At 72.4% G+C, this 57,190-nt stretch carries 49 protein-coding genes and 1 pseudogene (2 of these 50 only partly in view); 34 read left to right on the top strand and 16 right to left on the bottom strand.

All coding sequences use genetic code 11. The features are described 5' to 3' along the window. A protein-coding gene (locus IE172_RS12840) for a tetratricopeptide repeat protein (RefSeq protein WP_190097306.1) crosses the window boundary here: on the bottom strand, positions 1-2,474 show its 5' portion. It extends 727 nt beyond the left edge of the window; 2,474 of the gene's 3,201 nt are visible here — the first part of the coding sequence; its start codon is at positions 2,472-2,474; the stop codon falls past the left edge of the window. A 148-nt stretch (positions 2,475-2,622) separates the two neighbouring features. On the opposite strand from IE172_RS12840, the gene IE172_RS12835 reads away from it, so the two are divergent. From IE172_RS12835 to IE172_RS12815, 5 genes are all read left to right on the top strand, one after another. Beyond that, complete coding sequence (locus IE172_RS12835) at positions 2,623-4,656, top strand: thioredoxin domain-containing protein (RefSeq protein ID WP_190097305.1); 2,034 nt, start codon at positions 2,623-2,625, stop codon at positions 4,654-4,656. A gap of 239 nt (positions 4,657-4,895) precedes the next feature. After that, entirely contained in the window at positions 4,896-6,230 is a 1,335-nt protein-coding gene (locus IE172_RS12830; protein WP_190097304.1) for a glycosyltransferase, read from the top strand. Further along, positions 6,227-7,873, top strand: a complete 1,647-nt coding sequence (locus tag IE172_RS12825; protein WP_190097303.1) for an ArnT family glycosyltransferase — start codon at positions 6,227-6,229, stop codon at positions 7,871-7,873. Before IE172_RS12830 ends, IE172_RS12825 begins: the two co-directional genes overlap by 4 nt. Next, positions 7,870-9,051, top strand: coding sequence for a glycosyltransferase (locus IE172_RS12820; RefSeq protein ID WP_190097302.1), 1,182 nt, complete (start codon positions 7,870-7,872; stop codon positions 9,049-9,051). Before IE172_RS12825 ends, IE172_RS12820 begins: the two co-directional genes overlap by 4 nt. Continuing rightward, the gene (locus IE172_RS12815; protein ID WP_190097301.1) at positions 9,048-11,471 is read left to right on the top strand and encodes a galactose oxidase-like domain-containing protein; all 2,424 of its coding nucleotides are present in this window, start codon (positions 9,048-9,050) and stop codon (positions 11,469-11,471) included. The genes IE172_RS12820 and IE172_RS12815 overlap by 4 nt, the downstream gene beginning before the upstream one ends. A gap of 96 nt (positions 11,472-11,567) precedes the next feature. Here IE172_RS12815 and IE172_RS12810 read toward each other — a convergent pair whose 3' ends face one another. The 3 genes and pseudogenes from IE172_RS12810 to trhA form a co-directional block, all read right to left on the bottom strand. After that, on the bottom strand, positions 11,568-12,299 hold the full coding sequence (locus tag IE172_RS12810; RefSeq protein ID WP_229885987.1) for a Mut7-C RNAse domain-containing protein: 732 nt from the start codon (positions 12,297-12,299) through the stop codon (positions 11,568-11,570). A gap of 120 nt (positions 12,300-12,419) precedes the next feature. Beyond that, a pseudogene (locus IE172_RS35115) lies at positions 12,420-12,659 on the bottom strand (acyl-CoA-like ligand-binding transcription factor); the annotation flags it as partial. 210 nt (positions 12,660-12,869) lie between these two features. Next, complete coding sequence (trhA, locus tag IE172_RS12805) at positions 12,870-13,574, bottom strand: PAQR family membrane homeostasis protein TrhA (RefSeq protein ID WP_190097299.1); 705 nt, start codon at positions 13,572-13,574, stop codon at positions 12,870-12,872. 327 nt (positions 13,575-13,901) lie between these two features. Here trhA and IE172_RS12800 point away from each other — a divergent pair, with 327 nt between their 5' ends. Then, positions 13,902-15,722: a phosphoenolpyruvate carboxykinase (GTP) gene (locus IE172_RS12800; RefSeq protein WP_190097298.1), complete on the top strand. Its 1,821-nt coding sequence runs from the start codon at positions 13,902-13,904 to the stop codon at positions 15,720-15,722. 375 nt (positions 15,723-16,097) lie between these two features. Here the strand turns inward: IE172_RS12800 and IE172_RS12795 are convergent, their stop codons facing one another. Next, a complete protein-coding gene (locus tag IE172_RS12795) occupies positions 16,098-16,829 on the bottom strand; it encodes a dienelactone hydrolase family protein (RefSeq protein WP_190097297.1) in 732 nt (243 codons plus the stop codon). Positions 16,830-17,329: 500 nt separating this feature from the next. Here IE172_RS12795 and IE172_RS12790 point away from each other — a divergent pair, with 500 nt between their 5' ends. After that, positions 17,330-18,067 (top strand): NUDIX hydrolase, encoded by a 738-nt coding sequence (locus tag IE172_RS12790; protein ID WP_190097296.1) that lies wholly within the window; start codon positions 17,330-17,332, stop codon positions 18,065-18,067. A 264-nt stretch (positions 18,068-18,331) separates the two neighbouring features. Here the strand turns inward: IE172_RS12790 and IE172_RS12785 are convergent, their stop codons facing one another. Both IE172_RS12785 and IE172_RS12780 read right to left on the bottom strand, forming a co-directional pair. After that, on the bottom strand, positions 18,332-18,754 hold the full coding sequence (locus tag IE172_RS12785) for an SCO4983 family protein (RefSeq protein ID WP_190097295.1): 423 nt from the start codon (positions 18,752-18,754) through the stop codon (positions 18,332-18,334). A 93-nt stretch (positions 18,755-18,847) separates the two neighbouring features. Next, positions 18,848-20,059 carry a pyridoxal phosphate-dependent aminotransferase gene (locus tag IE172_RS12780; RefSeq protein WP_190097294.1) on the bottom strand — a complete coding sequence of 404 codons (1,212 nt, stop codon included), beginning with the start codon at positions 20,057-20,059 and terminating at the stop codon, positions 18,848-18,850. A gap of 313 nt (positions 20,060-20,372) precedes the next feature. Here IE172_RS12780 and IE172_RS12775 point away from each other — a divergent pair, with 313 nt between their 5' ends. Continuing rightward, positions 20,373-21,308, top strand: a complete 936-nt coding sequence (locus tag IE172_RS12775) for a S1 family peptidase (protein WP_190097293.1) — start codon at positions 20,373-20,375, stop codon at positions 21,306-21,308. An 18-nt stretch (positions 21,309-21,326) separates the two neighbouring features. On the opposite strand, the gene IE172_RS12770 is transcribed toward IE172_RS12775, so the two are convergent. Further along, positions 21,327-22,937 carry an N-acyl-D-amino-acid deacylase family protein gene (locus IE172_RS12770; RefSeq protein ID WP_190097292.1) on the bottom strand — a complete coding sequence of 537 codons (1,611 nt, stop codon included), beginning with the start codon at positions 22,935-22,937 and terminating at the stop codon, positions 21,327-21,329. Between the two features lie 11 nt (positions 22,938-22,948). Then, positions 22,949-24,214: an amino acid deaminase gene (locus IE172_RS12765; protein WP_190097291.1), complete on the bottom strand. Its 1,266-nt coding sequence runs from the start codon at positions 24,212-24,214 to the stop codon at positions 22,949-22,951. Positions 24,215-24,351: 137 nt separating this feature from the next. Here IE172_RS12765 and IE172_RS12760 point away from each other — a divergent pair, with 137 nt between their 5' ends. From IE172_RS12760 to IE172_RS12740, 5 genes are all read left to right on the top strand, one after another. Beyond that, the gene (locus tag IE172_RS12760; RefSeq protein ID WP_268253470.1) at positions 24,352-25,434 is read left to right on the top strand and encodes a sugar kinase; all 1,083 of its coding nucleotides are present in this window, start codon (positions 24,352-24,354) and stop codon (positions 25,432-25,434) included. Continuing rightward, positions 25,431-26,195 (top strand): IclR family transcriptional regulator, encoded by a 765-nt coding sequence (locus tag IE172_RS12755; protein WP_190097290.1) that lies wholly within the window; start codon positions 25,431-25,433, stop codon positions 26,193-26,195. The genes IE172_RS12760 and IE172_RS12755 overlap by 4 nt, the downstream gene beginning before the upstream one ends. Beyond that, positions 26,192-26,602 (top strand): RidA family protein, encoded by a 411-nt coding sequence (locus IE172_RS12750; protein ID WP_190097289.1) that lies wholly within the window; start codon positions 26,192-26,194, stop codon positions 26,600-26,602. Before IE172_RS12755 ends, IE172_RS12750 begins: the two co-directional genes overlap by 4 nt. A 131-nt stretch (positions 26,603-26,733) precedes the next feature. Next, positions 26,734-28,221 (top strand): GntP family permease, encoded by a 1,488-nt coding sequence (locus IE172_RS12745; RefSeq protein WP_190097288.1) that lies wholly within the window; start codon positions 26,734-26,736, stop codon positions 28,219-28,221. Positions 28,222-28,304: 83 nt separating this feature from the next. Next, positions 28,305-28,925, top strand: coding sequence for a hypothetical protein (locus IE172_RS12740; protein ID WP_190097287.1), 621 nt, complete (start codon positions 28,305-28,307; stop codon positions 28,923-28,925). Between the two features lie 7 nt (positions 28,926-28,932). On the opposite strand, the gene IE172_RS12735 is transcribed toward IE172_RS12740, so the two are convergent. Continuing rightward, positions 28,933-30,270, bottom strand: coding sequence for a M14 family metallopeptidase (locus IE172_RS12735; protein ID WP_190097286.1), 1,338 nt, complete (start codon positions 30,268-30,270; stop codon positions 28,933-28,935). 181 nt (positions 30,271-30,451) lie between these two features. Between IE172_RS12735 and IE172_RS12730 the strand changes: the two genes are divergently transcribed. Then, positions 30,452-31,774: an Nramp family divalent metal transporter gene (locus IE172_RS12730; protein WP_190097285.1), complete on the top strand. Its 1,323-nt coding sequence runs from the start codon at positions 30,452-30,454 to the stop codon at positions 31,772-31,774. 27 nt (positions 31,775-31,801) lie between these two features. Here IE172_RS12730 and IE172_RS12725 read toward each other — a convergent pair whose 3' ends face one another. The 3 genes from IE172_RS12725 to IE172_RS12715 form a co-directional block, all read right to left on the bottom strand. Then, a complete protein-coding gene (locus IE172_RS12725; RefSeq protein ID WP_190097284.1) occupies positions 31,802-33,076 on the bottom strand; it encodes a hypothetical protein in 1,275 nt (424 codons plus the stop codon). A 65-nt stretch (positions 33,077-33,141) separates the two neighbouring features. Continuing rightward, positions 33,142-33,651, bottom strand: a complete 510-nt coding sequence (locus IE172_RS12720; protein ID WP_190097283.1) for a SigE family RNA polymerase sigma factor — start codon at positions 33,649-33,651, stop codon at positions 33,142-33,144. A 164-nt stretch (positions 33,652-33,815) separates the two neighbouring features. Further along, entirely contained in the window at positions 33,816-35,522 is a 1,707-nt protein-coding gene (locus tag IE172_RS12715; RefSeq protein ID WP_190097282.1) for a chitinase, read from the bottom strand. Between the two features lie 420 nt (positions 35,523-35,942). On the opposite strand from IE172_RS12715, the gene IE172_RS12710 reads away from it, so the two are divergent. The 14 genes from IE172_RS12710 to IE172_RS12645 all read left to right on the top strand — a co-directional run bounded on the left by IE172_RS12710 (position 35,943) and on the right by IE172_RS12645 (position 47,554). Continuing rightward, positions 35,943-36,794, top strand: coding sequence for a hypothetical protein (locus tag IE172_RS12710; RefSeq protein WP_190097281.1), 852 nt, complete (start codon positions 35,943-35,945; stop codon positions 36,792-36,794). 55 nt (positions 36,795-36,849) lie between these two features. Then, on the top strand, positions 36,850-37,557 hold the full coding sequence (gene cpaB, locus IE172_RS12705) for a Flp pilus assembly protein CpaB (protein WP_190097280.1): 708 nt from the start codon (positions 36,850-36,852) through the stop codon (positions 37,555-37,557). Positions 37,558-37,564: 7 nt separating this feature from the next. Next, positions 37,565-38,818 carry a CpaE/TadZ family protein gene (locus IE172_RS12700; protein WP_190097279.1) on the top strand — a complete coding sequence of 418 codons (1,254 nt, stop codon included), beginning with the start codon at positions 37,565-37,567 and terminating at the stop codon, positions 38,816-38,818. A gap of 5 nt (positions 38,819-38,823) precedes the next feature. Beyond that, positions 38,824-39,219 (top strand): pilus assembly protein, encoded by a 396-nt coding sequence (locus IE172_RS12695; RefSeq protein ID WP_190097278.1) that lies wholly within the window; start codon positions 38,824-38,826, stop codon positions 39,217-39,219. A 1-nt stretch (position 39,220) separates the two neighbouring features. Beyond that, positions 39,221-39,589: a TadE/TadG family type IV pilus assembly protein gene (locus IE172_RS12690; protein WP_190097277.1), complete on the top strand. Its 369-nt coding sequence runs from the start codon at positions 39,221-39,223 to the stop codon at positions 39,587-39,589. Positions 39,590-39,754: 165 nt separating this feature from the next. After that, complete coding sequence (locus IE172_RS12685) at positions 39,755-41,092, top strand: TadA family conjugal transfer-associated ATPase (protein WP_190097276.1); 1,338 nt, start codon at positions 39,755-39,757, stop codon at positions 41,090-41,092. Between the two features lie 11 nt (positions 41,093-41,103). Further along, the gene (locus IE172_RS12680) at positions 41,104-42,048 is read left to right on the top strand and encodes a type II secretion system F family protein (RefSeq protein WP_190097275.1); all 945 of its coding nucleotides are present in this window, start codon (positions 41,104-41,106) and stop codon (positions 42,046-42,048) included. A gap of 21 nt (positions 42,049-42,069) precedes the next feature. Continuing rightward, complete coding sequence (locus IE172_RS12675) at positions 42,070-42,957, top strand: DUF5936 domain-containing protein (RefSeq protein WP_190097274.1); 888 nt, start codon at positions 42,070-42,072, stop codon at positions 42,955-42,957. Between the two features lie 19 nt (positions 42,958-42,976). Continuing rightward, positions 42,977-44,512 (top strand): sensor histidine kinase, encoded by a 1,536-nt coding sequence (locus tag IE172_RS12670; protein ID WP_190097273.1) that lies wholly within the window; start codon positions 42,977-42,979, stop codon positions 44,510-44,512. Next, complete coding sequence (locus IE172_RS12665; protein WP_190097272.1) at positions 44,509-45,384, top strand: response regulator transcription factor; 876 nt, start codon at positions 44,509-44,511, stop codon at positions 45,382-45,384. The genes IE172_RS12670 and IE172_RS12665 overlap by 4 nt, the downstream gene beginning before the upstream one ends. 150 nt (positions 45,385-45,534) lie before the next feature. Further along, positions 45,535-45,729: a Flp family type IVb pilin gene (locus IE172_RS12660; RefSeq protein ID WP_190097271.1), complete on the top strand. Its 195-nt coding sequence runs from the start codon at positions 45,535-45,537 to the stop codon at positions 45,727-45,729. Beyond that, on the top strand, positions 45,729-46,316 hold the full coding sequence (locus tag IE172_RS12655) for a pilus assembly protein TadG-related protein (RefSeq protein ID WP_190097346.1): 588 nt from the start codon (positions 45,729-45,731) through the stop codon (positions 46,314-46,316). The genes IE172_RS12660 and IE172_RS12655 overlap by 1 nt, the downstream gene beginning before the upstream one ends. 33 nt (positions 46,317-46,349) lie before the next feature. Beyond that, the gene (locus IE172_RS12650) at positions 46,350-46,931 is read left to right on the top strand and encodes a hypothetical protein (protein ID WP_190097270.1); all 582 of its coding nucleotides are present in this window, start codon (positions 46,350-46,352) and stop codon (positions 46,929-46,931) included. An 8-nt stretch (positions 46,932-46,939) separates the two neighbouring features. Beyond that, positions 46,940-47,554 carry an OmpA family protein gene (locus tag IE172_RS12645; RefSeq protein WP_190097269.1) on the top strand — a complete coding sequence of 205 codons (615 nt, stop codon included), beginning with the start codon at positions 46,940-46,942 and terminating at the stop codon, positions 47,552-47,554. Between the two features lie 91 nt (positions 47,555-47,645). Here the strand turns inward: IE172_RS12645 and IE172_RS12640 are convergent, their stop codons facing one another. The 3 genes from IE172_RS12640 to IE172_RS12630 form a co-directional block, all read right to left on the bottom strand. Beyond that, complete coding sequence (locus tag IE172_RS12640) at positions 47,646-48,533, bottom strand: alpha/beta hydrolase fold domain-containing protein (protein ID WP_229885978.1); 888 nt, start codon at positions 48,531-48,533, stop codon at positions 47,646-47,648. Positions 48,534-48,583: 50 nt separating this feature from the next. Beyond that, on the bottom strand, positions 48,584-48,964 hold the full coding sequence (locus tag IE172_RS12635) for a DUF192 domain-containing protein (RefSeq protein ID WP_190097268.1): 381 nt from the start codon (positions 48,962-48,964) through the stop codon (positions 48,584-48,586). Between the two features lie 96 nt (positions 48,965-49,060). Continuing rightward, positions 49,061-50,587: a discoidin domain-containing protein gene (locus IE172_RS12630; RefSeq protein WP_190097267.1), complete on the bottom strand. Its 1,527-nt coding sequence runs from the start codon at positions 50,585-50,587 to the stop codon at positions 49,061-49,063. A gap of 251 nt (positions 50,588-50,838) precedes the next feature. On the opposite strand from IE172_RS12630, the gene IE172_RS12625 reads away from it, so the two are divergent. The 6 genes from IE172_RS12625 to IE172_RS12600 form a co-directional block, all read left to right on the top strand. Next, positions 50,839-53,250 (top strand): Tox-REase-5 domain-containing protein, encoded by a 2,412-nt coding sequence (locus IE172_RS12625; protein WP_190097266.1) that lies wholly within the window; start codon positions 50,839-50,841, stop codon positions 53,248-53,250. 96 nt (positions 53,251-53,346) lie between these two features. Further along, positions 53,347-54,066, top strand: coding sequence for a hypothetical protein (locus IE172_RS12620; RefSeq protein WP_190097265.1), 720 nt, complete (start codon positions 53,347-53,349; stop codon positions 54,064-54,066). After that, positions 54,063-54,557, top strand: coding sequence for a hypothetical protein (locus IE172_RS12615; protein WP_190097264.1), 495 nt, complete (start codon positions 54,063-54,065; stop codon positions 54,555-54,557). Before IE172_RS12620 ends, IE172_RS12615 begins: the two co-directional genes overlap by 4 nt. Before the next feature lie 33 nt (positions 54,558-54,590). Next, the gene (locus tag IE172_RS12610; protein WP_190097263.1) at positions 54,591-55,466 is read left to right on the top strand and encodes an LLM class flavin-dependent oxidoreductase; all 876 of its coding nucleotides are present in this window, start codon (positions 54,591-54,593) and stop codon (positions 55,464-55,466) included. Between the two features lie 72 nt (positions 55,467-55,538). Continuing rightward, positions 55,539-56,327 (top strand): class I SAM-dependent methyltransferase, encoded by a 789-nt coding sequence (locus IE172_RS12605; protein WP_190097262.1) that lies wholly within the window; start codon positions 55,539-55,541, stop codon positions 56,325-56,327. Between the two features lie 530 nt (positions 56,328-56,857). Then, positions 56,858-57,190, top strand: partial view of a hypothetical protein gene (locus IE172_RS12600; RefSeq protein WP_190097261.1) — the 5' portion only. Its footprint extends 282 nt past the window's final position; 333 of the gene's 615 nt are visible here — the first part of the coding sequence; the start codon lies at positions 56,858-56,860; its stop codon lies off the right edge, out of view.

Below are 57,190 nucleotides of genomic sequence, written 5' to 3'. Positions count from 1 at the left end.
GAGGCGTCGCCGTCGACCAGCCGGGCCCGCGCCAGCTCGGTCAGCGCCCACGCCTCCCCCCGCGCGTCGCGGGTACGGCCGTACAGCTCCAGGGCCGTACGCAGCTCGTTCTCGGCGCGCGGCACGTCGCCCATCCGCAGGTTCAGCTGCCCCAGCTGGAAGTGCGCCCACGCCTGGCCGTGCACGGACTCGCCCGCGCGGTGCAGCACGAGCGACTCGATGAGCAGGTCCAGGGCCTCGGACAGCCGGGCCCGGTCCCGTTCCACCGCCGCGAGGGCGTGCATCGTCCAGGCGCGGTCCGTGGCCAGCTCGGGTGCGGCCTGGAGGTCCATCGCCTCCCGCAGCCGTGCCGACGCCTCACTCAGGTTGCCCTGGTGGTGCAGCGTGATGCCGAGCGAGGTCAGTGCCCGTGCCGCGCCCGCGCTGTGCCGCGCCTCGCGGTACAGGTCCACCACCGACGTCAGCGTCGTGCGCGCCTTGTCCAGTTCGCCGAGCTGGCGTGCCGCGATGCCCGTGCGCCACTGCACCGAGCGCACCAGCAGCCCTTCGTCCACGGTCTGCGCCAGCTCGTTGATCTCCCCGAGCCGGTAGAGGTCGCCGCGCAGCAGGCAGTAGTCGCACAGCGCGCCCAGCAGGTTCAGCACCGCGCGCCGGTCCACGCCCTCCGCGTGCCGCAGCGCCGCCGTGATGAAGCTCGACTCGTCGTCCAGCCAGCGCAGCGCCTCGTCCAGCGAGGTGAAGCCGTACGGGCTGAAGCGGTCCGAGCGGGTCGACATGTTGCCGTCGACGAGCCGCAGCACCGAGTCGGCCAGCTCGGCGTAGTTGACGATCAGCCGCTCCTGCGCCGCGGTGCGCTCGTCCGGGTCCTCCTCGTCGTGGAGCCGGGCCAGCGCGAAGGCGCGGACGAGGTCGTGCAGCCGGTAGCGGCTGTGCCGTACGCGGTCGATCAGCCCGGCGCGGTGCAGCGCGGTCAGGTGCCGGGTCGCCTCGGCCTCGTCGGTGGCGAGGAGCGCCGCCGCGGCCGCCGCGCCCAGCGAGGCCCGTCCGGCCAGCGCGAGGCGCCGCAGCAGCCGCCGTAAGGTCTCCGGCTGGTCGGTGTAGCGCAGCCACAGTGTCCGCTCGACCGGATCGACGGGTCCGTACGCGCCCAGGTCGGTGGCGAGGGCGAGCGGGGAACGCGGGCCGAGGGCGGCGCCGGCGGCGCGCAGGGCCAGCGGCAGACCCCCGCACAGCTCCCGCACCCGCTCGGTGGACTCGGCGTCGTAGGGGCCCGAGGGGTCCTGCGCGGCGGCGGACAGGAGTTCCTCCGCGCCGGCCGCGTCCAGCGGCTCCACCGGCAGCTGGTGCACCCGGGCGGGCAGGTCGTCCGGCAGGCCGAGGGGCGCACGCGCGGTGACCAGGACCAGGCTGTCGGAGCGTTCCGGGATCAGGGTGCGCACCTGCTGCGGATCGGAGACGTCGTCCAGCACGACGGTGACCGGCATCCCGGTCAGGTGCTGGTGGTACAGCTCGCTCAGCCGCCTGACCTGCTGGTCCGGGGAGGACCGCTCACGGAACAGCAACTGCTCGCGCGGCGCCCCCAGCCGGTTCAGCAGGTGCAGCAGCGCGTCCCGCGTGGACAGCGGGGGCTCACCGGGGCTGTCGCCGCGCAGGTCGACGACGCACGCCCCGCGGAAGTGGTCCTTCAGCTCGTGGGCGGCGCGCACGGCCAGCGTCGTACGGCCGCTGCCGGACGGCCCGTGCAGCACCACCACCGTCGGCCGGGTCTCGGTGCTCGCGCGGGCCGCCTGCACCCACTGCCGGATCCTCGCCATCTCCTGCCGCCGCCCCGCGAACGGGCCGACCGGTTCCGGGAGTTGCCCGAACGACTGCCCCAGCACGCTGCGTCCGCGGTTGGCCGCGCTCTTGTCCGCGCCGCGCAGCCGCGGGCCCGCCTTCCCGGGGCCCGCGGAGGCGGCCAGCACCCGCTGCTGGTCGAGGAACGGCCGGATGCCGCGCACCTCCAGCGCGGTGAGCCACTGCAGCCGCAGCTGCTCCGGACCGCCCGGCTGGCCGGCCGCGCCGGCCCGGTGGTGGGCGGCGGGCACATGGGTGCCGGCCACCTTCACCACGGTCGCGGCCGCGCCGACGACCCCGACGGCCACCCCCGCGCCCAGCGCCGTCCCGGTGCCGGTGCCGAGTGCCATGTCGGCGACCACGGCCGCGACGCCCGCCACACCGGCCACCAGCAGCGGTGTTCCGGCGCCCTCGCGGGCGTAGCGCTGCCGGAAGGTGAGCTGCCCGGCCTCCGTCTCGTCCAGGGCGTGCGTGTAGGCCGCGTACTCCTCGGCCGCCGACCGGGCCATCGTGTCCAGCGCCCCGCGTGCCCGCGCCAGCAGCACCTTCCCGTCCGTGCGCCCGCCCGACCGGCGCACCTCCTCCTCCACGGCGCGCGCCAACAGCCTTTCGGCTTCCGCCCGATGACCGTCCCGCATGTCTGTCCCCCTCCGGCGGCGTCGGCCGGTCCCGGCCGCGTTCCCCGGTCACAAGTGTGTCGTGCGGGGGCCGCCGTGTGGAGAGGGCCGGATCTCCCGGCTGTGTGCTGCCGGGCCCGGGGGCGGGTACTGCGGCAGGATGGACACCATGCCGAACCGACTGGCCCATGAGACGTCCCCCTACCTGCTGCAGCACGCCGACAACCCGGTCGACTGGTGGCCCTGGTCCCCGGAGGCGTTCGAGGAGGCGCGGCGGCGTCAGGTGCCGGTGCTGCTGAGCGTCGGCTATGCGAGCTGCCACTGGTGCCACGTCATGGCGCACGAGTCCTTCGAGGACCAGGACACCGCCGACGACATGAACGCGCACTTCGTCAGCGTCAAGGTGGACCGCGAGGAGCGGCCGGACGTGGACGCCGTGTACATGGAGGCCGTGCAGGCGGCGACCGGGCAGGGGGGCTGGCCGATGACGGTGTTCCTCACGCCGGACGCCGAGCCGTTCTACTTCGGCACGTACTACCCGCCCGCGCCCCGGCACGGCATGCCGTCGTTCCGGCAGGTGCTGCAGGGGGTCCACCAGGCCTGGGACGAGCGGCGGGACGAGGTCGGCGAGGTCGCCGGGAAGATCACGCGGGACCTGGCGGAGCGGGTGATCTCCTACGGCGACGACCGGGTGCCCGGCGAGCAGGAGCTCGCGCAGGCGCTGCTCGGGCTGACCCGGGAGTACGACCCGCAGCGGGGCGGGTTCGGCGGGGCGCCGAAGTTCCCGCCGTCCATGGTGATCGAGTTCCTGCTGCGGCACCACGCCCGCACCGGCGCCGAGGGCGCGCTGCAGATGGCGTCGGACACGTGTGAGCGGATGGCGCGCGGAGGGATCTACGACCAGCTCGGCGGCGGTTTCGCACGGTACTCCGTGGACCGGGACTGGGTGGTGCCGCACTTCGAGAAGATGCTCTACGACAACGCGCTGCTGTGCCGGGCGTACGCGCACCTGTGGCGGGCCACCGGATCGGAACTGGCGCGCCGGGTGGCGCTGGAGACGGCCGACTTCATGGTGCGCGAACTGCGCACGCCCGAGGGCGGGTTCGCGTCCGCGCTGGACGCCGACAGCGACGACGGCAGCGGGCGGCACGTCGAGGGCGCCTACTACGTGTGGACGCCCGCGCAGCTGCGCGAGGTGCTCGGGGAGGCGGACGCCGAACTCGCCGCCCGGTACTTCGGCGTGACCGAGGAGGGCACCTTCGAGGAGGGCGCCTCGGTGCTGCAACTCCCGCAGCGGGACGAGGTGTTCGACGCCGGGCGGATCGACGGCATCAGGGAGCGGCTGCTCGCGGCCCGCGCCTCGCGTCCCGCCCCCGGCCGGGACGACAAGGTGGTCGCCGCGTGGAACGGGCTGGCGGTCGCCGCCCTCGCCGAGACCGGGGCCTACTTCGACCGGCCGGACCTGACGGAGGCCGCGGTCGCCGCGGGTGACCTGCTGGTGCGGCTGCACCTCGACGAGCAGGCCCGGGTCGCCCGCACCAGCAAGGACGGGCACGTCGGCGCCAACGCGGGGGTGCTGGAGGACTACGCCGATGTCGCCGAGGGCTTCCTGGCGCTCGCCGCGGTGACCGGTGAGGGCGTGTGGCTGGAGTTCTCCGGGCTGCTGGTCGACCACATCCTGTCCCGCTTCGCCGACGAGGCGTCGGGCGCGCTGTACGACACGGCGTCGGACGCCGAGCGGCTCATCCGGCGTCCGCAGGATCCGACCGACAACGCCGCCCCGTCCGGTTGGACGGCCGCCGCGGGCGCGCTGCTGAGCTATGCCGCGCACACCGGCTCGGAGCCCCACCGGGTGGCCGCCGAGCGGGCGTTGGGCGTGGTGAAGGCGCTCGGGCCGCGGGTGCCGCGGTTCATCGGGTGGGGTCTCGCGGTCGCCGAGGCCCTGCTGGACGGTCCCCGGGAGATCGCGGTGGTCGGTCCGGCGCTCGACGACCCGGCGACGGCGGTCCTGCACCGCACGGCGCTGCTGGGGGCGGCGCCCGGTGCGGTGGTCGCCGTCGGGACTCCGGAGAGTGACGAGTTCCCGTTGCTCGCCGGTCGTCCCCTCGTCGGCGGTGAACCGGCGGCCTATGTCTGCCGCGACTTCACCTGTGACGCGCCGACGACCGATCCTGACCGGTTGCGTACCGCGCTGGGTGGCTGAGAAGGGCGCCGCGGCCGGGCGTCCGGTGGCGCGGACCCGTCCAGAACCGGTCGAACGGTGAGTCAGTATCGGTCAACTTTCGTGCAATAAAGGGTGGTTGCGCAACAGGATCTTTATGGGAAGTGCCCCCGTGTTTCACAACTTCCCCCTAACCTCGACACGTCGACGTGACGGACGAGGCCCCGGTCGAAAGGCACTCCGTCACGTCACGGGGGATGTTCGGGATCTGGGGGGATCTGATGCTCACGTCCGTCTTCATCGCCGTCGTCTCGCTGGCCCTGTTCTGGATGGCCGCGTTCACCCTGTGGTGGCAGATGCACGCCTGGCGCACCCCGGAGGTGCTGGCCTCCACCCGTTTCAGCAGCCCGGACGGCGGTGAGCACCTGTCCTTCTCGCTGCTGATCCCGGCGCGCCACGAACAGGCGGTGCTGGACCACACCGTCCAGCGGCTGCTGGAGTCCGGTCACACCGACTTCGAGATCATCGTGATCGTCGGCCACGACGACCCGGAGACCACCGCGGTCGCCGAGGCGGCCGCCGCCCGGGACCCGCGGGTCCGGGTGGTCGTGGACACCCACGAGAAGAAGAACAAGCCCAGGGCCATGAACACGGCGCTGCCGCACTGCCGCGGCGACGTCGTCGGGGTCTTCGACGCCGAGGACCAGGTCCACCCCTCGCTCCTTGCCCACGTCGACCACGCCTTCCGCTCCACCGGCGCCGACGTGGTCCAGGGCGGCGTGCAGCTCATCAACTTCCACTCCAGCTGGTACAGCCTGCGCAACTGCCTGGAGTACTTCTTCTGGTTCCGCTCCCGGCTCCACCTGCACGCCCAGAAGGGGTTCATCCCGCTCGGCGGCAACACGGTGTTCGTCCGCACCGGCGTGCTGCGGGAGGCCCGCGGCTGGGACCCCGACTGCCTCGCCGAGGACTGCGACCTGGGCGTGCGGCTCTCCAGCGCGGGCAGGAAGGTCGTCGTCGCCTACGACTCCGACATGGTGACCCGCGAGGAGACGCCGGGCTCGCTGATGTCGCTGCTCAGGCAGCGCACCCGCTGGAACCAGGGTTTCCTGCAGGTCCACCGGAAGAAGGACTGGAGGCGACTGCCCACGTTCGGCCAGCGGATGCTGGCCCGCTACACGCTGATGACGCCGTTCCTCCAGGCGTTCTCCGGCCTGATCATCCCGCTGAACGTGGCGATCGCGATCTTCCTCGACGTGCCCGTCGGCGTCGCCTTCATCACCTTCCTGCCGGCCGTCACCGCCCTGGTCACCTTCGTCTTCGAGGTGGTCGGGCTGCACGACTTCGGCAAGCAGTACGGACTGCGCGTGAGGTTCGCGCACTACCTCAAGCTCGTCGTGGGCGGCCCCTTCTACCAGGTGCTCCTCGCCGGTGCCGCGATCCGCGCCGTCTGGCGCGAGCAGCGCGGACGCACCGACTGGGAGCTGACCACCCACGTCGGCGCCCACCTCGACCCGACGGCCACGACGGCCCACGACGCCGCCACCGTGTCCCGCGACGCCGCCACCGTGTCCCGCGACGCCTCCGCCGCGACCCGAGAGGACGTTCCCGCGTGACCTCCACCCTCCCCGCGGCGACCGCCCCGAAGGTCCCCGCGCGGCGCCGGCCCGTGCCCGCCGGCGGCCCGGCCGGCCGCACCCGGCCGCCGGGCCGGCTCCGCTCCTCCCGCTCCGACCTGATCCTGTGCGGTGTCCTCCTGGTCGTGATCCTCGTCGTCCAGGGCTGGAACATCGGCGACTACCCGACCCTCAGCGACGACGAGGGCACCTATCTCGCCCAGGCCTGGGCCGTCCAGGAGGGCCGGGGCCTCGCCCACTACACCTACTGGTACGACCATCCGCCGCTGGGCTGGATCCAGCTCGCCGTCCTGACCTGGATACCGGCGGTGATCAGCCCCGAGTCGATGACCGTCGGCACCATGCGCGGCGTGATGCTGCTGATCAGCGGCGTCAGCGCGGTCCTCGTCCACGTCCTCGGCCGCCGCCTCGCCCTGCCCCGCTGGGCCGCCGGGCTCGGCATGCTGATCTTCGGGCTCTCCCCGCTGTCCGTCGTCCTGCAGCGCGAGATCTTCCTCGACAACCTCGCCGTGATGTGGACCCTGCTCGCCTTCACCCTCGCCGCCTCCCCGAGCCGGCACCTGTGGCACCACTTCGGCGCGGGCGTCGCCGCCGCCGTCGGCGTGCTCACCAAGGAGACGATGCTCGTCGTCCTGCCCGCCCTGTTCGTCACCGCCTGGCGCCACAGCCACCGGGACACCCGCAAGTTCGCGCTGACCGGCGCCGTCACGGCCTGCGCGCTCATCGGCCTCTCCTACCCGCTGTTCGCCCTCCTGAAGGGCGAACTGTTCCCGGGCAGCGGGCACGTCTCCCTGTGGGACGGCGTGGTGTACCAGATGACCCGGCCGGGCTCCGGCTTCGTCCTCGACGAGGGTTCCGGCTCCTGGGGCGTGCTCCAGTCGTGGCTGTACTACGACCGCGTCCTGCCCCTCGGCGGCCTCGCGGGCGCCCTGCTGCTGCTCGCCACCTGGCGCTGGTCGGTCACCGCCCGGGCGCTGGCCGGCCCCGCCCTCACCGTCGCCATCCTGGCGGCGCTGGCGCTGCGCCCGGACGGCTACCTGCCCGCGATGTACATCATCCAGGCGCTGCCCTTCCTCGCCCTGGTCCTCGCCGGCGGCACCGCCGGCGTCGCCCACGCCGTCCTGCGCCGCGGCCGCCAGGCGACCGGGGGACGGCCGCCGACCTGGTCCCGGTACGCGCTCGCCGGTGCCCTCGCCCTCGCCGCCTGCCTCCACGTCGTACCCCGCTGGTACGAGGGCGCCCGCACCGCCGTCACCACCGAGGCGAACGCCCCCTACCGGGCGGCTTCGGCGTGGATGGCCACCGAGGTGGCGGACCCGGCGGACACCAGGGTGCTGGTCGACGACGCGATGTGGCTGGACCTGGTGCACGCCGGGTACCGGCCCGGGCCGGGCGTCATCTGGTTCTACAAGGCCGACCTCGATCCGGCGGTGACCGACACCCTGCCGAACGGCTGGCGGGACATCGACTACGTGGTCGCCTCGCCGACCGTACGGCGCGACGCGAAGGACCTGCCCAACGTCGCCGGCGCGATCGCGCACTCCCAGCCGGTCGCCGTCTTCGGCACCGGGGAGGACCGCATCGAGATCCGCCGGGTCGACACCACCGGAGGCAGCCGATGAGCCAGGAGTCCACGGTCCCCGGCGAGCTCGGCGACCGGGCACTCGGCCCCGTGGAGGTGCCGGAGCCCGGCGCCGTCACGCTCGTCGTGCCCACCTTCAACGAGTCGGCGAACGTACGGCGGTTGCTGCACCGGATCACCGAGTCGGTGCCCGCCCGGCTGCCCTGTGAGGTCGTCTTCGTCGACGACTCCACCGACGACACCCCCGACGTCATCCGGGAGGCGGCCGAGGACTGCCCCTTCCCCGTGACCGTGCTGCACCGCGAGGAAGCGGTCGGCGGGCTCGGCGGCGCGGTCGTCGAGGGCATCCGGGCCGCCTCCTCGGACTGGGTCGTCGTCATGGACGGCGACTGCCGGCACCCACCGTCCCTGGTGCCGGAGTTGGTGGCGGCGGGGGAGCGGGCGAACGCCGGGCTGGTGGTCGCCTCCCGGTACATCGGGGGCGGCAGCGGGGCCGGGCTCGTCGGCGGCCACCGGACGGCCGTCTCGCGCGGGGCGACCTGGCTGGCCAAGGCCCTCTTCCCGCGCCGGCTGCGCGGCATCAGCGACCCGATGAGCGGCTTCTTCGCCGTCCGGCGCGGCGCCGTCACCGCCGGCGTCCTCAGGCCCCTCGGCCACGAGATCCTCCTCGAACTCGCCGTCCGCGGCCGCCCCCGCACGGTCACCGAGGTGCCGTTCGTCCTCCGGGACCGGTTCGCCGGGGAGTCCGAGCCGACCGCGCGGGAGGGGATGCGGTTCCTGCGGCACCTGGCCGGGCTGCGCACGGAGTCCCCGCTCGCCCGCATGGTCGTCTTCGGACTGATCGGGCTGACCGGCTTCGTGCCCAACCTGGCCGCGCTGTGGGCGCTGACCGAGGCGGGCGTGCACTATCTGCCGGCCGAGATCGTCGCCAACCAGTTCGGTGTGGCCTGGAACTTCCTGCTGATCGAGACACTCCTGTTCCGCGAGCGACGGCGACACCGGCACTGGGCCGACCGCACCGCGCGGTTCACGCTGCTCGCCAACGCCGACCTGGTGCTGCGGCTGCCGCTGATCGCGCTGCTCGTGGCCCGGTTCGGCATGGCGGCCCTGCCCGCCACCGCCCTGGCCCTCGTGATCACCTTCGTCCTGCGCTTCGTGGGGACCGAAGCGCTGGTGTACCTCCCGAGCCGGAGCCGCAAGGCAAGGAGCACCGCATGAGAACACCCGGGAACCCGACGGCGTCCAGACGCACCACGGCCCTGCTGGCCGTCGGTGCCCTCACCGCCGGCCTTCTCCTGACCGCCCCGCGACCGGCTTCCGCCGCCGGCCTGATCAAGAACCCCGGCTTCGAGACCGCGGGCGGCGGCGACATGCCGTACTGCTGGGAGAAGTCCGGCTGGGGCGACAACGACTTCACCTTCACCACCACCGCCGACGCGCACACCGGTGCCAGGGCGATGAAGGTGGAGCTGACCCGCCGCGTGGACGGCGACCGCAAGGCGCTGATCACCGAGTCCGCCGACTGCGCTCCCGTGGTGACGCCGGGCCGGCAGTACGACCTGGGCCTCTGGTACAAGACGACCACCCCCGACGCGTCCATCACCCTGTTCCGGCACGACACCACGGCCGGCTGGCAGTACTGGACCGACCTCAAGACCCTCGACATGCGGGCGGCGTGGACCGAGGCCACCGTCCGCACTCCCGAGGTCCCGGCCGGCACCGACCGCGTCTCCTGGGGCGTCTCCGTCCACGGCACCGGCTCCGCCACCACCGACGACTACACGATGGAGCAGGTCGCCGAGCCGGTCCCGGAACCCGGCTGCACGGGCACCGCGCAGGAGTGCGCCGACGGCGCCTGGGAGGTCCTGGCCACGCGGAACCCGGTCCGCTCCATGCACTCCGTGGTCCTGCACAACGGCAAGGTGCTGCTGATCGCCGGATCCGGCAACGACCCGGAGCTGTTCGAGGCCGGCACCTTCACCAGCGCCGTCTACGACCCCGAGGACGGCACCTATGAGGTGATCCCCACCCCGGACGACATGTTCTGCGCCGGGCACGTCCAGCTCCAGGACGGCCGGGTGCTGGTGATGAGCGGCAACAAGGGCTACCCGTCCGACGACGGCACCATCGGCTACCAGGGGTACAAGGACGCGTACGTCTTCGACCCGGAGACCGAGACGTACACGAGGACCAACGACATGAACGACGGGCACTGGTACCCGTCGGCGACGATCCTCGGCAACGGTGACGTGATCAGCTTCGGCGGGCTGCGCGAGGACTCCACCGGTTCGGTCACCGCAGAGCTGTGGTCGGACGCCGAGCAGCGGTGGCTGCCGACGTGGCGGGTCAACCAGACCTGGTCGTACTGGGGCCTGTACCCGTCGATGATCCTGATGCAGGACGGCCGCCTCTTCTACTCGGGCAGCCACGTCTTCGGCGACAACATCCCCGGCACCGGCTCCGCGATCTACGACTACGACGCCAACACCATCACCCAGGTGCCCGGCCTGCGGAACAAGGACGAGCGCGACCAGTCGGCGAGCGTGCTGCTGCCCCCGGCGCAGGACCAGAAGGTGCTCACCCTCGGCGGCGGCAACATCGACTCCAACCCGGACGCGGGCCGCCTCACCGACATCATCGACCTCAAGCGGCCGGACCCGTCCTACGTCGCCGGCCCGCCCCTCCCGCAGGGCACCGTCGACTACGGCAACGGGCCGGTGCCGCAGACCGGCGACCAGGGCAAGATGTACGTCTCCGCCGTGCTGCTGCCCGACGGCACGGTGCTGGAGACCGGCGGCGCGCTGCACAACCGGGCGGACCCGGTGTTCGAGACGTCGGTGTTCGACCCGGCGACCGAGACCTTCGACCCGGTGGCCGTCGACCCGGAGGCCCGCGGCTACCACTCCTCGGCGTTCCTGCTGCCCGACGGCCGGGTCATGACGACCGGCGACAACCCGGGCAACGGCTCCTGGAACCACAACGTGTCGGTCTACAGCCCGCCCTACCTGTTCAAGGGCGAGCGTCCGACGATCACGTCGCTGATCGACACCGAGTGGAACTACGGCGACACCCAGCGGATCACCGTGGACCGGCCCATCGCCAAGGCCGAGTTGATCCGCCCGGCCGCCGTCACCCACTCCTCCGACCCCAACCAGCGGTTCGTCGACCTGCCGCTGTCCGTCGACGGGAACACCGTCGACCTGAACGTCACCAGCAACCCCGACCTGGCCCCGCCCGGCTGGTACATGCTCTTCGCGGTCGACGCCAACGGGGTTCCCTCGGTGGCGAAGTGGGTGCACCTCCAGGGTCCGCGGGCCCTCACCGCCAAGGACGCCTCCGCCCACGTGCACGGCTTCGCCGAGGCACCGGCGGGGAAGGTGACGGGGCCCGGCAGGAAGCGCACGGCACAGCCGGTCGCCCCGACCGTCTCCGGCTGCGACCGCCACTACGGTTCCGCCAACGTCTGCGTGCCGACCGCCTTCCCGGCGGAGGTGAAGCCGACGACGCTCGCCCGCTGCACGTGGCTGAAGGACCACGACTACGGCCCGCTGCGGGTCAACGGCGGGGACGACCCGCTGCACCTGGACCGGAACCGTGACGGCACGGCCTGCGGCGCGAAGGATCTGAGGGTGCGCTGAGGAGCGCCCCCGACGGGGCGCGGGGACCGCGGGGCCGGCCACGACGGACCCCGCGGTCCCCGCCCGGCGCGCCGTGCACCGGCGGAGCGAACGGCTTCAGTCCCGCTCGGGGCGCGAGGCGACGGCTCGCTCCACGATGGCGACCAGCTGCTCGTGGTGTGCGCCCTTCCAGTAGGCGCGACCGCAGTCGGAGCACTGCGCGAACACGTCGTAGTTCCGGTGGGTGCCGCCCCGCAACTGGTCGGCGACCTCCTCCTTGCCGGCCTCGCGCAGCAGCCCGTTGCAGGCGGTGCACCGCGTCCACGGCCGCAGTTCGGGATCGAACCGGTCGAGCACGTACTGGAGTTGTTCCTCCGGCTGGGTGCTGTAGACGAACGCGCCCGCCCACAGTTCGCGGCGCCGCAGCAGCCCCCGGTCGCGGCTGAGCATGACCCGCCGCTCCGCCGCCGACCGTGCGGCGAGCGCCGGATCACCGATGTCCGTCGACTCGTACGCCGTGTCCACGCCCAGCAGCCGCAGCCGGCGCGCGAGCGTGCCCAGGTGCACGTCGAGGAGGAACCGCAGGGGAGCGCCGGGCACCCGCTGGGGGTGGGCGTGCGGGCGCACGGTCACCGACTCGCCCGCGGCCGGGACGTGTCCGGCCGGCACCTCGCGGCCGTCCACGAGCAGCGTGCCCACCTCGGTCAGGGGGACGCCGAGGGACTCGACGACGTGGCCCAGGGTGGAGACGCCGTCGGTGGCGGCCTTCAGGGCACCGGTGGGCCGTGCCCGGGGCACGAAGAGCAGCAGTCCTGGGGCGAACTCGACATGGATTTCGGGACCGTTCACCCGGCCAAGGATGTCATGTCCGGGGTCCGCCGCCTCAGGATTACGCGGTGGGCAGGCCGTGCTCGAACACGTCGAGGGCGCGGTCGACGAGGTCGGCGAGGTCGTCGCCGCGGCCGTGGCCCAGTACCGCGAGGCCTCCAGCAGGCCGCCGGCCAGGGACATCGCGCAGACCCGCACCTCCAGCCCGTCCGGGTCGAGCCCGGTCCGTACGGCGACGGCCTCGGCGATCGGACGGCCGGTGGCCGAAAGGCTCTCCAGCATCCGGGAGCGCACCGCGGGCACCTCGGCCAGCAGGCGCGCCCGCAGCAGGGTCACCTCGGGCTGCTCGGCCAGCGCGAGACCGACGGCCCTGCGCAGCACGTACCGGAGCGAGGCCGGCCAGGGCTCGTCGGCGGGCCGGGCGGTGAGTTCCGCGCGCAGCAGCCGGTCGTACTCGTCCGTGAGGACGATGTCCTCCTTGCCATCGGCCTCGGTGGTGGTCCCTGTGCGACCGCCCCGGCCCGCGGCGGTGAAAAAGGGCCGCGGCGTCGATGCCGCGGCCCGTCGGGGTGCGGGTGGCCCCCGTGCGTGCTAGTACGCCACCAGGGAGATCCCCACGTAGTGGGCGATGAAGGCGGCCAGGGTGAACGAGTGGAACACCTCGTGGAAGCCGAACCAGCGAGGGGACGGGTTGGGCCGCTTCAGGCCGTAGATGATCCCGCCGACGCTGTAGAGCACGCCGCCCACGATCACCAGGACGAGCACGGCGACACCGCCGGCGCGCATGAAGTCCGGGAGGAAGAAGACGGCCGCCCAGCCCATCGCGATGTAGCAGGGCGTGTACAGCCAGCGGGGGGCGCCGACCCAGAAGACCCGGAAGAGTATCCCGGCGACGGCCGCCGCCCAGATCCCCCAGAGCAGCCACCGTCCCTTGGACTCGGGCAGCAGCAGGATGGTCAGCGGGGTGTAGGTGCCCGCGATGATCAGGAAGATGTTGGCGTGGTCCAGGCGGCGCAGCACGCCGTCCATGCGGGGGCTCCAGTTGCCCCGGTGGTACAGCGCGCTCACGCCGAACAGGAGGCAGGCCGTCAGCGCGTAGACACCGCAGGCGAGGCGGCCCCGGGGCGAGTCGGCGAAGGCGGTGAGCACCAGCCCGGCCACCAGGGCGGCGGGGAACATGCCCAGGTGAAGCCAGCCGCGCAGCTTGGGTTTGACGGGGTGGGGCAGAGAGGTCGCCACCGGGCCGTGGCCGTCGGCCGGCGGATCCGCGGGGGCGTCGGGGGCGAACGCAGTCATGTCACGCATCGTACCTACGGAACCGTAAGTTACGGATCGCGGTGGCGACATGACGGAGTGGAGTGGCCATCATCTCACCCCGACCGGGCGGCATGTCACGCAAAGAAATATTCAGGTCTGCCCAACGGGGAGGTAAAGCTCCGCGAAAGGCCGTGGTCAGCGTCACGTTGCTCACCTGTGCGGCCCTCTGGACAGATGGGCGCTCGCATCGGATGATCAAATGAGTGCGGTCGACACCGGATGAGCGCGCAGCGCACCACCGTGCAGCATCCGGGTCGCAGCCCCCACGGGGCCTCCAAACAAAAAACCCCTCATTTAGGAGCAAACGTGGCGCGCGACATCGCGGAACCCGGCGTCCCCACCACCCACCAGGGACTGATCTCCTGGGTCGACGAGATCGCAGAGCTCACCCAGCCGGACAACGTGGTCTGGTGCGACGGCTCGGAAGCCGAGTACGAGCGCCTGTGCGAGGAGCTCGTGGCCAAGGGCACCTTCAGGAAACTCGACCCGATCAAGCGCCCCAACTCCTACTACGCGGCCTCCGACCCCACCGACGTCGCCCGCGTCGAGGACCGGACGTTCATCTGCTCCGAGAAGGAGGAGGACGCCGGCCCGACCAACCACTGGAAGGCCCCCGCCGAGATGCGGGACGTCTTCCAGGGGGACGAGGGCGTCTTCCGCGGCTCCATGAAGGGCCGCACCATGTACGTCGTGCCCTTCTGCATGGGCCCCCTCGGCTCGCCGCTGTCCGCCATCGGCGTCGAGATCACCGACTCCGCGTACGTCGCCGTGTCCATGCGCACCATGACCCGCATGGGCCGCCCGGTCCTGGACGAGCTCGGCTCCGACGGCTTCTTCGTCAAGGCCGTGCACTCGGTCGGCGCCCCGCTGGAGCCCGGCCAGGAGGACGTCCCCTGGCCCTGCAACCGGACCAAGTACATCTCCCACTTCCCCGAGGACCGCGAGATCTGGTCCTACGGCTCCGGCTACGGCGGCAACGCCCTGCTCGGCAAGAAGTGCTACGCGCTGCGCATCGCCTCCGTCATGGCCCGCGACGAGGGCTGGCTGGCCGAGCACATGCTCATCCTGAAGCTCACCCCGCCGCACGGAGAGTCCAAGTACGTCGCCGCCGCCTTCCCCTCCGCCTGCGGCAAGACCAACCTCGCCATGCTGGAGCCCACGATCTCCGGCTGGACGGTCGAGACGATCGGCGACGACATCGCCTGGATGCGCTTCGGCGAGGACGGCCGCCTGTACGCCATCAACCCCGAGGCCGGCTTCTTCGGTGTCGCCCCCGGCACCGGCGAGCACACCAACGCCAACGCCATGAAGACGCTGTGGGGCAACTCGGTCTTCACCAACGTCGCCCTCACCGACGACAACGACGTGTGGTGGGAGGGCATGACGGAGGAGACCCCGGCCCACCTCACCGACTGGAAGGGCAACGACTGGACGCCCGGGTCCGGTACGCCCGCCGCCCACCCCAACGCCCGCTTCACCACCCCCGCCGCGCAGTGCCCGATCATCGCGCCGGAGTGGGAGGACCCCAAGGGCGTGCCGATCTCCGCGATCCTCTTCGGCGGGCGCCGCGCCAGCGCCGTACCGCTGGTCACGGAGTCCTTCGACTGGAACCACGGCGTCTTCCTCGGCGCCAACGTGGCCTCCGAGACGACCGCCGCCGCCGAGGGCAAGGTCGGCGAGCTGCGCCGCGACCCGTTCGCCATGCTGCCGTTCTGCGGCTACAACATGGGCGACTACATGGCGCACTGGATCGACGTGGCCAAGGACAAGGACCAGTCCAAGCTGCCGAAGATCTACTACGTCAACTGGTTCCGCAAGGACGACGAGGGCAGGTTCGTCTGGCCCGGCTTCGGTGAGAACTCCCGCGTCCTGAAGTGGATCGTGGAGCGCCTGGACGGCAAGGCGGAGGGCGTCGAGACCCCCATCGGGGTGCTCCCGGCCAAGGCCGCCCTGGACACCGACGGGCTGGACCTCTCCGACGCCGACCTGGACTTCCTGCTCACCGTCGACAAGGAGGTGTGGCGCGAGGAGGCCGCCCTGGTCCCCGAGCACCTCAACACCTTCGGTGACCACACGCCCAAGGAGCTGTGGGACCAGTACGACGCGCTGGTGCAGCGCCTGGGCTGACGCCCGCACAGACCCCGCGGCCGGTCGGTTCTCGGTTTGAGGATGCCCTGACCAGCGATCGTCACGCCACGACCGGCCGCGGAACACACCGGCGGGCCCCGTACAACGGCGTACGGGGTACCGGGCCGGCCGCCGCCCCCTCCGTCCGCCCCGACGGAACCCGGCGGCGGCCGACCCACCCCGCCCCTCCGGCACGGCCCACCCAGAGGGCTCACGAACGTGCCGGGGGACGACCGAGCGCTCCGGCCGACGCCCACCGTCGGCCGGAGCGCTCGGCCGTTGCCCTTCCGTCCCGTGGTGCGGGCGCCCCGACCGTCCCCGGCGTCGGCGGGGTGCGGGCCGCGCGGGCCGTGCCGGGGGCCTCGGCCGGTGGCGTCAGGCGAGGTGCCGGGCGAAGAACCGTACGCTGCTGTCCAGTTCGTGGGCCGGGATCTCGGCGTGTGCGCCGGGGTTGGCGTGCAGGGTCTTCTCGGCCGAGGAGAAGGCGTCGAACAGGGCCAGGCTCTGGGAGCGCGGCACCCGTTCGTCGTCCCACTGGACCAGGAACTCCACCGGCACGGTGATCCGCGCGGCGGCCTCGGCCGTGCCGAGCGCTCCGCCCAGGCCCAGCACCGCCGCCCGGACCCGCGGCTCGTCGGCGACGAAGGGGACACCGAGGCCGCAGCCCAGCGACACGCCCCAGTAGCCCACCGGGCCGGGGCCGACGTGGTCGAGCTCCTGGAGGGCGTCCAGGACCTTCCGCCACTCGGGGACGGTCCGGCGGGCGACGAGCGCCTGGAATCCGGCGATCAGCGGAGCGAGTTCCTCGCCGGCCGCCACGCGGGCCTGGTTCGCGGTGGCGATCCGGTCCAGCTCCTCGTCCTTGGGCCGGTCGCCGTGGGCCGGCACATCCACCGCCGCGACCGCGAAACCGCACGCGGACACGAAGCGACGGGCGCGGAACAGGACGCCGGGGGCCTTCTTGTGCCGGCCGCCGCCGTGCCCGATCAGGATCAGGGGGCGCGTGCCGGTGGCGCCTTCCGGCGTCCACAGCACGCCGGGGATCTCACCGAGGGTGAAGAGGTGCTCGGACACGCCGTCGGACGACGTGCGGGAGGTGAAGCGCATAGCTTTGAGGGCCTTTCGGGATGCCTCCGCGGGCGCTCCCTAGGCCATGCACGGGAGGGAGCCCCGACCTGTCACAGCGTTGATCGGACTCACCTCCTCGGTTCGCAGCACTGAGCACTGCACGACGGTCGCTGAATCTAGCAGGCGGAGCCGCCGGCGGGCCGGGAATTACCGTCACGGCCGACCGGCCGTCCGGGAAGCAGAATTCGGCGAGGCATACGATCGCCCGGGGCCGCCGCACTGCCTGGGGAGGCGCCCCCCCGATCGAGAAGGCGGAGGAGAATGACCGGGACGGCGAACAGCGGAATCGACCTGACCGCTCCCGTCAGGCGCCGGAGCACCTCCGGCGACGGGGGCGGAGGCGACTGCCCCAAGGGGTGCGAGGCGCACACCGGTCCCGCGCCCGTCCGCGACGTCCGGATCACCCACGGCCCGCTCCCCGATGGCGCGGCCCGGCCCCGGACCTCCTTCGTCACGCCCTTCGAGCCGGCCTCCGCAGCGTGACACGGCCACGGGGCGTCGACCTCTTCGACGTCGACCGCCTGCGCCTGGTCGAGGAGCCGCCGTTCCGGCTGTCGCCCGAGGACCGGCGGGCCATGGACGCCGCCTGGGCAGCGGCCGTCCACGCCAACCCGACGCTGTTCGACGGTCCGGTCGCCGGCTGCACCGCCGTGGAACGGGAGGAGCCGCGGGTCCTCGTGCTGAACTGGGTACGGGCCACGTACCGGTACTACGTCCTGCGCCGGGTGCCCGGAGCGGGGGTACGGCTGCCGTCCCTGTTCGTCGCCGTCGCCCAGCCGTCCACGGACGGACGGCTTCTGGTCGGACGGATGGCCCCCTGGACGACCTCACCGGGCCGCTGGCAGCTTCCCGGCGGCTCGGTCGAACCCCCACCGGAGGGTGAACTCCTCGACCCGGACGTCCTGCGCCGCCACGCGGCCCGGGAGCTGGCCGAGGAGACGGGCATCGACCTGCCGGACGACCGGCTGACGCTCTGGCAGGTGACCCGGGGCGAGAACGGCAGCGTGGGCGTGCTCTTCAGGGCCCCGCCCCGGCCGGCCCCGTGGCTGTACGAGCGCTTCGGGATCCTCACGTCGGCCGAGCGAGCCCTCGGACGGGAACCGGAGCTGGACCGCATCGTCCTGGCCGGCGCCGCCACGGACCTGACGGGCCGCCAGGTGCCCTATCTGGCGCCGGTCCTCGACCGTCACGGGCGGTCCGGGCTCCCGGCCCCATGACCGTGGCGCGCCGGCTGGGCGAATCCGCCCCGGGCGCCACCCGTCACCGGCCGGAACCAGCCAGTCTCACGAGGGGGTCCGCGTCACCTCCGGGCCATGGGGACCGGCCCGCGGGCCTTCGACGAGGTCCGACGGGAGGTTCCGGCGTGCCCGGACGGCACCGCTGCCGGGGCGACGGCGCGCGCCGGTGGACGTGCGGGGCGCCCGGTCCGCGCGTCGCTGCGGTTGCGCGCGGACCGGGGCCGTAGGGGGAGCCCGGAGGGCTCAGCGGGACGCGAGGGCGCGCGGCTGGAGGGCCGCGGCGTGGACGTCCATCTGTTCGGCGGCGAGGATCGCGACCGCGGTGTCGGCGCGGGACGCGGCGACGACCAGGGCGCGGCCCGCGAGGGCGTGGGCGCGCCGGTGCAGCGCCGCCGCGTTCGGCTCGCGGCCCGTGGTCCTCGCGGGCACGCGGGCCGGCGTACGTCCTCCCCGCAGGCGGGATACCTGCTCGGTGAGCCGCTCGGCGGCGGTGTCCAGACCGGCCGAGGGCGCCGCCGTGCGGAGCTCGTCGGTGACGGCGAGCAGCGCGGCGAGATGACCCGCGAGCTGGATGTCCAGCTCTTCCTCGCGGGAACGGTGGGGGAAGTCGTGGGGGGTGCCGGCCATCGTGCTGTGGACCGACTTGTCACGTATCGGCTCGTACATGGATGGCCTCCTGGGTGCTGACAGGAAGCCATCCTAGCTTGGATTCGGTCTAAAGTTGAGTCGTCCACAAGATCAGACAGGTGTCACCGGTTGTCAGGGCTGGCCGTACCCGTCCAGGAAGCGGCCGATACGGCCCATCGCGTCCCGCAGATCGGTGACCGACGGCAGGGTGACGATCCGGAAGTGGTCCGGTTCCGGCCAGTTGAAGCCGGTGCCCTGGACGACCATGATCTTCTCGCGGCGCAGCAGGTCCAGGACCATGCGGCGGTCGTCCTTGATCTTGAAGACGTCGGGGTCGAGGCGGGGGAAGAGGTACAGCGCCCCCTTCGGCTTGACGCAGCTCACCCCCGGAATCTGGGTCAGCAGCTCGTACGCCGTGTCCCGCTGCTCGCGCAGCCGCCCGCCGGGCAGGACCAGCTCGTTGATCGTCTGGCGTCCGCTGAGCGCCGCGACCACGCCGTGCTGGCCCGGCATGTTCGCGCACAGACGCATGTTCGCCAGGACCGTCAGTCCCTCGATGTAGGAGTCGGCGTGGGCGCGCGGACCGGAGATCGACATCCAGCCCACCCGGTAGCCGGCCACCCGGTACGCCTTCGACATGCCGTTGAAGGTGAGGGTGAGCAGGTCGGGGGCGACGGAGGCGGTGGGGATGTGCTCGGCGTCGTCGTAGAGGATCTTGTCGTAGATCTCGTCGGAGCAGACCAGCAGGTTGTGGCGGCGGGCGATGTCGGTCAGGCCCTTGAGGACCGCCTCGTCGTAGACGGCGCCGGTCGGGTTGTTCGGGTTGATGATGACGATCGCCTTGGTGCGGTCGGTGACCTTGCGCTCCACGTCGGCGAGGTCCGGCATCCAGTCGGACTGCTCGTCGCAGCGGTAGTGCACCGCGGTGCCGCCGGAGAGTGAGACGGCCGCCGTCCACAGCGGGTAGTCGGGCGCGGGGACGAGCACCTCGTCGCCGTCGTCGAGCAGGCCCTGCATCGCCATCACGATCAGCTCGGACACGCCGTTGCCGATGAAGACGTGCTCGACGTCGGTCTCGATGCCGAGGGTCTGGTTGTGCATGACGACCGCCCGGCGTGCCGCCAGCAGCCCCTTCGCGTCGCCGTAGCCGTGGGCCGTCGACACGTTGCGGAGGATGTCCTCCAGGATCTCGGGCGGACACTCGAAGCCGAACGCCGCCGGATTGCCGGTGTTCAGCTTGAGGATGCGGTGACCGGCCGCTTCGAGCCGCATCGCCTCCTCGAGCACCGGACCCCGGATCTCGTAACAGACATTGGCGAGCTTGGTCGACTGGATCACCTGCATGGTGGGAGCTTACGGCCCGGTATGGCCCTTCGGGCCGTGTTTTCCGCCACGCGAGACGCGTCGATTCGGGTGGTTATGTCTCCGGGGGTCCCGCGCGGGGGCGCGGGCCTCCACCACTTCCACACCGGGCCTCCCCGCGCCGGGCGCCCCTTTCCCCGCGGAACCGGGCGACCCTGGGGGCGCCCCGGCGGGCGCTGCCGCCGGTCGTGAAACGCGTCCTTGCCCGCTCGTCCCCGACGTGCTGAGAATGCGCATGACAACTTCGTGGGTGGCCGGAGGTCCGGCCGCCCGATGCCGCATTGAGGGGACCCCCATGAGAAAACCTCTCGTCGTCGCGCTCTGTGCCCTGGCCCTCGCCGGGGCGGGCGCGGCCCCCGCGGTCGCCTCCGCGCCTTCCCCCACGGGCGCGGATACGGCCACGGACGCGGTCCCGGCCGTGTCGCTGACGGATGTCGTCGACGACACGGCCGGGGCCGCGGCGGACGCCCTGTCCGCACTCGTCGCGCCGAAGGCCGCCGCGGTGAACTTCGCCGGCACCGTCTCGCTCAGCAACTGCTCCGGCTCCCTCGTCCGGATGCCCGGCTCACAGGCCGACGACCCCGCGCTCGTGCTGACCAACGGCCACTGCCTGGAGAGCGGCTTCCCCGCGCCCGGCCAGGTCCTCGTCGACCGCGCCTCCAGCCGCAGCTTCGGCCTGCTGAACTCCTCCGGCACCAAGGTCGCCACCCTGCGCGCCAACCGGCTCGTCTACGCGACCATGACGGACACGGACGCCGCGATCTACCGGCTCGGCACGACGTACGCGCAGATCAAGAGCGCCTACGGCATCGACGCGCTGACGCTGAGCGGCACCCGCCCGGCGGCCGGCACGGCCATCAGCGTGGTCTCCGGCTACTGGAAGCGGATCTACACCTGCTCCGTCGACGGGTTCGCCCACCGCTTGAAGGAGGGCGACTGGACCTGGAAGGACTCGGTCCGTTACACCTCCGCCTGCGACACCATCGGCGGCACCTCCGGCTCACCGGTCGTCGACCACGCCACCGGCCGGGTGGTCGCGGTCAACAACACCGGCAACGAGGACGGTGAGCGCTGCACGGTCAACAACCCGTGCGAGGTCGACGAGAAGGGCACCGTCACGGTCCGCCGGGGCATCAACTACGCCCAGCAGACCCACCTGTTCCCCGCCTGCTTCGGCGCGGACAACCGGCTCACCCTGAGCGCGAGCGGCTGCGCGGTCCCCAAGCCGTAGACGGGGAGGGGCGGGCGGTCAGCGGGGAGTCCCGCGGACCGCCCGGCCCGCCAGCGCGTCGGTGCGCCGCCCGTCCTCGATCACGAACCGCCCGTCGACCAGCACGTACGGGATGCCCGTCGGCAGCGTCCGCGGCTCGGCGAAGGTCGACCCCGCGGCCACCGTCGCCGGGTCGAACAGCACCAGGTCCGCCTTGTACCCCTCCCGGACCAGCCCCCGGTCCGGCAGCCGCAGCCGCGCCGCCGGGCGCGCGGTCAGGTGCGCGACGCACTCCTCCAGCGACAGCACCCCCAGCTCGCGCACGTAGTGACCGAGGTAGTGCGGGAACGTGCCGTACGCGCGCGGGTGCGGCTTGGCGCCCTGGAGGATGCCGTCCGAGCCGCCGGTGTGCACCCGGTGCCGCATGATCGCCCGGACGTTCTCCTCGTGGCCGACGTGCTGGAGGATCGTCGGGGCGAGCCTGTCCTTCAGCAGCAGTTCCCGTGCGACCGCCCACGGCGACTCGCCGCGCTCCCGCGCCGACTCCAGGACCGTACGGCCCACGTACCCGCCGAGCGCCGGGTCGCCGACGCCCGAGATCTCGATGGTCTCCCACTCCACGGGCACGCCGTGGCAGCCGTCCGAGCCGGTGACCTCCAGATGGTGCCGGACGCGTTCGGCGGTCTCCTCGTCCGCGAGGCGCCGCAGGGTCTCCTCCGGGCCGCCCTCGCTCGCCCAGCTCGGCAGCAGCGCCACCAGGGTGGTGCAGCCGGGGGTGTAGGGGTAGGTGTCGAGGCTGATGTCCGCGCCCGCGTCCAGGGCGTCGTCCAGGAGGGACAGCAGCTCGGGCGCTCGGCCCCTGTTCACGCCGAAGTTCATCGTCGCGTGCGCGAGGTGCAGCGGACAGCCCGCCTCCCGCGTCAGCGCCACCATCTCCTCGTACGCCTCCAGCGCGCCCGCCCCGTAGGAGCGGTGGTGCGGGCAGTAGTAGCCGCCGTAGGACGCCACCACCCGGCACAGCTCGGTCAGTTCGGCCCCCTGGGCGTACATGCCGGGCGTGTACGTCAGCCCCGACGACATGCCGACCGCGCCCTGCTCCATGCCCTCGGCGACCAACCGCCGCATCCGGTCCAGCTCTTCGGGCGTGGCCGCACGGTCCTCCCAGCCGACGACGAGCGCCCGGACCGTGCCCTGCGGGATCAGGTAGGCGGCGTTGACCGCGATGCCCCGGTCGAGCCGGTCCAGGTACTCGCCGACCGACCGCCAGTCGAAGTCGATGTCGTCGCCCGGGCCGTTCCAGCCGGCGATCGCCCGCCGCACCTCGCCGAGCGTGCGGTCGTCGACCGGGGCGTACGACAGCCCGTCCTGGCCGAGCACTTCGAGGGTGACGCCCTGCGCGGCCTTGGCGCTGTGGTCGGGGTCGCGCAGCAGCGCCAGATCGCTGTGGGCGTGCATGTCGATGAAGCCGGGGGCCAGCACCAGCCCCTCGGCGTCCAGTTCACGGCGGGCCTTCGGGCGCTGACAGCCCGCGGCCGCCGCCTCCTTCACGATGGAGACGACGCGGCCGCCGTCGACGACCACGTCCGCGCGGTACGACGGGTCGCCGGAGCCGTCCACGACGTCCGCGTCCCGGATGACGAGCTCTTCCATGCGCCGGCCTCCTAGAAGAACGTGCGGATGTAGTCGACCACCGTGCCGTCGGCCTCGGCCACGGGGATGAGCACCCACTTGTCGAACGACGTGCAGGGGTGCGACAGACCGAGTCCCACCCAGTCTCCCACCTCCAGACCGGCCTCCCCGGTGGTCCGCAGCCACGCGTGCTGGTCGGACAGACCGGTCACCGAGATCCCGTCCGCCGGGCGCTCGGCACCGTCCCGGCGGACCACCTGGGCGAACGGCAGGTCGAGGTCGTAGGCCGCGTCCCGCTTGCCGGCGTTGGTGAACGCCTGCTCGGGGGAGGGGCGGGACACCACCTGGGTCCACAGCCGGAACGCCGGCTCCAGCGCCCCCTCCTCCGGCACCCGGTTGAAGGGCGTCAGCTCCCGGTAGTGGCCGTCGTCGTGCGACACGTACGCCCCCGAGCGCAGCAACTTCAGGACGGGCGCCGAGAGGTCCGGGATGCCGGCGAAGACGTCCGCGACGGCGTCGAACCAGGCGCTGCCGCCGGCGCTCACCACGATCTCGTCGAGTCCGGTGAACCGCCCCGCCTCGTCGAAGTCGACGGCGAGCGACACCAGCCGCCGCAGCCAGGCGCGCACCCGCTCCGGGTCCGCCCGCGGCACCTCGCCCTCGTACCCGGCGACCCCGGCCAGCCGCAGCGACCGGGCGCCTGCCACGGCGTCGGCGACGGCGGCGCACTCGGCCTCGGTCCGCGCACCGGTGCGGGCGCCCTCGCCCGCGGCCAGCTCGACGACGACGTCCACGGGACGGGACACGCCGGCGAGGGCCGAGTCCATCAGCTCCACCCCGCGCACGGAGTCGACGTAGCAGAGGAACCGGAATGCGGGGTCGGCGTCCAGCTCGGCGGCGATCCAGCGCAGGGCCGCCGCGTCCACCAGCTCGTTGGCGAGGAAGACCCGCTGGATCCCGTACGCCCGGGCCACCCGCACCTGGTGCGGCACCGCGAGGGTGATGCCCCAGGCCCCGTGCGCGATCTGGCGGTGGAAGAGCTGGGGGGCCATGGACGTCTTGCCGTGCGGGGCGAAGGCGAGACCGTGCCGGGCGGCGTACGTCTCCATCAGCCTCAGGTTGTGCTCCAGGCGCTCCGCGGAGAGCGCGAGCACGGGGGTGGTGAAGCCGTCGGTGAAGAGGTTGCGGCGCTGGGCGGCCAGCTCGCCGACGGTCAGGCCCTCGGCGTCCGGCGGGAGGCCCTTGAAGCGGTGGTCCACCCGTTCCCCGGCGAGGTGGTTGAGAGCGTCGAGGACCATCGGAGCCTCCCTGATCAGCGGTGTTGCACTGTTTGCAACACTCGTTGCGTATATCGCTTACCGCTGTCTAACATCTCGGCCAACGCGGGGTCAACGGACACCGCCCCGCCCCGCAGCAGACGAGGAGCCCCGCCATCGTGACCGCCACCGCAGCCGGCAACGCCCCCGACGTCGTGGACGTCGTCGCGCTCGGCGAGTCCATGGTGACGTTCCGGCCCTCCCGGCCGGGCCGCCTCGCCGACGTCCCCTCCTTCGACCGGGGCATCGGCGGCGCGGAGTCCAACGTGGCGTGCGTCCTCGCGGCGGCCGGACACACCACCCGGTGGATCAGCAGCGTCGGCGCCGACGGCTTCGGGGACCACCTCGTCGAGACGATCGGCGGATACGGGGTGGACGTGTCGCACGTCCGCCGCGACCCCGCCCGCCCGACCGGCATCTACTTCCGCACGGCGGGCGACCGCTCGACGGACGCCCACGAGGTCGCCTACTACCGGGCGGGCTCGGCGGCCTCCGCCATGTCACCGTCCGGCGTGGACCCGGCCGCCGTGCGCGCCGGACGCGTCCTGCACCTGTCCGGCATCACGGCGGCGCTCTCCCCCGGCTGCCTGGCCCTCATGCGGGAACTGACCGCCCCCCGCCCCGGCCGCCCCCTGATCTCCTTCGACGTCAACCACCGCCCGGGCCTGTGGAACGACGGCCACGGCCCGGAGGTCCTGCTGGAACTGGCGCGCGGGGCGGACATCGTCTTCGTCGGCGACGACGAGGCGCGCGAGGCATGGGGGCTGCACGGCGCCCGCGCGGTCCGTCAGGCCCTGCCCGAACCCGGGATCGTGGTCGTCAAGCAGGGCAAGGGCGGAGCGGTCGCCTTCGCCAAGGACACCGACGGCCTCCCGGGCGAGGACGCGGACGGCACCGCGACCTTCGTGCCCGCCCTGCACGTCGACGTCGTCGCCGCCGTCGGGGCCGGCGACGCCTTCGCCGCCGGCTTCCTCTCGGCGACCCTGAGGGGCCTGCCCGTACGCGACCGCCTCCGCCACGGCCACCTCACCGCGGCAGCCGTCCTCACCGCCCCCGGCGACCTCGCCGCACCCCCCGCCCGCGACCGCGCCGACCGCCTCGCCGCTCTCGACGACACCGCGTGGGGGAGACTGCGACTCGGCCCCGGCTGGACACGAGCCGAAGAACACCCGGGGACCGAGAAGGAGGCACGCACCCCATGAGCCAGACCGTAGACCGCGCCCTGAGCATCCTCCCGCTGCTCGCGGAGGGCCCCGCCGACCTCGGCCAGGTCGCCGACCGCCTGGGCGTGCACAAGTCCACCGCCCTGCGCCTGCTGCGCACCCTGCACGAGCACGGCATGGTCTACCGCCAGTCCGACCAGCGCTACCGCCTGGGCGCGCGCCTCTTCGCCCTCGCCCAGGAGGCGATGGAGAACCTCGACGTGCGGGAGATCGCCCACGCCCACCTCGTACGCCTCAACGAGAGCTGCGGACACACCGTCCACCTCGCCGTGTACGAGGAGAACGAGGTCCTCTACATCGACAAGGTGGAGAGCCGCTACCCGGTCCGCATGTACTCCCGGATCGGCAAGCCGGTGGCGATCACCGTCGCGGCCGTCGCCAAGCTCCTCCTCGCCGACCTGCCCGAGCACGAACGCCGCGCCCTCGCGGAGAAGCTCGACTACCCCATGTACACGTCCCGTTCGACGCCCCACGCCGGCGCGTTCCTCCAGGAACTGGCCAAGGTGCGCGAACAGGGCTGGGCCACCGACCTCGGTGGCCACGAGGAGTCCATCAACTGCGTCGCCGCGCCGATCCGCGGCGCCGACGGCCGGGTGGTCGCCGCGATGTCGGTGTCCGCGCCGAACGTCGTCGTCTCCGCCGACGAACTCCTCACCCTGCTCCCGCTGGTGCGCCGTACGGCGGACGCGATCAGCGGCGAGTACTCCGGCAGAACCCCAGTGAAGGACACCCCCGCATGACCGAGAAGACCGCGCTCACCCCCGGCACCCACACCACCCCGCCCGCGAAGTTCTCCCACGGCGTCCGCAAGGGCAACATCCTCCAGGTCGCCGGCCAGGTGGGCTTCCTCCCCCACGAGGAGGGCAAGGCCCCCACCCCCGCCGGCCCGACCCTGCGCGAGCAGACGCTCCAGACCTTCGCCAACGTCAAGGCGATCCTCGAAGAGGGCGGCGCGAGCTGGGACGACGTGATGATGATCCGCGTCTACCTCACCGACGTGGACCACTTCGCGGAGATGAACGAGATCTACAACGCCTACTTCGAGGAGCAGGGCCTCACCCAGCCGCCCGCCGCCCGCACGACCGTGTACGTCGGTCTGCCCGCCGGCCTCCTCATCGAGATCGACGCGCTCGCCGTCCTCGGCTGACGCGCGCCCCTTACCCCACCTCCCCCCACCGCCGTACGTCGTCACGGCACGGTCTCCCGCACCCCGCCGGGACGCCGTGCCGCGATCCCCCCTGCCCGAAAGCCCCATGCCGTTACCCAGAGGACCCCCGAATGTCCCATCCGTTCCTCCCGCTCGCCGCCTCCGCCCCGGCCGAGGCACCACCGCACACCGGAGGACTCCTCCTCTTCCTCGAGGGCACCGCGGGTCTGCTGACCGTCGCCGCCATCGGGATCGCCCTGCTGCTGTTCCTGATCATCAAGGTCCGGCTGCAGCCCTTCGTGGCGCTGCTCGCCGTCTCCATAGCCGTCGGCCTGATGGCGGGTCTGTCGGTCACCGAACTCTTCGGCACGGTCCAGCGTTCGGACGCGGTGTCCACCATCGAGTCCGGCATGGGCGGCATCCTCGGCCATGTCGCGATCATCATCGGCCTGGGCACCATGCTCGGCGCGATCCTCGAAGTCAGCGGCGGCGCCGAGGTGCTGGCCGGCCGGCTGCTCGGCCTGTTCGGCGAGAAGCGCGCCCCGCTCGCCATGGGCCTGACCGGTCTCATCTTCGGCATCCCGGTCTTCTTCGACGTCGGCATCTTCGTCCTCGCGCCGATCGTGTACGCGGCCGCCAAGCGCTCCGGCAAGTCGATCCTGCTCTACTGCCTCCCCCTGCTCGCCGGCCTGTCCGTCACCCACGCGTTCCTGCCCCCGCACCCGGGCCCGGTGGCCGCCGCCGGTCTGCTCGACGTCGACCTGGGCTGGGTCATCCTGATGGGCGTCGTCTGCGGTCTGCCGGCCGTCGTCGCCGCCTGGGTCTACTCCGCCTGGATCGGCAAGCGCATCTTCGTCGCCGTGCCGCAGGACATGGTCGAGGCCGCGCAGGAGGCCAAGGACGCCGTCGTCGCCGAGCAGCGCGCCTCGGGCGTGGAGCCGCGGGAGACACCCGTTCCGCTCGGCACCGTCCTCGGCATCATCGGCACGCCGCTCCTGCTCATCCTCGCGTCGACGTTCTCCTCCATCGCCCTGGACCCCTCGACCCTCCGCTCGGTCATCGAGTTCTTCGGCCACCCGTTCGTGGCGCTCACCCTCGCCCTGTTCCTCGCCTACTACCTGCTGGGCATCCGGCGCGGCTGGTCCCGCAAGTCCCTGGAGACCGTCTCCACGTCCTCGCTGAAGCCGGTCGGCAACATCCTGCTGGTGGTCGGCGCGGGCGGGGTCTTCGGCGCCGTCCTCAAGGCCAGCGGTGTCGCCCAGGCGCTGTCCGACACCTTCAACGGCGTCGGACTCCCGGTGATCGTCCTGTCCTACCTGATCTCCGTGGTGCTGCGGGTCGCGCAGGGCTCGGCGACGGTGGCGATCGTGACGACGGCCGGCATCGTGGCCCCGCTGCTGGCCGAGGGCGACCACTCGCAGGCGTTCGTGGCGCTCGTCATCATGGCCATCTCGGCGGGCTCGATCTTCGCCTCGCACGTCAACGACGGCGGCTTCTGGATGGTCGCCAAGTACTTCGGCATCAGCGAACGGGACACGCTCAAGACGTGGACGGTGCTGGAGAGCGTGCTGTCCGTGGCCGGCTTCGCGGTCGCCGCGGCGCTCAGTCTCGTCGTGTGAGCCGTGATGCCCGTGTAGGCGTCCGATAACGAAGTCGGGGTCGCCTGTGCCCGGCACAGGTTTGTCGACCATACTCCTGCGGTGTGGAGCAGCGTATAGGTTCGAGCAGCCAGCCCCTGGAAGGCGCCGGGTTCGACCCGGCATTCATCCCCGGGCTCACCTCGCCCCCGTCCGCCCGGGAGGCGGACGGGAAGGCGGCGCCGGAGGAGCCGGAGGACGGGACGGCGTCCGGGGCGGAGACCGAGGAGCCGGCCGGGTCCTCGGCCGCGGACGCCGCGGAGGACCCGGAACCCGCCCCCGACGGGCCCGTGTTCGAGGCGTCCGACCGCCGCGCCAGGATCGTCGCCGACCACAGCGGTGTCCGGCTGCGGCTGGACGACCAGGAGTGCGAGTTCCGCTGGGACGAGATCGGCGCGGTGGAGACGGAGACCGGACGCTTCGGCAAGCGGTACACGGTCACCGTCCACACCCCCGACCGCCGGTGGTACCCCCTCGAGATCGAGGCCGACTCCCGGAGCCGCTTCGCCGAGTGGGACACCGCGCTGGACGCCGTCCTGGACGCCTACTTCGACGAGGACGCGGAGAAGTCCCCGGAACCCGGGGAGAGTTCCGAGGACTCCGAGGACTCCGAGAACTCTGCGGGCTCCGAGGACTCCGAGGACCCCGGGACCTCCCGGGACGGCGACGCCGGGCGGGAGCGGTGACCGGACGCTAGGCGCAGTACTGCCCCGCCTTCCCGATGGAGCGGTACATGCAGTCGGCGTTCTCCAGGAGCTGGAGCACGGCGTCCCGGTTGCGGGACGTCTCCCGCTCGATGACCTCGTCGGGCGGGTAGAAGCCGCCGCCCGAGGACGACCTCGGGTACATCTCGAAGGTGTAGCCGAAGATCTTGTGCGCGCCCCAGAGGTAGTCGTCGATCGACCCGTCCGTGATGTACAGGTCGCTGGACTGCTGGGGCGTGTACCCGTTGCTCGCGGCCATCTTCTGGCCGACGGCCTTGAAGGCGGCGTGGTCGTCGGCCGTCATGCCGGTCGTGGTGTCGGAGTAGGTGTAGCCGAACGGCCACAGCACCAGTTCGCTGTAGGTGTGGAAGTCGATGCCGGCCGTGATCTGCTGCTTGCCGCCCACGACGCGGCTGCGCACGAAGTCGGCGACGACCTTCACCTCGGGCGCGGACTCCGGCGCCGAACCCCGGTAGGTGTCCGAGGACTTGGACCCCGAGGAGCCGCCGCAGCAGCCCCAGCGGTAGTCCCAGTTGCGGTTGAGGTCGGTGCCGACGTACGAGGAACCGGAGTTGGGCTGGCGGTTCTTGCGCCAGGAGCGGTAGGAGCCGGTGGCGATGTCGTACTCGCCGCCGTCCGGATTGAGGTCGGGGACGATCCAGATCTCCCGCCCGTTGACCGCGTTCGTGATCCGGGAGTCGCTGCCGTACCCCGTGCCGAGTTCGCGCAGCAGGTACAGGGCCATCTCCACGGTGAGGTGTTCGCGGGCGTGCTGGTGGTGGGTGAAGAGGATCTCCGGCTCGTTCTCGTCCGTGGCCACGTTGTCGCTGATCTTGATGGCGACGATGTCCCGGCCCTGGTAGGACTTGCCGATCACCCGCTTGCTCATGAGGGACGGGTGGGCGGCCAGCCGCTGGTCGATCTCCGCGTTCATCTCGGCGTAGTTGTGGTAGCGGGAGTCGGCCGAGGGGAAGTCGTACAGGCGCAGCCCGTCGGCGGCCGACGAGCGGTCCGGGGCGGCGCCCAGCGGCGTGACCTCGTAGCCCTGCCGGCGCAGGGTGCGGATCTGGTCCGCGCGTCCGGAGACGACCACGGTCTCCTCGTCCGCCTCGTCCACGGTGACGCCGGAGCGCTGGATGGCCGTGCGGGTCAGGGGCGTGGTGTGGCGGTGGATCTCGTACTGGCGGACGTCGTCGGCCGAGGGTGCCGGCCGGTCGGCGCTGTCGGCCCCGGCCTGGGTGGCCGTCAGGGAGAGGGGTGCGGCGAGCGCGAGGGCGAGCAGCCCGGCGAGGGCGGCGGAGCGTCTGCCGCGGGTGCGGAGTCGCATGAAGTCTCCTTGTGGGAGGTGGGGGTTGTCCATGGCGACGTGCGTGGTGCGGTGCGGTCATCGTCGATGCATGACATGATCAGGTCAAGTGTGCGTGGGTGTGGCGGCCGACCGGACGCATCCCGTGAAGATCCCCGCACGCCCTCTTGTCCGAGGGGCACCCGTCCGCTTTCTTGACCTCATGGCGGACACCACGGGAAACACCCAGGACACCGGGGCGGCCACCGCGCCCGGACCCCACCCGCGCACGTCCGGATGGCGCCACATCGGCCCCGGCATCGTCGTCGCCGCGACCGGTGTGGGCGCCGGAGACCTCGTGGCCACGCTCATCGCCGGCAGCAACTTCGGCTACACGCTGCTGTGGGCGGCGGTCGTCGGCTGTCTGGTGAAGATCTCCCTCGCGGAGGCGTGCGGCCGGTGGCACCTGTCCACCGGCCGCACCCTCTTCGACGGCTGGGCGAGCCTCGGCCGCTGGACGACGTGGTTCTTCGCCGTCTACGCGGTGATCTGGGGCTTCGTCTACGGTGCGGCGGCGATGTCGTCCAGCGCCCTGCCGCTGCAGGCCCTCTTCCCGGACGTGATGGACCTCCGCTGGTGGGGCATCGCCTGCGGTCTGGTGGGCCTGGCCTTCGTCTGGTTCAACAAGTACGAGGTCTTCGAGAAGGTCATGACGGTCCTGGTGGGCGTCATGTTCGTGGTGACCGTCTACCTGGCGGTCCGGGTCACGCCGAACCTCGGCGACGCCTTCGCCGGTCTCCTCCCCGTCCTCCCGGACGAGGAGGACTCGGTCCTCAACACCCTCGGCCTGATCGGCGGCGTCGGCGGCACCATCACGCTGGCCGCGTACGGCTACTGGGTCAACGCCAAGGGCTGGACCGACAGCGGCTGGATGAAGGTCATGCGGCTGGACAACCGGGTCGCCTACGCCACCACCGGCATCTTCGTCGTGGCGATGCTGCTCGTCGGCGCCGAACTGCTGCACTCGGCGAACATCGCCGTCGCGAGCGGCGACAAGGGGCTGATGCAACTCGGCGGCATCCTGGAGGAGCAGTACGGCACGGCCACCGGCACACTCTTCCTGATCGGGTTCTTCGCCACCTCCTTCACCTCCCTGATCGGGGTCTGGCACGGCGTGAGCCTGATGTTCGCCGACTTCCTGGCCCGGCAGCGCGGTGAGCGGGAGGCGAGGGGCGAGGTGCTGGCCTCCGGACGCCGCGAACGCTCCTGGGCGTTCCGCGCCTACCTGCTCTGGCTCACCTTCCCGCCCATGATCCTGCTCTTCCAGGACGAGCCGTTCCGCCTGATCATCCTCTACGGCGTCCTGGGCGCCGCCTTCATGCCGTTCCTCGCCCTCACCCTGATGTGGCTGCTCAACTCCTCCCGCACGCCCAGGCAATGGCGCAACGGGCCGCTCAGCAACTCCATGCTCGCCCTCGCGGGCCTGCTGTTCCTCGTCCTGTGCGTGAAGCAGGTCTGGGACCAGCCGTGGTCGCGGTTCCTCTGACCGCCGCCGCGGGGCCGACGGGCCGCATCACCGCAGCGCCCGCCACTTCGGGCTGAGCGCGATCTCCCTCAGCTGCCCGACGGTCAGCGCCGGGGCGTCCCGGGTGGCGTCCTGGTGCTGGGCGCCGGTGTTGAAGGCGGTGACCACCACCCGGAAGCCGTCCGGCCGCATGGTGTCGGCGGTCCACATGACGACCCCCTCGGCGCCCTTCTCGCCGGGGCCCTTCCGCGTGGTGACCAGGGTGCCGTCGGGGAGGGTCTCGGCGTCGCCGTGGAGCTGGCCGGCGACGTCGCCCATGCCGGGCTGCACATTGATCTGGACGAGGCTCCTGCCCCTGCCGTCGTCGACGACGAGGTAGGCGTACTCGCTCTCCTGGCCGCCCCGGCCGACCACGGTGAGCCCGTCCGGCAGCAACTCGGTGAGCGTGGCGCCGATGGACCCGCCCGGAACGGCCCGGGGCGGGGCCTGCGGCGTGCCGGTGGCCGACCGCCCGGGGCGCTCCGGGATGGCGTCCACGACGCGCCGCCATACGTCGGCGGTGACGACCTTCCTCAGGTCCTCCACGCTCAACGGGGGTTCGGCGCGGGAGACCTCGGCACCCTTCTGCGCCGGGGCGTTCCACTCGCTCAGGGAGACGTGCGCTCCCTCGGCCGTCACCAGCTCGGCGTTCCACCACTTGGTGTCCTCGCGCCGGTCGGGATACTCGTACCCCTGGAACAGCATGAGCAGCGAGCCGTCGGGCAGCCGGGCGGAGGTGCAGTCGTCGTAGTCGACGAACGTGCGGTCCGGGCACCGGGTCAGCTCACGGACCTCCTGGCTGCCGGGTTCCACCCGGCGCAGGCCGAGGCCGATGGCGGCCGCGCCCCCGCCGTCGTCGTACACCAGGTGCGCGTGCGGCGGCAGGTCCCCTCCGGTGCCCCGGGCCGACTCCTCGCGGAACTTCCCGGGGGCGGGGAGCAGGTCCTTGAGGCTGCGCAGGAGGTCGTCGCCGGAGAACGACGCGGCGGCCGGGGCGCTCGCGGAGGCGGCCGGTCCGGTGGAGGCGGCCGGTCCGGCAGCGGCGGTGGACCGGGGGCCGGAGGAGTCACCGCCCGGCACGAGCAGCACCCCGCCCAGCCCGGCCAGGGCGATCCCGGCCGCGCCGGAGAGCACGGCCGTCCGCCGCAGGAGCCGGGCCCGCCGGCCGCGGACCTCACCCCCGGCGGTGAGGGCTGCCACGTCGGCGTCGAAGCCGTCTCCGGAGTCGCGCAGGGCGGCGGTGAGCCGGTCCTCGAAGGGGTCGTGGTACTGGTCAGAGGGCATGACGAACCACCCTTTCCGCAGAGGTGTGAGAGTAGGGGTGTCAGAGGTGGGCGGGACGGCGGGGGTCAGGGTCTGGAGTACTCCGCGAGGTCCTCGCCGAGCAGTTCCCGCAGCCGGCCGAGCGCCCGGACGCACCGCGTGCGTACCGCCGCCGAGCTGACGTTCAGCACGTCGGCGGTCTGCTCGACCGAGCGGTCCTCCCAGTACCGCAGGACGATGACGGCCCGGTCCTTGGCGGGCAGCCGGGCGAGCGCGGCCATCAGGGTCAGCCGCAGGGGAGCGTCCCCGTCGGCGGCCCCCGGCAGGTCGGGGAACACGTCCGTCGCCCGCTCGCGGCTGCTGCGCCGCCGCTGGTGGGCGAGGAAGGTCCGGGTGAGCACGGTCTGCGCGTACGCGGCCGGGTTGCCGACCCGGCTGACGCGCCCCCAGCGGACGTACAGCCGCCCGAAGGTCTCCTGCACGAGGTCCTCGGCGAGGTGGGTGTCCCCGGCGGTCAGCAGACACGCCGACCGGTACAGGTGGCCGGCCCGGGCCGCCGCGAACTCGGCGTACTCGTCCGCCCGCCGCTGCCTCATGCTCCGCGCCCCCGTGTGTGTCTCGTCGTCCGCCGTCCTCACCTCATTGATGCGGTGGGGCGGGGGAAATGTTTCACCCGGACGTCCCCGGCTTTCCCCGTGGCAGGGGAAGGCCCCGCCCACGGTGCCGTGGGCGGGGCCTTCGGAGCCGGGACCGGCCGCGGTTACGGCAGGGCGTGGACGTGCGGGCCCACCGCGTTCGACCAGGCGTGGTTCGCCGTGGCGTCCCAGTTGGTGGACCAGGTCATGGCGCCCCGCAGGGACGGGTAGGTCCTCGACGGCTTGAAGGAGCCGCAGTTGGTGCCCCTGGTGAGGCAGTCCAGGGCGTTGTTCACCACGGACGGGGAGACGTAGCCGCTGCCCGCGCCCCGGGTCGAGGCCGGCAGGCCGAGGCCCACCTGGGACGGGTCGAGGCCGTTCTCGAGCTGGATGCAGGCGAGCGCGGTGAGGAAGTCCACCGTGCCCTGGCTGTAGACCTTGCCGTCGCAGCCCAGCATCGAACCGCTGTTGTAGTACTGCATGTTGACGACCGTGAGGATGTCCTTCACGTTCAGCGCGGTACGGAAGTACGCGTTGGACGTCGACTGCATGTCGATGGTCTGCGGGGCCATGGTGAGGATCATCGACGGGCCGGCCTTCGCCGACAGGGAGCGCAGCGCCTGCGTCATGTAGGTGGCGTTCAGGCCGTTCTCCAGGTCGATGTCGACGCCGTCGAAGCCGTACTCCTGCATCACCGCGTACACCGAGTTCGCGAAGTTCGCGGCGGAGGCGGAGTCGTTCACCGCGACGGTGCCCTTCTCGCCGCCGACCGAGATGATCACCTTCTTGCCGGCCGCCTGCTTGGCGCGGACGTCGGCCTTGAACTGGGCGACGGTGTAGCCCTTCAGGCCCGCCGAGTCGAGGGTGAAGGTGACGGCGCCCGGTGTGCCGGTGGCGTCGGCGAAGGCGACCGCGATGATGTCGTACTGGGAGGAGACGTCCGAGATCCGCTGGACGGCGGCGCCGTTGTCGAAGTTCTGCCAGTAGCCGGTCACCGCGTGCCCGGGCAGGTCACCGCCCCCGCCGCCGCTCTCCTTCGTGCGCGCGGTCACCGCCGCCGACTTAGGCGACTCGCCCGCCGCGTTGGTCGCCGCCACCTGGAAGTCGTACGACGTCGAGGCCGCGAGGCCGGTCACCGTGGCGGAGGTTCCGGACACCGCCGTCACCCTGGTGCCGTCGCGGTAGAGGGTGTAGCCGGTCGCGCCCGACACCGCGTTCCAGGCCAGGGAGACCGAGGAGGACGTCGTACCGGAGACGGCCAGTCCGGCCGGGGTGCCCGGGACCGTCGGGTCCGGGTCACCGCCGCCGCCCCCGTCGGGACCGAAGACCGACACGTCGTCCGCGTAGTAGGCGGCCTGGCCGTACCAGCCGTGCGTGTAGACCGTCACCGAGGTGGTGGTGGAGCCGGTGGTGAAGCTGGTCGAGAGCTCCTTCCAGGAGCCGGAGTCGGGGGTCCAGGTGGACACGTCCGTCGTGCCGGTGCCGGTGACGCCCAGGTAGGCGTACCCGCCCCGCACCCAGCCGCTCAGCCGGTACGTGGAGCCGGGCTTCACCGCGACGGTCTGGGCGCAGCGGGCGTTGTCCTGCCCGGCCGGTGTGGCCTGGAGGGCGGATGCGCCGCCGTGCACCGGGGAGGAGACGGTGGTGCCGCTGTTCGCCGAACAGGTCCAGTTGCTCAGGCCCGCCTCGAAGCCTGCGTTCTTCGCGTTGTTGACGTCCGCCGCGGACGCCTGGCCCGCGCCGGCGAGGGGAAGGGCGAGGGCGAGGGCGGAGACGAGGGCTCCGGCCCAGACGCGTCTGCTGCGGCCGGGCGTTCCTGGTGCGCGGTCCACTGGGGCCTCCGGTGGGGGAAGTCGGGGAGGGGGAGCGACGGTGGCCACCGTTCGAGGACAACGTGGTCCAGACCAATCCTCTTGTCAATAGGTCCAGACCGGAAACACCTTTGCCGGGGCGGGAGTAGGGCACCCGTGGGGAGGGAAGCGTGGGGCCGAGGGGCAGGGGGTGGAATCCGGCGTCGAGCCGGTGCGCGGAACCCGTACCACCGGGTTCGGGCCGGACCGGCCGGATGCTCGACCTGTCCCGGTTTGACGCACCTTGTGCTCCAGGAGTTGCCGTGCGGCTGCGCGATCGCTGTTCTCCGGTCACGGACCCGCGGTTACAGTGCTCACGTAGTCACGCAGTGAAGTCACCGGGGTGCGTCGCGGTCACGATCCCGGCGGGCTGCCGGGTACGGGGAGAACGGGGAGCCGCGCATGCCAACCGCCATTGCCGTGACCGGCGCCGACATGGCGTTGCCGGCCCAGGACGAACGGACCCTGCCCGCGGTCGTGCTGCGGGACATCGACACCCGCCCGCTGGAACAGGCGCTGACGGACATGCAGATGCTCGTCGAGCAGCACGGCCACGTCATCGTCGTGTGCTCCCCGGCCGCCCCCACGTCCGTCCGGCGACGGCTGCACACGCTGCGTTCCCTCCTGGAGAGCGACCGCATCGCCCTCTTCCGCCCCGATCTGCCCCCGCTCGGACTGGCCATCCTGGCACGCCAGTTGCGTCAGCTCGCCTCCTGCGACCTCAGCCCCGGCGTCCTCGCCTCCGCCGGCCGCCTGCTGATCCACTACATCCACGCCGGGGCGCTGCTCGGCTCCGTCGCCCGGCTCGACCGCGTGCCCGTGAACCTCAAGCAGCACGCCAAGTCCTGGATGCCCGGCAGCCAGTTCGCCGTACTCGCCCACCCGCAGCCCCAGCTCGTCCGGCTCGGCCCCGAAGCCATGCTCGACGGGCCCGAGTTCGGCACCTGGATGCTCGTCGCCAAGGGGCAGCTCCAGTCCGACTGGGTCACCGCGACCCTGGCCCCCGCCTGGCAGGTGCAGGGCCTGCGCGAGACCCCGCTGCCCGCCGGGTCCCCGGGCTGGTGGGGGACCGGCAAGGTCGTCGAGTTCTGCACCTACCTGCCCGACCTGTCCGTCCTGTACCAGCTGGTCACCTCCGTACGGCGCGGCACCTGCCACTGGTGCGGCATCGACGTCATCGGCGACCGGTGCGTGTTCTGCTCCGCCGTGCCACCCGCCCCCGAGGGCGCCTCCGCTCTCACCCACCGCACCTGACCCGTTCGTCCACCGCACCAGCCGGCCCGATGATCCCGATGAGGTTGTACGGTTCATGAACTCCCGTCAGCGCCGAGGCGTGATACTCCTGCTCCTGTCGGTCCTGTGCGCCCTCGGCGCGTTCGCCGGCGTGCTCTCCGTCATCAGCGACGTGAAATCCAAGGTCGGCCCCGAGGTCACCGCCTACCGGCTGAAGTCCGACATCGCGCCCTACACCGCGCTCGGCACGGACCAGTTCGAGAAGATCTCGATGCCGGAGCGGTGGCTGTCGGAGAACGCCGTCACCGACCTCGCCGACATCCGCGGGAAGATCGCCGTGACCACCCTGCGCAAGGGCTCACTGCTGCAGAACGACATGGTCGTGAACCAGCCCGCGCTCCAGCCGGGGCAGCAGGAGGTCGCCATCATGATCGACGCGGCCACCGGCGTCGCCGGCAAGATCACACCGGGCGCGTCGGTCAACGTCTACGCCACCTTCGAAGGCGAACGCGAGGGCGCCCCCGCCCAGTCGAAGATCATCGTGACCAACGCCAAGGTCCTCGACGTGGGCCGGCTCACCGCGCTCCAGCCCGACGAGAACGACCGGGGCGGGCAGCCCACCGACGCCGTCCCGATCACCTTCGCGCTGTCCGCCATCGACGCCCAGCGCATCACCTACGCCGAGTCGTTCGCCCAGCGGGTCCGGCTCGCGCTGGTCGCTCCCGGGGGCGACACCGCCGTCCCCGAGCAGGACCGGACGTACGAACTCGCGAAGGACAAGTGAGAGCCGCATGCCCACCAGGATCCTCCCGGCAGTCGGCGACGCGGACGCGGTCCGGTCCATCACCACACTGCTCAGCCAGCTCCCGGACGCCGAGCCGGTGGCCCCGGTGGCCGACTCCACCCAGCTCGTCGACACCCTCGCGCGCCTGGCCGCCGAGTCCGTCGACGAACTGCCCGAGGTCGTGGTCGTGCACGAGCGGATCGGCCCCGTCCCCGCACTGGAGCTGATCCGCGAAGTCGCCCTGCGTTTCCCCTCCGTCGGCGTCATCCTCGTCACCTCCGACGCGAGCCCCGGCCTCTTCCAGGCGGCCATGGACTACGGCGCCCGTGGCCTGGTCGCCCTCCCGCTCAGCTACGAGGAACTCGCCAGCCGCGTCCAGGCCGTCGCCCAGTGGTCCGTCGGCGTCCGCCGCCACCTGGGCGCGGGCGTCGACGTGTTCACCGGCGTCGGCGGCACCGTCGTCACCGTCAGCGGATCCAAGGGCGGCGTGGGCGCCACCCTCACCGCCGTCCAGCTCGCCCTCGCCGCCCAGGCGTCCGGCCGCCCCACCGCCCTGGTCGACATGGACCTCCAGACCGGCGACGTCGCCTCCTACCTCGACGTCCAGTTCCGGCGGTCCGTCGTCGACCTGGCCGCCGTGGGCGACATCTCCCCGCGCGTCCTGGCCGACGCCGTCTTCCGCCACGACACCGGTCTCACCCTGCTGCTCGCCCCAGGCGAGGGCGAACGCGGCGAGGACGTCACCGACCGCTCCACCCGCCAGATCGTCAGCGCCCTGCGCTCCCGCTACGAGGTCGTCGTCATCGACTGCGGCGCCCAGCTCGGCGGGGCCGGCGCGGCGGCCGTGGAGATGGCCGACCGGGCCCTGCTGGTCACCACCCCCGACGTGATCGCCGTACGGGGTGCCAAGCGGGTGGTGCGGATGTGGGACCGGCTGCAGATCCGCAAGGCGGAGGAGACCACGATCGTCGTCAACCGGCACACCCGGGGCACGGAGATCCAGCCCCCGCTCATCCAGAAGATCACCGGCACGACGGTGGCGGCCACCACGGTCCCCGCCCACTTCAAGGAACTCCAGGGAGTCGTGGACGCCGGACGCGTCCACGAACTGGAGAGCAAGAGCACGGTGAAGCAGGCCCTGTGGGGCCTGGCGGGCGAACTCGGCCTGGTCAAAGCCGTCGAGGGCGCCCAGAAGGGCAACCGGCTGCGGGGCGACCGGGGGTCGGTGAGTTTCCGGCGGAGGAAGGACGACGGGGGATGAGATCCATGCGGACAACGACCTCACGGCGGCCCCGCGACCATGACCGGGGCCAGGTCACCATCGAATTCCTCGGCATGACGCCGACGATCCTGGTGACACTGGTGGTGCTGTGGCAGCTGGTGCTCGTGGGGTACACCTTCACGCTCGCGGGGAATGCTGCGGACGAGGCGGTACGGGCGGCGACGGCGGCCGACCCCGGGGCCCGGCAGGGCGCCTGCCACGACGCCGGTGTCGACAAGCTGTCGGGAGCCTGGGCGGGGGGAGCGACCGTGAACTGTGCGACCGGGGGCGGCTTCGTCACCGCCGACGTGAAGCTGGACGTCCCCCTCCTCTTCCCGGGCACGGTCTCCTTCCCCTTCGACGTGACGGGCCACGCCGGTGCCGTCGAGGAGGAGGACTGAGATGCCGTACCGACGCGGCCACCGCCGGCCCGACCGCGACCGCGGGCAGGCGGCCCTGGAGTACCTGGGTTTCCTCCCCGTCCTGCTCATCGTCGGCATGGCCGTCGTGCAGCTGGGCCTGATCGCCTACACCGCCCAGCAGGCGGGCACCGCAGCCCGCGCGGGGGCGCGCAGCGCGTCGCTGGACCGCGGCGCCCAGGGGGCGTGCACGGCAGCCGTCAGCTCCTGGCTGGCCGACGGCACCGCCTGCGTGCCGGTGGGGCTCGGCAAGGAGGTCACCGTGACCGCCACGGTCGACATCCCCTCGATCGTCCCCGGCTGGGACTTCGGCCCGGCCCGCAAGACCGCCACCATGCCGAAGGACCGCTGAACGAGGAGCCGCGGGAACCGCGGGGGAGCCGCGGGGAGCCGGGCGACGGGGCGAGGAGGAGCAGCCGCCAGAACGAGCACTTTCGCGAACGGGCAGTTCCCAGAACGAGCAGCGACCAGAACGAGCGACAGAAGAAGAGCCACCGGAACGAGGAGCAAGCGACTCATGAGCCTGCGGGCACGCATCAACTCCCCCGAGGAGTCGGGCGGACGGGGCGAGGACGGCCACCTGGTCGCCTCCTACCGCGCCAAGCTCCTGGAGGAGATCGACCTCGCGGAGATGAGCTCGCTGGCCGCGGCCGAACGCCGGGCCCGGCTGGAACGCGTGCTGGGCCACATCATCAGCCGCGAGGGCCCGGTCCTGTCGACCGTCGAACGCTCCCAGCTGATCCGCCGCGTCGTCGACGAGGCACTCGGCCTCGGCATCCTGGAACCCCTGCTGGAGGACGCGTCGATCACCGAGATCATGGTGAACGGCCCCGACGCGATCTTCGTCGAGCGCGGCGGCCGGGTGGAGCAACTGCCCCTGCGGTTCGCCTCCAACGACCAGCTCATGCAGACGATCGAACGCATCGTCTCCACGGTGAACCGCCGCGTCGACGAGGCCAACCCCATGGTCGACGCCCGCCTCCCCTCCGGCGAGCGCGTCAACGTCATCATCCCGCCGCTGTCCCTGACCGGCGCCACACTCACCATCCGCCGCTTCCCCCGCTCCTTCACCCTCCAGGAGCTCATCGGCCTCGGCTCGCTCGACGAGCAGATGCTGTACCTGCTCGCGGGACTGGTGCAGGCCCGCTTCAACGTCATCGTCTCGGGCGCCACCGGCACCGGGAAGACGACCCTCCTCAACGCCCTCTCCGGCCTGATCCCCGAGGGCGAACGCATCATCACCATCGAGGACTCCGCCGAACTCCAGCTCCAGCAGCCCCACGTCATCCGCCTGGAGTCCCGCCCCCCGAACGTCGAGGGCAAGGGCAAGGTCACCATCCGCGACCTCGTCCGCAACTCCCTGCGCATGCGCCCCGACCGCATCGTCGTCGGTGAGGTCCGCGGCGGCGAGTCGCTCGACATGCTCCAGGCCATGTCCACCGGCCACGACGGCTCCCTCGCCACCGTCCACGCCAACAGCGCCGAGGACGCGCTGATGCGCCTGCAGACCCTCGCCTCCATGTCCGACGTGGAGATCCCCTTCGTGGCGCTGCACGACCAGATCAACAGCGCCGTCGACGTGATCGTCCAGCTCACCCGCTTCGCCGACGGCGCCCGCCGCATCACCGAGATCGCCCTGCTGGAGAGCCACGGCTCGGAACCGTACCGGCTGGCCACGGTCGCCCGCTTCCACGCGCAGCCGATGACCGCCGACGGCCGCGTCCACGGCGCCTACGACCACTACCCGCTGCCGCGCCGCACCGCCGACCGCCTCTACATGGCGAGCCAGCCCGTCCCGCAGGCGTTCGGCATCGCGCACTCCGCCGACCAGCTCGCCACCCGAGAAGCCAGGTAGGAACCGTCCCCATGGATCTGCAGAACCTGATCAGGCTGACCACCGGCATCGCCCTGCTGACCTGTGTCCTCGGGGTCGTCGGTGTGCATTCCTACGCCTCCGGCAGGGCGCAGCGCCAGGCGCTGGTGGACCGCCTCTCGGCCACCGGCCAGATCCCCGTCGTCGGCCGCCGGCGCCACTTCCCCGCCCTGGACCGGCGCCTGCGCCGCACCAAGCTGGGCAGGAAGCTGGAGCTGCGCCTGCTGGCCACCGGCCTGGACATCACCCCCGGCGAGTTCTTCGCCGCCATGCTCGCCACGGTCGCCGGCCTCTGGCTGATCGGCCAGGCCACCCTCGCCCCGTTCTTCGGGCCGATCGCCGGACTGCTCGGCATCTGGGCGGCACTGCAGTTCCTCCACTGGCAGCGTCAGAAACGCATCGAGAAGTTCATCAACCAACTCCCCGAGCTGGCCCGCATCCTGGCCAACGCCACCCAGGCCGGCCTGGCGCTCCGTACGGCCATCGGCATGGCCGCGGAGGAACTGGAGGCCCCGGCGGGCGAGGAACTGGCCAAGGTCGCCAACCAGCTCGCGGTCGGCGCGTCCATGGACGACGCCCTCGGCGAACTGGCCGACCGCCTCCCCTCCCGCGAACTGGTCGTCCTGGTCACCACCCTGGTGCTGTCCAACCGGGCGGGCGGCCAGGTCGTGAGCGCGCTCCGCAACCTCACCGAGACCCTGGAGGAACGCAAGGAGACCAGGCGCGAGGTCCGCACCCAGCTCTCCCAGGTGAGCATGACCTCGTACGCCGTCCCCGTCCTCGGCGTCGGCTCGTTGTTCCTGATGAACGGGGTGAAGGACGGCGCCCTGGAGCGCATGACCGGCTCCCCGGCCGGCCAGGCCGCGGTGATCATCGCCTTCGGGCTGTACGCCGTGGGCTTCGTCCTCATCCGCCGACTGTCGCGCATCGACGTCTGACCGGCGAGGAGGCCGACTGACATGGGACTTCTGCTCGCCCTGCTGATGGGCCTCGGAGTGTGGGGCGTCTTCGCCGGCATCCGCATGTACCGGGCCGAGGCGAAACTCCCCGGCGACCTGATGCTGGCCCTGGAGGTCGGCTCCACCCGCACGGGCGCCGTCGACTCCCTCGTCGACCGCATGGGCATGCGCTACGCCCCCGCCGTGCTGCGGGTCATGGGCCCGGCGCGGGTCGCCAGGTACCGCCGCAAGATCGACCTGGCGGGCAACCCCGGCGGCCTCACCATCGACCGCTACGCCGCCCGCCGCGCGGTGTACGGGGCGCTGGGCGGCGTCGGCTTCCTGGTCTTCCTCATGCGCGGACAGCTCTTCGTGGCGCTGCTGCTGCTCGCGTTCGGCGCGTTCTGGACGGAGGTCGGCATCTGGTCGGCGATCCGCGTCCGCAAGGACGTCATCGAGCGGACACTGCCGGACTTCCTGGACGTCCTCGCGGTCGTGGTCAGCGCCGGCCTGGGCTTCCGGCAGGCACTGGACCGGGTGTCGTCGAAGTACGAGGGCCCGTGGGCGGACGAACTGCGCATCACCCTCCGCCAGATGGACCTGGGCATGAGCCGCAGGCAGGCGTTCGCGGAACTGCGCCGCCGCAACGACTCCGAGCAGGTGGCCATGTTCGTGACCGCGCTGCAGCAGGGCGAGGAGCTGGGCGCGCCGATCGTCGACACGCTGGTGTCGCTGGCCAAGGACATGCGCCGCACGGACGCGCAGAACGCCCGCAGGAAAGCGGCCCGCGCGGTCCCCAAGGCCACCATGATGATCACCACCTTCATGGTCCCGGCCACGATGATCCTCCTCGGCGCCGGCCTGATCCTCGGCTCCGGCACCGACTTCGGTTCCCTCACGGGCGAGTAGGGCGGAGGCAGGGCGCACGATGACCACGACGAGAGAACGAACACGGCTGCTGCGCCGCCCGGTCCCGGCCGAGCCGTCGGAGATCACCACCCCACCGGCGGGCACGGTCCTCCCGCCGTACGCCCGCACCGGCGCCCCGGACATCCCGGTGACGTCGGTGACGCCCGTACTGCCACCGGGCTGGGCACCGGCCGGCCGGGCACCCGCGCCCCCACCGGCCCCCGCCTCCGCCGACGCCGGTGGACCCGTACCGGGGACGCCCGCGGGCGACGCGGACGCCCGTCCGGCCGGGAGCCGGACGCCCCCCGCCCCTGACGCGCAGATCCAGGCCAACGCCCTCCAGGCCCTGTGCCGGCAGGTGTTCGGCTTCCGCCTGGCGATGATCGCCGTGGCCGCCCCCGCGGCCCTGCTCAACGCCGGCCCCGGCTGGGGCACCCGCCTGGTCGCGACCGCCGTGGTCGTCACCTTCATGGCGTCCTACATCCTCTTCCGCGACTGGGAACGCTTCGGCCCCCTCCTCCTGCGCCACCCCACCCTGCTGGCCGTGGACACCCTCTTCGGGGCCCTGCTCCTGGTCTCCGCCGGCCCGGACACCACCCTCGCCTACGTCAGCGTCTGCACCCCCCTCCTCGCGGGCCTGGTCTACGGCTGGCGGGGCGCCGCCGTCTTCGCCTCCCTCCAGGGCCTGATCCTGCTGCTGGTCTACGCGACCCTGGAGGACCCGCACACCGACCTGGCGCAGACCCTGCTCCTCCCCGGCCTCTGCGTGGTCGCGGGAGCCGTCGGCTCCAGCCTGCGCAAGCTGATGCTCAGCCTGGGCCGGGCGACCCGGGCCCTGACGGCGATCCAGGCCCGCCTGGCGGTGACGGAGGCGGTCAGCGCGGAACGGGCCCGCCTGGCCCGGGAGATGCACGACTCGGTCGCCAAGACCCTCCACGGAGTGGCCCTGGCGGCGGACGGCCTGGCCGCCACGGCGGGCGCCCCGCACATGACCCCCGACCTGGTGAAACAGCAGGCGGAGCTGGTGGCCCGCTCGGCCCGCAGGGCCGCCGCCGAATCACGCGAACTCCTCGCCGACCTCCGACGGGAATCCGACCCGGACCAGGGCACCGACGTCCTCGTCGAACTCGCCGCACGCACCCGCGACTTCAGCAAACGCACCGGCCTGACCGCCTCGTACGCCCCGACCGGCGAGGACACCGTCCCCCCGGTCCCCCCGGCGGTGGCCCGCCAGCTCCTCACCATCGCCCAGGAGGCCCTGGAGAACGCCCACCGGCACGCCGAGCCGACCCGGGTCGACGTCCGCGCGGGCGTCCACGGAGACCTCCTGCGCATCAGCGTCTACGACGACGGCTCCGGCCTCCCGCCGGGCACGAACCTGGAAAACCTCCGCAGGGCGGGCCACTTCGGTTTGGTGGGCATGGTCGAACGGGCCGCCTCGGTCGGAGCCCGCATCCGCATAGGCCGGGGCACCCTCGCCCAGGGCACGGAGGTCCGCCTGGAACTCCCGCTCGCGGCGGTGACGCCGACAACCCCCACGGAGGCCACGCCATGACGACACCACCGCCGGACCCCTTCGAGAACGTCCCCCCGCCGGCCTCGCTGCGCGTGGTGGTCGCGGACGACAACCCGGTGGTCCGGGCCGGCCTGACGGCCCTCCTCACCGGCCGCGAGGACATCACGGTCGTCGCGGAGGCGGCGGACGGCAGGGAAGCCTACGAGGCCGCCCGCGCCCACCGCCCCGACGTGGTCCTCCTCGACGTCCGCATGCCCGGCGTCGACGGCATCTCCGCCCTCCCGTACCTGGTGGGCATCGCCCCGGTCGTGATGCTCACCTACAGCAGGGAGTCGGAGATCGTCCAGGAGGCCCTGCGCAGGGGAGCGGGCGGCTACCTGGTGCACGGCGAGTTCACGGCGGACCAGCTGGTGGCGGCGGTGCGCGACATCAAGGAGGGCCGGCCGCACTTCACCCCGACAGCGGCAGGAGCGTTGCTCTCGCAACTTCGACAGAGGCCCGGCCCGGGGCAGCCGCTACCGGAGGGGCTGGGTGCGACCCGTGCAACGCCCCCTGGGGCGAACGGACTCGGCCTGCCTCATGTCCCGAACCCGCCTACTTCTGTGGAAAACCTTTCGCGACTGCAACCGGATGTGGCACAGTCGTCGTCTGGGTGGACAGGTGGCCGCCCGGCCGCCCCCGACCGATCCGGGTTCCAACTGAGCACGAGGGAGGCAGAGATCATGGACCTCATCGCATCCGGCATGAACAACCAGCAGATCGCCGCCACGTGCTTCATCAGCGAGAAGACGGTGAAGAACCACATCAACCGCATCTTCGCGAAGCTCCACAGCACGAGCCGTTCCGAAGCCGCGGCGAAGTGGCTCGGCACGGCGCCGGGTTCGGGCCGAGGAGTGGGGGGACTCCGGTGACAACGAGGGCGAGGAAGCGGTGGGTCCGTGTTTGGGCCCGGGAATGGGCCCTGGGGCCCTCCGACGGACGGGGCGCCCGGCCGTACGTTACTCATGTCGAAAGCGGCCCCACCCAAGAGGCCGCCACCGCGTCAGCCGGAGGGGACCACCATGAGCAACTGGATCAACACCACCGTCAGTTACCTCCACTCCCGCGCAGCCCGCGACGACAAGGGCCAGACCGCGGTGGAGTACCTGGGCATCATCGCGGTGGTCGTGGCCATCGTGCTGGCGATCACGGGGACGGACATCGGACAGTCGATCTACGACGCGATCACGGAGCAGATCGCCGAGGTCACCGGCTGATCGCACGGTTCCATAAGGATGGCGACGCAGGGCAGGCATTCCCCATCTACATCGTGGTGGTGGGGGGCCTGCTCTTCCTCGCGTTCGCATACTTTGCGGTCGGCCAGGCCGCGGCGAACCGGAACGACGCGCAGACCGCCGCTGACGCGGCGGCACTCGCGGCAGCCCAGGACAGGCGGGAGAAGCTCGCCGACGCTCTGACGAAGAGCATCAACGATCCCACCGCCTGGGCGGAGATCTTTGCCGGCTACGTGCCTGGCATTGGGCCGTCGTGCTGGCGTGCCTATCAGCTCGCCGCGCAGAACGACGCGACCGCTTTCTGCACTCCCAGTGGGCCCCTGTCGTTCACCGTCGAAGCCGTGACGAACGGAACCGTCGGGGAATCCATCGTCCCGGGCACGGAAAACAAACGGTCACGTGCAGTGGCCACTGCTGTGATTGAGCCTCGCTGCGACTTCAAGTTGCCGACCGAGGATGTCTTGGCCCTGCTTACGTGTGACGGCAAGGAATGGGATTTGGACCCGCAGGGCCCTGCGGAACTGCTCCCGAAACCTGAAGATCTCTTCGATGTCCATCTGGCCGACTGACAGCGAACGACGAATGACGAAGGAAGCAGAGGCATGAGCACTCGGTTCACAACGAAGGCCCGCAGGGGGGTGGTCGCAATGGCTGTTGCGGCCGGATTGGCCCTCGGAGTGGCTGGCTGCGGTGGTGGGGGTGACGACGAAAAGAAGCCGGAGACATCGGCGTCTGCTTCCGCGGACAGAGGGTCGGACCCAAGTGCTCAAGAGGGGCAGGCAGACGAGCCGCTCGCTGAACTGAGGGGGTCGGACGGACTCCTGCTTCAGATCACCTCCGCACAACGTGACGCGGGGGGCTTTGTCACCGTCAACGCCACCCTGAAGAACGACGGAGCCAAGAGTTCCGTGGTCCCGGCCGCACTGAGCGGTAACGAGACCGAAATCGTGAGGAACGGGCGGTCGTTCGGTGGTGCCACGTTGGTCGACTCGAAGGGGAAGAAGCGGTATTACGTACTACGTGATACGGACGGTCGCCCGTTGACCACCACGGGATTCTCGACAATCAAGGCAGGAGAGAGCCTCTCTGTCTTCATGCAGTTCCCCGCGCCGCCCACGGACGCCTCCGAAGTCACCTTCCAACTGCCGACCTTCGCCAGCGGCACCATCCAGATCTCTGGGTGAGGCACAGGATGACTCATAACCGCCTGCTTCTCATCGCGACTGTCGCCGCTCTCCTGGCTGTGAGCCCGGGCGTGGCCCACGCCGACGACGGCCCGAGTGTTCCTCCCGGCACCGAAGCCACCGCCTCGGCCCCCGTCGAGCTCGACCCGAACGACCCCGACCTGAAGCTCCCGGACGGCGCCACCCTCGCCGAGCCGAAGGTGCTGGACATCAAGCAGGTCGTCGAAGACCAGAGCGGTGACGAGCGTCGCGAGGACACCAACTCCGACGTCAAGTTCGCTCTGCAGGCCGAGGTGCTGTTCGGCAAGGACAGCGCCAAGCTCGGCGGGGAGGCGAAGTCCCGTATTGCCGCCATCGCGGACGAGATCAAGACGCAGAACGCGACGAAGATCCGCGTGTTCGGCTTCACGGACAACCTGGGTTCGTCCGCCCACGGTGACGTCCTGTCCCGTCAGCGTGCCAACGCCGTGCACGGCGTTCTCGTGAAGGAGCTGAGCGACTCCAACGTCACGTACGAGGTCCGTGGCTACGGCGAGCAGTACCCGATCGCCGACAATTCCACGGAGGCCGGCCGCAAGAAGAACCGGAGGGTGGAGATCTCCTTCCCGCGGGCGGAGGGCTGACCAGCCGGTGTCGCGCTGGTGATCCGCCCGGACGCAGCTCGCGGGCAGCAGGTCGGTGACGGCCACCAGCCGACGGACTGATCACGGGTAGTCATGTGCTTCTTCCGGCTGTTTCCTCGACGATTTCGGCGGCTGCGGCGCGGCCCTCGGGTGTGGGGGTGAGGGGGTACACGTGGATCGCTCCCTCGCAGACCGTGGTGGTCACCTGGGCGCCCGTTGCGGTGGCGCGGCGTTCCAGCAGGCGTACGTCCGGATGGGTCAGGTCACGGGTGCCGATGTACACGTGTGTGGGGGCGAGGCCGGTGAGCGGGCCGTTTACGGGGCTGAGGCGCGGGTCGGCCGGGTCGTCGCCGCCCGCCCAGGCCCGGCCCAGTTCGATCAGCCCGACCGGGGAGAGCCAGGGGTCGTGGCGGGCGACGGCCGGTATCTCCGGGTTGCCGAGGGTCAGGTCCAGCCAGGGGGCGATCAGCACCAGCCGGGCCGGCTGCGGAAGCCCCAGGGCGTGCAGCGTCTGGGCGAAGCCCAGTGCCAGGCCGGCCCCGGCGGAGTCCCCGGCGAGAGTGACCCCGGACGCGGGCACCTCGGTCAGCAACCGCCGGTACACCTCCGTGACGAAGGGGTACGCCTCACGGTAGGTGTGCTGCGGTGCCAGGCCGTAGAGGGGTACCTCGACGCGCACGCCGGCGTCGGCGAGCGCACCGACGAGGGTCCAGTGCTGTGGGGCGATCTCACTGACGTAGGCCCCGCCGTGGAGGTAGACGGCGGCACGGGTCGCCTCCCGTCCGCGCGGGGCGACGGTCCAGCACGCGAACCCGTCGATCCGCCGGGCGGAGACGTCGTGACGCTTCCGCAGCGCGGCGGGCGGCTCGGCCGGCCCCTTCGGCCGGCGCAACCGCCGCTGTGCCCGGGAGACGCTCGACGAGCGCGGCTTCATCCGCAGCCGCGCGTACAACGCGACCACGCGCATGGCCGTACTCACGGACCTCACGGACCTCGCGGACGTCACGGACCTCCCGGACCGCGCGGACTTCACGGGCTCTCCGACTCGATCGCCACGCGCGCCCCGACCCGTAGCCCCCACGCCTCCATCGCCCCCGCCTCGGCCTCGAGCACGTGCCGTGCCCGGAGCCGGGGCCGTCCGAGCCGCCCGGGCGGCATGGTGCGTACGGCGACGACCCGGAGCCGCCGGTCGAGATAGGCGACGTCGATGGGTATCCGCATGCGGAAGGTGTGGACGCCGTTGGCGGGGGAGAGCAGCAGCGCCCCGTCGACGGAGTCCCGCCCCAGCAGTCCTTTCGTGCGGGCCCGGTAGGAGGTGGCGATCTCCAACGGAACGCGCGTGACCGAGGACCCGTCGTCGTGCTCCCCGCGTACCGTCAACTGCCCGCGCCCATCGCGCCAGCGACCCATCGGAGACCGACCTCCTCACGGTGGACCAATGCCACCACGCACCACGGCGAACACGAAGACGACCCCGCGAACGTATCTCCGGAAGGCCCTCCGGCGTCAGTGCTTTCGCAGTTGTGCCGCCAGGGCGGCGAGGGTCCGGGCCGTCTCGGCCAGGCTCGCGACGGCGGTCTCCAGCTCCGAGGCGACGCGGGGAGGGACGGACGGGGCGGAGGAGGGGGCGGCGACGGGGGCGCCGCGGTAGCCGATGGGGCCCTCGTCGTGCCGCTGGTAGTAGCCGGTGAACGCCTGCCCGGCGGGCGCCTCGGCGAAGGCCACCTGGGCCAACTGGGTTTCGTCCGCACCGCCGTTGCGGGAGATGTCGAGACGGAAGTGGCGGCAGGCGGGGGTGGCGGCGCGGAGGAGGAACTCCCTCGTCTCGTGACGTCCGGTGAAGGTCTCACCGGCGCGCGAGTCCAGCGGCGTCCAGGCCCGGCCGTCGTCGGACCCGTACAGCGTCCAGTCGCGGGGGTCGCGGTCGGGGAAGTCGTTCGCCGACGTCAGGGAGTAGGAGGCGACGGCGGCGGGGCGGGCGAGGGTGAAGTCGAGCCGGGCGGTGGTGTCGCCGGCCAGCCACTTGGTGCGGCGGTCGTCGAGGAGGTTGGCGGCGACCTCGCGGGCCGCCCTGTGCTCGGCGCTCGCCTTCACGCCGGTGACCGCGACGTCGGTGACGGCCGCGTGCAGCACGACCACGCCGGAGTTGCCCCGCTGGTCGCGCCAGGTCACCCGCTCGACGGGGGCCGCCGCACCGTCGTCGATCAGCAACCGCAGCTCGTGGGAGGTGTGCCAGCCCCCGCCCCACCCCTCCTCCGTGCGGAAGCGGTGCAGGGGGGACGCGGAGAGGTTCGCGGTCTCCTCCGCGTACGGCCGACGGTCCAGGAGACGCCCCCGGTACTCGTACGCCGTACCGTCCGCCGCGCGGTGACAGCCGTGGAAGTCGGACATGCTGGACTGGAAACCGACGGCGGACTCGGCTCCGTCCGCCGTGCGCCAGCCGAGCTGCCCGGGCAGGGAGCGCTCGTCCCGGTCGATGTGGAACAGCAGCCGGGGTGCGGCCTGCCAGGTCGCGGTGGAGGAGTGGGCGAGGCGGCGCTCCGTGCGGTAGAAGAACACCGAGTCGCGGGCGGCCTCCGCCGTCCGCGCCCGCTCCGAGCGGCCACGCTCCCGGACCGGGTCCAGGGTGACCCGGTAGAGCCGGAGCGTGCTGCGGGCCTTGTCCGAGGTGCGTATCTCGAGGGTGTTGGTGCCGGGCTTCAGCAGGTGCCCGGGGACGGCGAACACGTTGTCCTGCGGGAGGTCCCCGCCCCCGGGCACGGTGAGATCATCGACCAGCGGCTCGCCCTGCAGCAGCACGTCCATGGGCGCGTACCCCAGCGACCCCCCGAGCTTGGACACGAGCGCGGTGACGGTGAGCGTCGCCTGGGGTACGTCGTCCGGGTCCTCCACTTCGAAGTTCAGCCGCACGCTGCCGCCGGCGTCCAGCGCGAGATGCGATCCGGCGGCACGGGTCCGCTTCCGTTCGACCTCGGCGTTGGCCAGCCGGGCGGGCTCGGCGGAGAAGTCCGCGTAGGTGACGTCAAAACCCATGGGGTGTCGCTCCACGTCCTGAGGGGTGGTCGGTGCCGGCCGCGCCGTCCGGCACGCGCCGACGTGATCACGGACCCTAGTGCGCGTCACCGACAACGCGGACGGCGTCAGCGGGCCGGGCGGCGCCGGGCGGGAGCTTGGGTGCTGCTTTGGGCCCACGGGCCCATGCCCTGACAACCGCCCCTCCCTACCCTCGGGCCGAGCCGTGAATCAAACACGGTTCGAATGGCGGGAGTTGTGGAGGGGCGGGCATGGCCTGGATCGGGGGAGGGGCGGCAGCCGTGCCGGCGCACGGGGGCGGGCGGCGGGACATGCCCCGGCCCCTGTCCAATGCGCTGCTGCTCGTGCACGCGCTGTTCGCGTTCACCGTGCTCGGTGGTGCGGGCCTGCTGCTCACCGCCGCGTCCGTCGACGCGGTGGACGGCGCGCTGCTCGCGCAGGTCGCCTACGCCGCCGCTCCCGGTGTGCTCGGCTGGTGGCTGGCCCGGCGCACCTGGCGGGGCGGAGCCGCGGTCTGGGCCGGTCTGGTCGTCGTCCAGGCGTGGCTGGTGCTGGGCGCGATGTCCACCATCGCCGACGGGTCGGCCCGCGGGCTGATCCAGCTGCTCCTGCCCCTCCTGGTCCTGTTCCTCCTCACCCGCCGCGACAGCCGTGACTGGTACCGGCTCGCCGAGCCCGACCGGCGTGAGCGCCGCGCCTTCTCCCTGCCCCGGATGATCCGCTGGCGCCGGGACGACGGCCAGACGGCCGTGGAGTACGCCGGCCTGATCGCCGTCGTGGCGGCGATCATCGCCGCCCTCGTCGTCACCGGACTGGGCGGGCAGATCCTCACCGAGGTTCAGGCGCAGGTGTGCCGGGTCACCGGAGCGGCCTGCCCCGCGCCCGGCGCCGGGGTCGACGACGACGGCCGGGTCACCGCCGAGGACGGCGCGGGAAACACGACGGGCGGCACCGGCGACACGACCGGCGGCCCGGGGGAGACGACGGGCGGCACCGGCGGCACGACAGGCGGTACGGGCGGCACGACCGGCGGCCCGGGCGACACGACGGGCGGTACGGGCGGTACCACCGGCGGTACGGGCGGCACCACCGGCGGCGGCGCGGACGACCCCGGCCGCACCGCCCCCGGCCCCGGCGACACCCCCGGCGCCCCGCCCGGCGACCCCTCCGTCGTGGACCCGGTGGCCGCCGCCGACGAGATCGACGAGCCGCCGTACGAGGACCCGACCGCCGGCGACGAGGACGCGGGCGAGGGCGACGAGGGCTGCTTCTCCGGTTTCGGCGCGTTCTTCGGTTGCGCCGGGGACCAGCTGGGGCAGGTCGGCACGGGTCTGTTCGTCGACGGCATCTGGGGTGACCTGACCGGGATCTGGGACGTGGTGACCAGCCCCGTCGACACCTGGAACGGCCTGATGGACTACGGCAGTTCCCTGGGCGACGAGTGGTGGGACGACACGGCCGACGCCCGCCGGAAGTGGGACGACGGCGACTACTTCGGCGCGATCTGGGACTGGGGCGGAGCCTCCCTCGGCACCGGCGGAACCGTCCTCTTCGACTCCTTCATCGGCGACGACGTCGTCGAGCAGTGGGACAACGGCAACGAGACCCGCGCCGTCACCACCGTCATCTGGAACGTCGGCTCCCTCTTCATCCCCGGCTACGGCGAAGCCAAGATCGCCGAGAAGATCGGCTCGCTCGGCCGGCTGAGCCGGGTCGTCGACGACGCCACCGAGGCCGCCCAGGACGCCCGGCGGGCGGCCGAGGCGGGCGACCTCGACGCGCTGGAGGACGCCGCCCGCCGCGCCGACGACGCGGCCGACGAGGCGGAGGACACGGCCCGCCGCACCGGCTGCACCATCGCCGCGCCCGCCCCGAGGACTCCGTACGGCGGCGGCCCGCACCCCGGTCTGGACGGTGGTCCCGGCGCCGGCACCACCGTGCTCGCCGCCGGTCCCCTCGCCAAGCGGCCGTACGTCCTCCTGGCGGAGGGCACCTGCGACGAGGAGGCCAAGCAGCAGGCGGAGGAGGCCCGCGCCGCGGAACGCCAGGCCTACCTGGAACGCAAGCGAGCCGAGGAACCGGCCCGCGCGCAGGAGGCGCAGACGAGGAAGAAGCAGTACCCCGACCCCGTGCACGGCGACGCCAGGGACCCCCGCAACTACAACCCGCCGGACTGGGCCGGCGACCTGAGCAGCCGCACCTACGGCGACGCGGACGGCGGCGACGGCTTCTGGGCGAGCCGCGACCGCAACCCCGCTCCCACCTGGCCCAACGAGTCGTGGCTGCGCTACCAGGAGCAGGTCACCGGCACCCAGCGCGGCTACGAGTACGTCGTCCCGCACCCGGACCCCGACGTGCCGGACGTCGAGTTCGACGGCTGGGACTCCTCCCGCCAGACCTTCCTGGAGGCCAAGAACGGCTACGACAGCTTCCTGTCCTCCGACCGCACCGAACTCACCCCCTCCGGCAGCGAACGGCTGCTGACCGAGGCGCGCCGGCAGGTGAGCGCGGCGAACGGCAAGGGCATCGAGTGGCACTTCTCCAACAAGGAGGTCGCCGACGCGGCCCGGGAAGCCTTCGAGAACGCCGGCCTGGACATCGAGGTCGTCCACACCCGGCCCGCCGACATCGCCGGCGGGAGGAAGCCGGAGGCGTTCGACTGACGGGACGCCAGATGCGCCGGGCGGCGGTCCGCGTCGCGTCCTAAGGTGGGTCGCGGCAGCGGACGTGGCCGAGGGGCGACAGGAGAGGGACGGGACATGCGACGCGTGGTGCGGGGCTTCTGGGGCCCCCGTCAGGAGTCGGCGGAGCGGCTCGCCGCACGGTGGAGCACGACGCTGGAGCGGTTCGCCGCGCTGCTCCCCGACGCGGTGGCGGGCGGCCCGGCCGGGGCGCGGTGGCGTACCGCGCCGGCGTCCGGGCCCGCCGGGACGGTCGGGCCGGACGAGGCCGCGCTGCTCGGAGCGCTGAGCACGGCCAGGGAGGCCGACCCCTGGGCGGCGGCGAACGGCACCTCGCTGCGGCTGCTCGCCGACGCCCCCGCCCCCGGCTGGAAGGTCGAGATCGCCGGTCTCGCCGGCGGCACACCGGACAGCCTCCTCCAGTCGCTCGTCGCCACGATCACCTCCCCCGACGGGGCGAGCCCTCCCGACGCCGCGCTCCTCACCGCCGTGGCGGAGGCGTGGGACCCCGACTACGGGGACGTCGGCGACCGCACCGTCACCGCCGCCCTGAAGCAGGAGGCCGGCTTCAGGGTCGGGACGCCGTCGGTCGGCTGGGTCGGCTACCTGTCCCCGGGCCGCGCCGCCCGCGTCCCCGCCGACCTGAGCGCCGAACGTGCCGAACTCCCCACCGGCGGGCTCCTCCTGACCGTCGCCCCGCCCGGGCACACCCCGGCCGTCGTCGCGGCGTACGAGACGCTCCGGAAGAGCGGCGCGCTGGAGCCGCTGCCCCGCCCGATGAACCGGCCCGCCCTGTGACAGCCCGCGCCGGCGAGCCCTACGACACCCGGCGGGCGGTGTCCGCCATCGAGTCCGCCCTCACCGCCCCCCTCCCCGGCCCCACGGCCGACGAGGGGGAGCCGGTCACCGGGGAGTGGACGGCGACCAGGGGCGAGGGGTTCCTGCTGTTCCCCCTGTGGGAGAGCGAACCCCTCACCGGCGTGTACGAGCGTGCCTGGACCGACGCCGAGACGGCGGCGGAGGCCAACCTGACCGCGCTGGTCACGGAACTGGACACCCGCTGGGGCCCGCACCGGACCCTGCCCCTGCTCGGCCCGGAGGCCCGCCCTCCCGGCGCGGAGCCCTTCCGCACCCTCCTCGCCAAGGACTGCAACGGCGACCTGGCCCTCTGGGGCCCGCTGCCCGGCCCGGCCCCCCGCTGGGCCGCCGTCTCCCTCAACCACTCCGACGGCGACGCCCCCCTGACCCTCACCGCACTGGTCACCGACCACCCCCTCGAAACCGTGTGACGGCCGACGGGCGGGACGGGTAGGAAGGAGGCCATGACGACACTCGGCGCTGTCTTCCGTCCCCAACTCGCCCCTGAGCGGCTCCGCTCCGTCGCGCGGACCGCGGACGACAGCGGACTCGAGGAACTCTGGCTGTGGGAGGACTGCTTCCTGGAGGGCGGCATCTCCACCGGAGCCGCCGCGCTCGCCTGGACCGAACGGGTACGGGTCGGGATCGGACTGCTCCCCGTGCCACTGCGCAACGTGGCCGTCACCGCCATGGAGGCCGCGAGCCTGCACCGGATGTTCCCCGGACGCGCGATCCTCGGGGTCGGACACGGGGTGCAGGACTGGATGGGCCAGGTCGGTGCGCGGGCCGCATCGCCGGTGACCCTGCTGCGGGAGTACCTGGTCGCGCTGCGCGCCCTGCTGGGCGGGGAACGGGTGACGACCGAGGGGCGGTACGTGCGGCTCCACGACGTCGCCCTCGACTGGCCGCCGGACGGACCGGTCGAGGTGCTGGCCGGTGCCGTCGGCCCCCGTACCGTGCGGCTCACCGGGGAGGCCGCCGACGGGACCGTCCTCACCGCCGGCACCACCCCCGACGGTGTGCGCCGCGCGCGCCGGCTGATCGAGGAGGGACGGACCGCCGCGGGGCGGACCGGTGGCGCCCACAAGGTGGTCGTCTACCTGCTCGCCGCCACCGGAAGCGGCGCCCGTGAACGGCTGCGGGCCGAACTGGCCGCCGAGGGGGCCGCTCCGGAAGCGGACCTCGGGGCGGCCGGGGACGCGCCCGCCGTCGCCGCGGCGGTCCGGCGGCTGGCCGAGGCCGGTGCCGACTCGGTGATCCTCCAGCCGACCGCCGACGAGCCCGACCCCGAGGGCTTCGTCCGCTTCGTCGCGCGCGAGGTCCGCCCCCTGGTGCCGTAGGGGCGGTAAAGACGGACGGCCGGACGGAATAAACGGGCGACAGTGCGGGGCGCCCTGGTGCATCGTCGGCTCATGTCCGACCAGCAGACGCGCACGTTCGCGGAACTCGTCGCCGAAGGCGCCGCCGTGCCCACCGAGGGATGGGACTTCTCCTGGTTCGAGGGGCGGGCCACCGAGGCCCGGCCCCCCTGGGGGTACGCCACCGCCCTGGCGGGACGGCTGGGCGAGGCCGCTTCGGCGCTCGACGTCCAGACCGGCGGAGGCGAGGTGCTGGACTTCGCCCTGGCCCGTGCCGCCCGGCGCCCGGCGCCCACCGTCGCCACCGAGGGCTGGCCGCCCAACGCCGCCAGGGCCACGGCGCTGCTCGCGCCCCGCGGTGTCGCCGTCGTCGCCTCGCCCGGGGACGCGCCCCTGCCGTTCGCCGACGAGGCCTTCGACCTGGTCGTCAGCAGGCACCCCGTCACCGCCCACTGGAGCGAGATCGCGCGGGTGCTGCGCCCCGGCGGCACGTACTTCGCCCAGCACGTCGGGCCGGCCAGCGGCTACGAGGTGGTCGAATTCTTCCTGGGACCGCAGCCCCGGGAGCAGCGGGAGGCCCGGCATCCGGACCGCGAGCGGCACGCGGCCGAGGCCGCCGGACTCGAGACCGTCGACGTGCGGGCCGAGCGGCTGCGCATGGAGTTCCACGACATCGCCGCCGTCGTGCACTTCCTGCGCAAGGTGATCTGGATGGTGCCGGGCTTCACCGTCGAGGCCCATCTGCCCCGGCTGCGCGCCCTGCACGAACGGATCGTGGCGGAAGGCCCGTTCGTGGCCCACAGCAGCCGTCACCTGTTCGAGTTGCGCAAACCGCACGGGTGACGGGGCCGGTTTCCGCATCGTTATCGCCCGCGACTGGCCTTCGGACCACCCACTCGCGTAGGTTCGGACCAAGGTAATTCGCGCAAGCAAAGCTGCGCGGTGCGGTACCGCGCAGTGGAGGGGGCTGCGCGGTGCCCGGCCCCGCGGGCCCCGAAGCGGGGAATCCTCCGCCGGGGTCAAGCGGACACCGCCGCCGGGTCACCCGTCAGAGGGATGGCCGGAAGAGCGGTCCGGGAGCGGCGCGCCGGCGCCGCAACCTGCACACAGTCCCCTCATTTCCCGGATTTCCCCAGGATGTGGCCGCGTTTCGGCCTGCCGGAACCCGCGCGGGGCCCCTTTTCGGGCCCTCGGGGCGTCGCCGGGCGATTCCGGAGAGTAGTGGTGGCCCGCCAATGCGCGCGACATCACTCACGAAGGGTTATGGTGGAAACCCCCCCTCGGGCCGGTCCGTCTCCCCCCACGGACCGGCCCGTTTTTTCATGCCGCCCCGGGAGTGACCCTCCCCGAGGGTGTCTGGCTAGAGTCCAGGCATGTCGAACGAGCAGCCGACACCGCGACAGCCCTCCGGGCAGCCCGGCGCGTACGGTCCCCCCGCCGCGTACGGTCCGTACGGGCAGCAGCCCCCGCCCTACGGGCAGCAGCCCCCGCCCTACGGGCAGCCCGGCGCCCACCCCCGGCCCGGCGCCTACCCGCCGCCCGGCGCCCAGCCGCAGGGCTGGACCGGTGGCCCCCCGCCGTACCCGTACGACCCGTACCAGCCCGCGGGCATGCCCGGCTCCGTGCGCGCCGCGCAGATCGTGATCTTCGCGACGTTCGGGATCGGGGTGCTGCTCACCGTCGTGACCGCCGCCACCGTGGGGGCC

Source organism: Streptomyces griseoflavus, from assembly GCF_014649995.1.
Taxonomy (GTDB): Bacteria; Actinomycetota; Actinomycetes; order Streptomycetales; family Streptomycetaceae; genus Streptomyces; species Streptomyces griseoflavus.
The sequence above is the reverse complement of the archived record's forward strand: the minus strand, read 5'-3'. Positions and strand labels throughout refer to the sequence as shown.

What these genes read in the sequence shown, in the direction of transcription:
- IE172_RS12785 (WP_190097295.1), bottom strand. Translation starts at nt 18,754, where the DNA reads ATGTACGAGCCGATACGTGACAAGTCGGTCCACAGCACGATGGCCGGC.
- IE172_RS12695 (WP_190097278.1), top strand. Translation starts at nt 38,824, where the DNA reads ATGCGGACAACGACCTCACGGCGGCCCCGCGACCATGACCGGGGCCAG.
- IE172_RS12770 (WP_190097292.1), bottom strand. Translation starts at nt 22,937, where the DNA reads ATGGAAGAGCTCGTCATCCGGGACGCGGACGTCGTGGACGGCTCCGGC.
- IE172_RS12700 (WP_190097279.1), top strand. Translation starts at nt 37,565, where the DNA reads ATGCCCACCAGGATCCTCCCGGCAGTCGGCGACGCGGACGCGGTCCGG.
- IE172_RS12620 (WP_190097265.1), top strand. Translation starts at nt 53,347, where the DNA reads ATGCGACGCGTGGTGCGGGGCTTCTGGGGCCCCCGTCAGGAGTCGGCG.
- IE172_RS12645 (WP_190097269.1), top strand. Translation starts at nt 46,940, where the DNA reads ATGACTCATAACCGCCTGCTTCTCATCGCGACTGTCGCCGCTCTCCTG.
- IE172_RS12710 (WP_190097281.1), top strand. Translation starts at nt 35,943, where the DNA reads ATGCCAACCGCCATTGCCGTGACCGGCGCCGACATGGCGTTGCCGGCC.
- IE172_RS12730 (WP_190097285.1), top strand. Translation starts at nt 30,452, where the DNA reads ATGGCGGACACCACGGGAAACACCCAGGACACCGGGGCGGCCACCGCG.
- IE172_RS12780 (WP_190097294.1), bottom strand. Translation starts at nt 20,059, where the DNA reads ATGCAGGTGATCCAGTCGACCAAGCTCGCCAATGTCTGTTACGAGATC.
- IE172_RS12625 (WP_190097266.1), top strand. Translation starts at nt 50,839, where the DNA reads ATGGCCTGGATCGGGGGAGGGGCGGCAGCCGTGCCGGCGCACGGGGGC.
- IE172_RS12690 (WP_190097277.1), top strand. Translation starts at nt 39,221, where the DNA reads ATGCCGTACCGACGCGGCCACCGCCGGCCCGACCGCGACCGCGGGCAG.
- IE172_RS12675 (WP_190097274.1), top strand. Translation starts at nt 42,070, where the DNA reads ATGGGACTTCTGCTCGCCCTGCTGATGGGCCTCGGAGTGTGGGGCGTC.
- IE172_RS12745 (WP_190097288.1), top strand. Translation starts at nt 26,734, where the DNA reads ATGTCCCATCCGTTCCTCCCGCTCGCCGCCTCCGCCCCGGCCGAGGCA.
- IE172_RS12660 (WP_190097271.1), top strand. Translation starts at nt 45,535, where the DNA reads ATGAGCAACTGGATCAACACCACCGTCAGTTACCTCCACTCCCGCGCA.
- trhA (WP_190097299.1), bottom strand. Translation starts at nt 13,574, where the DNA reads ATGACTGCGTTCGCCCCCGACGCCCCCGCGGATCCGCCGGCCGACGGC.
- IE172_RS12680 (WP_190097275.1), top strand. Translation starts at nt 41,104, where the DNA reads ATGGATCTGCAGAACCTGATCAGGCTGACCACCGGCATCGCCCTGCTG.
- IE172_RS12725 (WP_190097284.1), bottom strand. Translation starts at nt 33,076, where the DNA reads ATGCCCTCTGACCAGTACCACGACCCCTTCGAGGACCGGCTCACCGCC.
- IE172_RS12815 (WP_190097301.1), top strand. Translation starts at nt 9,048, where the DNA reads ATGAGAACACCCGGGAACCCGACGGCGTCCAGACGCACCACGGCCCTG.
- IE172_RS12685 (WP_190097276.1), top strand. Translation starts at nt 39,755, where the DNA reads ATGAGCCTGCGGGCACGCATCAACTCCCCCGAGGAGTCGGGCGGACGG.
- IE172_RS12610 (WP_190097263.1), top strand. Translation starts at nt 54,591, where the DNA reads ATGACGACACTCGGCGCTGTCTTCCGTCCCCAACTCGCCCCTGAGCGG.
- IE172_RS12755 (WP_190097290.1), top strand. Translation starts at nt 25,431, where the DNA reads ATGAGCCAGACCGTAGACCGCGCCCTGAGCATCCTCCCGCTGCTCGCG.
- IE172_RS12635 (WP_190097268.1), bottom strand. Translation starts at nt 48,964, where the DNA reads ATGGGTCGCTGGCGCGATGGGCGCGGGCAGTTGACGGTACGCGGGGAG.
- IE172_RS12650 (WP_190097270.1), top strand. Translation starts at nt 46,350, where the DNA reads ATGAGCACTCGGTTCACAACGAAGGCCCGCAGGGGGGTGGTCGCAATG.
- IE172_RS12720 (WP_190097283.1), bottom strand. Translation starts at nt 33,651, where the DNA reads ATGAGGCAGCGGCGGGCGGACGAGTACGCCGAGTTCGCGGCGGCCCGG.
- IE172_RS12830 (WP_190097304.1), top strand. Translation starts at nt 4,896, where the DNA reads ATGCTCACGTCCGTCTTCATCGCCGTCGTCTCGCTGGCCCTGTTCTGG.
- cpaB (WP_190097280.1), top strand. Translation starts at nt 36,850, where the DNA reads ATGAACTCCCGTCAGCGCCGAGGCGTGATACTCCTGCTCCTGTCGGTC.
- IE172_RS12765 (WP_190097291.1), bottom strand. Translation starts at nt 24,214, where the DNA reads ATGGTCCTCGACGCTCTCAACCACCTCGCCGGGGAACGGGTGGACCAC.
- IE172_RS12670 (WP_190097273.1), top strand. Translation starts at nt 42,977, where the DNA reads ATGACCACGACGAGAGAACGAACACGGCTGCTGCGCCGCCCGGTCCCG.
- IE172_RS12835 (WP_190097305.1), top strand. Translation starts at nt 2,623, where the DNA reads ATGCCGAACCGACTGGCCCATGAGACGTCCCCCTACCTGCTGCAGCAC.
- IE172_RS12795 (WP_190097297.1), bottom strand. Translation starts at nt 16,829, where the DNA reads ATGCGCTTCACCTCCCGCACGTCGTCCGACGGCGTGTCCGAGCACCTC.
- IE172_RS12630 (WP_190097267.1), bottom strand. Translation starts at nt 50,587, where the DNA reads ATGGGTTTTGACGTCACCTACGCGGACTTCTCCGCCGAGCCCGCCCGG.
- IE172_RS12820 (WP_190097302.1), top strand. Translation starts at nt 7,870, where the DNA reads ATGAGCCAGGAGTCCACGGTCCCCGGCGAGCTCGGCGACCGGGCACTC.
- IE172_RS12775 (WP_190097293.1), top strand. Translation starts at nt 20,373, where the DNA reads ATGAGAAAACCTCTCGTCGTCGCGCTCTGTGCCCTGGCCCTCGCCGGG.
- IE172_RS12665 (WP_190097272.1), top strand. Translation starts at nt 44,509, where the DNA reads ATGACGACACCACCGCCGGACCCCTTCGAGAACGTCCCCCCGCCGGCC.
- IE172_RS12750 (WP_190097289.1), top strand. Translation starts at nt 26,192, where the DNA reads ATGACCGAGAAGACCGCGCTCACCCCCGGCACCCACACCACCCCGCCC.
- IE172_RS12735 (WP_190097286.1), bottom strand. Translation starts at nt 30,270, where the DNA reads ATGCGACTCCGCACCCGCGGCAGACGCTCCGCCGCCCTCGCCGGGCTG.
- IE172_RS12605 (WP_190097262.1), top strand. Translation starts at nt 55,539, where the DNA reads ATGTCCGACCAGCAGACGCGCACGTTCGCGGAACTCGTCGCCGAAGGC.